Origin of the sequence: Paenibacillus sp. FSL R7-0273, assembly GCF_000758625.1 — a bacterium.
Taxonomy (GTDB): domain Bacteria; phylum Bacillota; class Bacilli; order Paenibacillales; family Paenibacillaceae; genus Paenibacillus_AQ.
The window spans coordinates 6,202,501-6,260,171 of record NZ_CP009283.1 but is presented as its reverse complement, the minus strand read 5'-3'; the positions used below and the strand labels follow the sequence as shown (position 1 = coordinate 6,260,171).

Here is a 57,671-nt window from a genome sequence, read left to right as displayed (position 1 = left end):
TATTTCTTGACGCAATGCTGGCTTGATTCGTGGTAGGCACACAGCGCTCCGATTAGCTCCAGAAGAGTCTGCTCCGTCAGCAGGGCTTCGGTATCAAGCTTTTGAACGACCAGGGTTGTAAAAGCACCGGACAGCATGGCTTCCAGCAGCGCATATTTATCGGCAAAATGGGCATAAAACGTAGCCCGGTTAACTGTTGCGTTACTGGTTATATCACTGATCGTAATCTGGTTGAAGTCCTTGGTATTCAGCAGCCGGAGGAAGGCGTCCAGAATCAGCTGCCGTGTCCGGATCACACGCGGATCGTTTGGGTTAGGGGATAGTACATTAGCCATTAATGAACATCCTTTCTGGTGTCAAAAGATTCTTCTAATTATAATCATGCGCCCATGCGACAACAAATGTTTTCTTCCTCCCCGACAATGATCCGGGGGCTTCGCTTAAGCAACAATCCGGCTGGATTGTCGGTTGTAGGAGGAGCGTCTGCTTGATAAGCTAGCCTACATATCCCGCCGTGAACGGCTTGGGAGAACAGCCCGGGCAAAGATCCGGAATATCAGGGAGGCGTTACATTTGAGAAATGAGCAGCAGACACAAGCACTGGAGGCCTTGTTTGAGCCGTATAAGGTCCGGCAATTGACCATACCCAACCGGATTGTCATGTCACCCATGGCACGGGCCTTTTCCCCGCACGGTGTGCCGGGAGAGGACGTGGCCGCATACTATAGCCGCCGCGCGCAGAATGAAGTCGGACTTGTGATTACAGAGGGGGCGGTCATCGGCCATCCGGCAGCAGCAAGTGAATCCAGATTGCCGGATCTGTCCGGTGAGGCGGCTTTGGCAGGCTGGAGCAGCGTGGTGCGGCAGGTGCATGAAGCAGGGGGCACTATTTTCCCGCAGCTGGTGCATATGGGGATGATCCGTCCCGAAGGCACCGGGCCTCATCCGCAGGCAAAGTCACTGGGTCCCTCAGGGCTGGACCTTGAAGGCAACTATGCGGGCGAGCCGATGACTGAACAGGAGATTGCTGAAGTCATTCAGGCTTATGCGGACGCAGCGGCGAATGCCCGGCGGACCGGCTTTGACGGAATCGAGCTTCACGGGGCACACGGTTTTCTGATCGATCAGTTCTTCTGGGCAAAAACAAACCGGCGCACGGACCGTTACGGCGGCAATTATCTGCAGCGTACCACCTTTGCGGCGGAAGCTGTGCGGGCTGTACGTGCTGCGGTCGGGCCGGATTATCCGGTTTCGATGCGGCTGTCCCAGTGGAAAATGGCGGATTATACAGCGAAGCTGTGGGATACACCGGAACAGCTGGAGCAGTTCCTGAGCGTATTGGTTGAAGCGGGAGTGGATATTTTCCACGTCTCAACCCGCCGCTTTAATGAGCCGGGATTTGCCGGATCTGAGCTCAGCCTCGCCGGCTGGGTGAAGAAGCTCAGCGGCAAGACCACGATTGCTGTCGGCTCCGTCGGTATGGCAGATGACGGGGAGACCGGCGTACCCGGTTACCGGGAGCTAATGAGCCGGCTGAAGCAGCAGGAATTTGATCTGGTGGCCGTAGGCCGTGCGCTGCTCGGTGATCCGGAATGGGCGAAGAAGGTGCATGAAGGCAGACTGGATGACATTAAGCCGTTTACACCGGAAGCAGCGGCTGTTTTGTATTAAATGCTGCTGACCGTCATTGCAGGGGGATGCAAATCACAGCGCAAAAAGCAGCGGTTACTCCTTGTGGGGGGCCGCTGCTTTGTCTTTTATCGGATATCTGAATGGCTGATAAATATCTGCCCTGTTACTTATGCGTTTTAAGCAGCACAGGAGCCTCGAAGCATGCTGATTCAATCCACGTTCCACTGGTAAAATCGCGCCCGCGCACCACCACCTTATCGCTGTACACTTCAACATAATACCCCTGGCTGCCGTCCAGGTGAACATCCTCATTGTTCCACAGATACGCAACCGAGGCTGCGTTGAACATCGTGGCCGTCTCCCCGTTACCCGGGAACATCGTATGCTCCGCTTCCAGCTCCCAGTGGGTATGGCCGGTGAACAGCAGAGTCTGCGGGTATTTGTCCAGAATCGCACGCAGCTCCTTGTCTTGCGTAACTCCGTACCATTCCTGTTCTTCAAGAGAGCCGGCGACAGTATTCATCAGCGGCTGATGCAGGAAGAGAAAAACGGGCTGATCCGCTGCAGCCGGTCCGCCGTCAGGCCGCTCGCCGAGCTTCAGCTCCAGCCACTGGAGCTGTTCAGCCGACAGGCTGCAGAAGATCGGTAATCCCTCTTCGGTTCCCAGGAAAATAAAATGATATCCGCCGATCCAATGGTCATGATAAGGACCCGGCGGGCCCATGCGGGAGGTATACATTCCGAGACGTGACTCCCAGTCGCCCAGCCGGGCCTCCGCCAATTGCGGCTGCCAGTGGCCGATGCCGACATCGTGATTGCCCAGCGTATAACGGATTTCCGGCAGGACCGTCCGGTATTGGCCGAGAATCCGCTGAACCTCGGCATATTCCTCCGGGAAGCCGTGGTCGGTAATATCGCCGATATGCATGATCCCGCTGCTGCCCCGGGCATGGACGGCCAGATCCTGCAGGGCACGCTCAAAGTTCCGGTTATACTCATGGGCAGGGTCTGCGGTGACATGGGTGTCGGTAATTATCTGAAAGGTGAGCAGCGGCATTTCCCCGCCTGTTAACTTGGTCTCCATCTGCAAAGCTCGCCTCCTTGAGCATCATTTCCTGCTTATTTAAAAGCCAGATCCTTATAAGACTGTACAATGATATCAGCATCAGGCAGCAAATGATCAAGCAGCGCTTCAGCTGAAGGCTCCCCCGGCACAGCAGCCCCGGCATCCGGTGCAATGGAAACGGCAACCGCCGCGCCTGCCGATTTGGCCATGCGCATATCGCCGTTCGTATCGCCGATTACAGCAGCGGCGGAAGGCTGCACCCCGAGCTGTCTGCAGGCCAGCAGAGCCATATCCGGGAACGGCTTGCCGCGCTCGACCTGATCGGTGCCGATCACAGCCGAGAAATAATGACGGATGCCGAGCCAGCGGAGATGCTTCTCCGCGGCTTCGGTTTCGTCTGCCGTCACCACGGCCATCTTTACGCCTCCGGCAGCGCATTCTTCCAGGAAGCGGAGCAGGCCGGGCAGCGGAAGGACGGGGCGGCTGTGCTCCAGCATGGCGTCTGCCTCCCGGCGGCAGGCCTCCACCAGCTCCATCGACGCCGCCCAGGAGAGGCCAAGCAGATAGCCCTGCCAGGCGAGAATCGCATACAGGTCATTCATCGTGCCCATCGCAAGCGGACCGTTGCGGTCATAGCCGGTAATCCGGCCCTCACCGTTATGGACTGTCCCCAGCAGATTGTTCAGGCAGGGATCGGGAAAGGGAAGGCCGCGCAGCTTCAGCTGCCGGGAAAAATGCGTAAGCAGGCATTCGCTCCAGCTTCCCCAAAGAGAGACAAAGTCGAGCAGGGTACCGTCCTTGTCGAACAGGATGGCGGATATGCTGTAATTTCCCTGCGGGGTGATCAGCTCAGGCACGGCCTCGGCCTCCTTCGTTTTCATTTCACGTCATTTATGATTCATATCGTTGTATATTTACGGGATTAATCAGTGAGTCGGGCGGGTCCGCCATTCCCCCGGATTATTTCACCTTATCCAGCGCCGCCTGTGCAGTTGCTTGTGCTTCTTTAAGCGCTTCGGCAGCCGGGATGTTCTCGATCTGCACCTTGTCCGCAGCGATTTTCAGTGCATCATTAATTTTGCCGCCCGTAGGGTCCTGGAACGGAGCGGAGGCATGGGAGGCCTGCTGCAGCGGGATTTTGATCTGCGGGTTAGTCTCGCTGAACGAGATGAATGCAGGATCATCCAGGGCAGACTGGCGGACCGCAATGTATCCGGTGTTGATCGACCAGAAGGCAGTATTCTCCGAATTTGTAAAGTAAGCCAGCCATTTCAGCGCAGCCTGCTTCTCTTCATCACTTGCCTTGGCAGGAATACCGGCCTGAATGGCTTCGGCTACCGGCTTGCCTTCGCCGGCTCCGGCCCAGCCCGGCTGTTCCATTGCCGCTACGATGCTGAAGTCCAGATCGCCCTGGTCACCGCTGGAGCCGGTATAGCCGGCAGCCTGGCCTTTCATTACGTCATCAATCGTTTTATACCAGTACTCCCAGCCCTGGCCCCCCGAATGAATGCGCATGATCTGGTCTTCATGAATCCATTTGCGGAACAGATCCCACGTTTCGGTCCACTCCGCTGAATCAATGGTAACGGTCTTGCCGTCCTCACTTAGAATGCTGCCGCCTTTGCTCAGCACCGCATCGATCATATTGCCGGAGCCCCACATCGGCTCCCAGCCGTAAACGCTTGTTTTGCCGCCTTCTTTAACCGTCATTTTCTCAGCTGCGGACGCGAGATCCTCCCAGGTCTTGATCTGGCTGGCATCAATGCCGCTCTTCTCAAAAGCATCCTGACGGTAATACATCACCTGCGTTGTGCCGTACATCGGCAGGAAGTACTGCTTACCGTCAACCTTGCCCTGGTTCAGGAAGGTCTGCACGAAGTCATCCGGGTTGAAATCGGGCTGTGCCGCAATCAGCTGATCCAATTCGGCGAAATATCCCTTGCGCGCCCAGTCCACATTGGAGGACAGCACGGCTGCAGGAACCGTTCCGGTAGCGATCGCCGCCTGAAGCTTCTGCTGGGTTTCGGTATAATCTGCCTGCACGATGCCTTTAACGATAACCTCCTGCTGGGAGGCGTTGAATTTTTGAATGAGTGCTTCCATATTTTCGCCGAGCTTGCCGCCGAGGCCATACCAGAATTCAATGGTTACCGGTTCACTTTGTGCAGCAGGGGCTGCTGCGGAGGGAGCTGACGATGCGCCGCTTGCCTCTGTAACCTGATTGGCGGCGCCGTTTGCGCCGCAGGCGGTAAGGACAGTCATTCCGGCAATCACGGACAGTGCCGACAATCTTTTCAACGATACGTTCATCATCATTCTCCTCTTTATTAGAAAATAGTGTTTATCCTTTACTGGAGCCTGCAGTCATATTGACACTTTGCATAATCGTTTTCTGTGCCAGCACAAAAACAAGCAGCAGGGGGGCGATGGTGAAGGCACTGGCGGCCATGATTAGCGGCCATTTCAATCCGTAAGCACCTCCTTCCACGAAGAAGCTGCGCAGTCCGGCTGAGACCAGCTGCAGGGCAGGGTCCTTGGTGATCAGCATCGGCCAGAAATAGTTGTTGTAATGATCAATGAAGGTGATGAGTGCCATTACGGCAAAAGAGGACCGGGTCACCGGCACCAGCACCGTCCACAGAATCCGCATATGCGATGCCCCGTCCACCTCGCCGGCCTCGACCAGCTCGTGGGATACCTGCAGGAAGGCCTGCCGGATCAGGAAGATCGCAAAGACGCTGACACAGTTGGAGAGAATCAGGCCGCCGTAGCTGTTGAGCAAATTCAGCTCGGACAGCACGAGATAGCTGGGCAGGTAGACTGCCGTAGCAGGCACCATATAGCCGAAAAGGATAACTCCGGCAAAAATACCCTTCAGGCGGAATTTCATATGAGTCAGCGCATAGGCCATCATGCCGGAATTAAAAACCTGCAGGATGACAATGCTTCCGGCGACCAGAATGCTGTTACCCATATATCTGGCGAACGGCGCCTCATTCCAGGCTTCGGCGAAATTCCCCCACAGCGGGTCCGCAGGCCAGAGCGTTGGCGGGGAGGCCCAGATTTCATCATTGGTTTTGAGGGCGCTGGTGACCATCCAGTAGAACGGGAAGGCCATCAGCAGCGCCAGTACGGCGAAAAAAGCATGGCGGGCCGGTCCGCCCAGCCGTGAGAGCATACTCGTACGCAAGTGGAATGACCTCCTTATTAGATGTAACGATTTATTGATAGTGCGTCGTCCGTCTGCTGATGCTGAGCGACAGCACCGACAGCAGCATACAGATGAATACCAGTACTACAGCCACACTGGAAGCCTCGCCGATCTGGAAGGATTCAAAGGCAGACTGGTAATACAAATACAGCAGCGTACGGGTTGAACCGGACGGACCGCCTTGTGTCAGCACGTTAATCTGATCGTAGGCCTGCAGCGCCTGAACCATCTGCACCACGAACAGAAACAGCGTGGTCGGCGAGATCATCGGCAGCGTAATCCGGACAAACTTTTGCACAGCGCTGGCTCCGTCAAGCTCGCCTGCTTCCAGCAGATCGGAAGGAACATTCCGCAGAGCTACGAGATAGAAGATCATCGCCCAGCCCGCCGATTTCCAGACCGTTACGAGCAGCACGCCGGCGAGTGCCCACTTGGGGTCCTGCAGCCAGCCGATTGGTTCAAGGCCGAGAAAATCCAGCACCGTATTGGCCAGTCCGACTTCAGGCTCGTAGATCCAGGACCAGACGATCGATACAGCGACAGTCGGCGTAACCCAAGGCGAGAAGAGCAGCGCCTGATAGAGGCCGGAGCCCTTCAGCTTGCGGTTCATCAGCAGAGCCAGCCCCAGGCCGAGGGCGATAACCGGCAGCACGCTGCCGATGCAGAACAGCACAGTGACCCGCAATGCCTTGTAAAAAGCCGGATTGCCAAAGAGGTCGATATAATTCTGCAGTCCGACAAAGGTTTTGGTTGGGCTCATGAAATCCCATTCTGTAAAGCTGAGATAGAGCACATAAATCAGCGGTGCCAGCCAGAACAGCACAAAGGGTATCATCGCCGGCAGCGTAAAGAGCACGGGCTTTAAACCGCTTATTAACTTATTTCGTGTCATTTTCGTTCCGATACCCCATTCCGTCAGCTTAGTTTTGCGGTATAATGCAGGTGAATACATTCTCTGTTCAAAAAAAATTGTACACTGGACAAGTCGGCGTGTGGTCAACCGGAAGTAAAGCAGGCTCGGAAATTGTGTAAAATTTGTTGAAATACACCCCGCTTATTCCCGTTTTATGTAATGCTAAGGCAACAAGACTAATGAAAAGTGAAGGTGCAGCGAATGAAGCAGGCCGCATTTGGTGAAGACAACAGGCAGCTATCTCCACGGGAGCAGCTGCTGCGCAAGGTTATTGATGCAATCGCGCAGACGATGGATTTGTACGGGGCCAATTATTCCTTTGGACAGCTGTACGGGATTATGTTCTTTGAGGACAAGCCGATGACGCTGGAGGAAATGAAGCAGGTGATGAATATGAGTAAAAGCAATATGAGCTACGGCGTCCGCTCCCTGATGTCCTCACAGATGGTGACCAAGCTTGAGGAGAAACGGGAGCGGAGGGACCTGTATGTGGCGGAGACGGATTTTTTCCAGGCGTTCCGGAACTTCTTCACGCTGAAGCTTCAGCGGGAAATTGATGTGATGCAGGAAGCGATGGGGGCGGTGATTCCGCAGCTGGAGATGCTGGCGCAGGCGGGGGATACGCCTGAAGAGGAGCGGCTGTCCTGCAGCCGGGACCTGGAGAAGCTGCGTCATGCGGCGGAGTATTACCGCTGGCTGCAGCAGTTTGTCGACGGCCTGAAGAACGGGGAGATGTTCGGCGGGCCGGGTGCGGAGCAGCGTTGAGTCACGGCATGCTGTGCCCGTTTTTTTTGCGGGAAATGGAACCTTACTTTAACCAGTCTGCTTTTGCAGGTTAGCTGCACTTTATACAACTATATCGCCATTTTTTCTTCCTACCTCCGGTTTAAGTGTATTCCGTACAACTATATGGGCTTAACTCTTCTGTTTCGGCCGTTTCGGGCAATTTTAGTTGCACGAAGTGCAGTTATACGGTTCGAATAAGGCTCATGGCTACTTTTAATTGCACAAAATACACTTATTCAGCGTATGGGCTATGCCCAAGTAAGCAACTCAAGCAACGCTTGATATACATTTTATGGGTGCTCCACTACACTAAGGTCATGACAAGCGAAAGGGTGGAGGCCATGTTTGATATGATCAAGGTAGGGCGTAACATTGCAAGGCTGAGAGGGCAGGCGGGGATCACACAGATGGGACTGGCGGACAAGCTGGGCATCAGCTATCAGGCGGTCAGCAACTGGGAGCGCGGCAACAGCATGCCGGATATTGCGAAGCTGCCGGAGCTGGCGGAGATTTTTGGAGTAAGCATTGAAGAAATTCTCGATGAGGGAAAAGCGACAACGCTCATATCCAGCCTGCTGGAAAACAAGTCGGGGGAGTACCTGCAGCAGCATGAGGTTTCCGCTGAGGATATTTCCGGCATTGCACCGCTGCTTAAAATGGAGCAGGTGGATGAGGTTTTTGAACAAGTAAAGGACAAGGTATCTCTCAGCGGGTTAGTGCCGCTGGCCCCGTTCCTGAGTGAAGAGGTGCTGGACGAGTGTGCCCGGAAGGCAATGGAGGGAGGAAGTCTTAGTGATCTCGTACCGCTGGCGCCTTTCCTGAGTGAAGGGGCTCTTGATGAATGTGCACTCAAGGCGATGCATGAAGGGCAGCTCAGTGATCTGGTGCCGCTCGCTCCGTTCCTGAGCGGAGAGGCCTTGAATAAGTGCGCCCGGAAAGTGATCAGCAGCGGGAAACTGAGCGACTTGACTCCGTTGCTCCCTTTTCTTGATAGCTACACCGCCGATCAAATCGCATTGCAGATGCTGGACGAATGACATAACCGGCTAATCAGCAAAAAAACAGGCAGACCCGTAACCATACGGATCTGCCTGTTACATTATTACTGCTATTCCCCCTGCCGCAGCCGTTCAATCAGCGTATCCTTACTCAGCATTCTGTAAGAGCTCAGGGTTACCGTGTAAGCAATGACTGCGAGCACCGGAACGACCAGCACAAAGGGCAGCCAGCTCATGCGGAACACGGTGAAGGCCATGTTGTCCGCAATGCTTTTGGCAATGTTATAGGTCAGGAACACGCCGAGGCTGGATGTAATGGCTGTGGTCAGAAGGACATTGTACAACCCCTCATAGATCAGCATCTTCTTGAGCTGGCGCTTGGTCATGCCGATGCTCTCCAGCAGGGCGAATTCATTCTTCCGCGTAATAACACCCGTAACGACTGTATTAATATAATTAAGAACACCGATCAGCGCAATAACGAAGCTCAGGCCGTAGCCGATAATCTGAAAAACCCGGATAAATCCGCCCAGCTCCTGCCGATAATCCTCCCTTGATTTGACCACAAGCTCATCACTGGAAGCGGCGAGAGATTTTGCAGCCTCAGTCGCACTGTCCAGCTTGTTAGAGTCAATATGCAGCGTTGCTGACAGCGCCCATGGCGGGTTGGTCTCCGCAGGCAGCTCTCTGGTCAATTCGGATGAGGGGAAGAACGCATTGAACCCATACGTTGAGAAAGATTGTGTCGTCGCAGCATAGAGCGCATCGTAATTCATCACAGCCATGACCTCATAGCTTTTGCCCAGATTTTTGAACTCCATAATGTCACCAGGATGATAGTAAGAGGTATAAGTATCTTCCTCCCACATGTTGGCTTGAGTCACCAGCACATAGTCCCCGGAAGCGAATTTCTGCGGGTCGAAATGCCCCTCGATAACATCCTTCTGTATCAGGTCATACCAGCCAGAATCGATGCCGTACAGTTTTAGATGAATAAGATTATGCTCCAGCATGTTTGCAAGATAAGGCTCCGGCGGCTCTGTTTCTGACAAAGGCTGCAATACAGCACGTATTTTCTCATCCATATCATGAATATCATAATAGAAGTAAACCTTCTCCACACTCTCCACGCCGTCGATCCGCTCCAATTCACTGCTGAATGCTTCCGACAGCTTATAAGGATCACCCGGGCGCTCACCTTCACGTGTTTCAATTTTCTCATTGCGGATCACCACATCCCCGGAAAGAAACGTGCTAAGATACTTATTTACATCAAGCGAACCTATCATCGTAAAAATAATACTGAACAGCACAATGCTCAAGGAGAGGGAGGTCAGCATGAGGGTGAGCTTCTTTTTGCTGCGGAACAGGTTCGTGAAGGCCATGACATGCAGCCGGCCTCCGCGCTTCGAGCGTTTGTGCATCCGCCGCTTTGCCTGAACTCCCGTATACCTGACCGCTTCGACAGGCGCAATCCGTGCGGCCATCCGGCCCGGCTTCCCTGCGGCAACCCATACCGTCAGATAGGCGAATAGGGCGGCTCCAATGAAAATCCACGGGCTGGCTGAATAAGCGGCTTCCATAGGCTCACTGGAAAAAGTGTTCAGCATCGGCGTGAGCAGCCGTCCGATTACATAGCCTGCAGCAAGCCCGAAGGGCAGCCCGATTAGATACAATATCTGTGATTGTATTCTGATGATCCGTTTGAGCTGCCTTGGTGTCGTCCCGATCGCTTTGAGCAGACCGTAGAACTTCACATCACGCACAACCGATATGTAAAAAATATTATAAATCAGCAGATACCCGCTCAGCATAATAATGAAGACGACAGCTATATAAGGCACAAATTCAATAAGGTTGTCGGATAGGGAAGAGGTCGTATAGGCCCAGTTAATTCCAATGGGTCTATCCACGCCCGTATCGGCGAGCACTTTATCCAGCTTTTTTTCAATATTGACTGCGTTCTTGAACATTACGCTCATCTCTGCGGTGTTTACATAGGAGCCGCTGGCTTCGGACTCTGCCGGATCGATCCCGGAGAGATTATTCTGCACCCATGCATCGGAGACGAAGGCCAGTCCCGCGATCGCCAGATTTTTATCCGCTTCATAATAGCCTGACACGATAAAATCCTGCTTGAGAACACGCTCAGTAATATCAATGTCCAGCTGTACCCGCTCACCAATTGCATGTTTTATACCTAGCTTATCCAGCACCCAGGTGCTCAGCACAACCTCATTCTCGGCTTCCGGCAAACGCCCCTCAATAAGATGAATAAAACCATGCCGGGCATAGGCTTCGTCAATCTGCTTAACCTCTACCGGACTGTCCCGGAACACTTCGTTCCGCAAGATCCCGGCATTCAGCGAAACGCTGTATTCCTTAATGCTGGGATGCTCCTTTAAAATCTCTATCTGCTCAGGACTCACCCGTTTGAAGCCGCCGTGAAAATCACTGCCGACCGTCTTCATCATCGTTAATTCCATCGACTTGTTAAGGCTTAGCGCCATCGTAAAAATCGATGTAATCAGCAGTGTCGTCAGCACCACAGCGGAGATAACAGCCAGGTTGCGCAGCGGATTGGCCCGCAGACTTTTGATGGAGAGACGGGTTACAATCTTGCCGTTATTGTTGGCAATCATAGTGTCTTAGCTCCAGATGGTGCTGCGTTCCCGGATACAATGCGCCCGTCCTCGATACGGATAATCCGGTCGGCTGTCTGGGCGATGGACTCGTTATGCGTAATCATGACAATGGTCTGGTTGAACTTTTCGCTCATTTGCTTCAGCAGGATCAGCACTTCCTGGCTTGTTTTGCTGTCGAGATTTCCTGTCGGCTCGTCCGCCAGAATAATCGACGGCTTGGTAGCGAGCGCTCTGGCAATAGCGACCCGCTGCTGCTGTCCTCCAGAGAGATTAGAAGGGAGAGAATGAATTTTGGACTGCAGGCCCAGCGCCTGAATGACCTCATCCAGATACGTCTGGTCAATTCTTCCTCCGTCGAGCTCGATGGGAAGCGTAATATTTTCGAGCACACTCAGGATCGGCACCAGATTATAGCTCTGGAAGACGAACCCGACCGAACGGCGCCGGAAAATCGTCAGCTTCTCATCGCTCATCGCAAAAAGCTCGTTCCCGTCCACCGTCACCTTGCCCTCAGTCGGCCGGTCCAGACCGCCCAGCATATGCAGCAGAGTGCTTTTTCCGCTGCCGCTTGTGCCGACAATGGCTACAAATTCACCTTTTTCTACCGTCAGGGATATATCATCCAGTGCTTTTACCGTAGTCTGCGGATCTTTGCCGTAATATTTCTTCAGGTGCAGGGTGCTTAGAATAGGCATTTGCTTATCTCCTCCATCATTCGTGGTTGTCCTTTAAGATAGCAGACCATTCTAACGTGACAGTGTCTGAAATCTGACGGAATTGACACATTCAGAGCTGGGGGAGGTAAATAGTAAGCCTGCTTCCCTGACCTGGCTGCGATGACGCTGTGATGTAGCCGCCCTGGATACTGATGATTTTTTGCGCCAAAAAAAGTCCGATCCCGATCCCCTCATACTCCCCGGCGTTATGCCCTCTATAGAATCGTTTGAAAATATGCTCCAGCCCGTCCTCCGGAATTCCGATTCCTGTATCCGCTACCTCAATCCTTGTGAACATTTCATTGCCCTCCGCTGTAATCCGGATACTGCCGCCCGGCTCCGTATATTTCACTGCATTCTCCAGCAGGTTGAACAGCGCCTCACTGGTCCATTTGTAATCGTGGCGGGCTGCCGTAAGCGGGGCGCAGTCTATGTTAATGATGATGTTTTTGTTGCCGGCGCGTGTATACAGGTGGGAGAGGGCACTGGTAATGGTTGCGGCAACCGGTCTTACTTCACTTTGCAATTGGATCATGCCCGACTCCAGCCTGGACAGCTTGATCAGCGAGGTTATGAGCCATTCCAGCTTTTCCGACTGGGCCTCGATCTGCTGCAGCAGCTGACGGGTGTCCGGGCTCAGATCCGGGGTCTCGGCAACCAGCTGGCTGTATAGCAGAATGCTTGCGAGCGGCGTTTTGGTCTGATGGGAGATGTCGGAGATCAGCTCCTTGATCTTGTCCTTCTCGGCGGCAAGGTTATGCTCGTTTGATTTATTGATCTCAATATAGCGCAGCAGCTTGTGTTCAAGAGAAGACAGACGTGTCTCGTCAAAAAGGGTCAGCTGCTCATGTCCGTGAATCGCCCGGTCGACCATCTCATCCACCGTATCCATAAAGCCTGTAATCTGCCGCTGGAGCATATGGTTATACAGAGCCCCCGTACCGATTACGGCAATCAGGAAGAGCAGGGCAAGCTGCAGAAGTGCCGGACTGAACCCTTCCAGATAAAAGACAGTTCCGGTGTAGCCTATTAATAGAAGCAAAAATATCGCAGAGAAAAGATAACGGAGTCGGCGGGGATGCCGGACAGTGCTGTTAATCATAAGTGTGGCCTTTCCGCCCAGGTGTATCCCAGGCCGTAGACGGTTTTGATGTATCTGGGTGAGGCAGGGTCGTCCTCAAGCTTGGCGCGCAGCCGCTTTACGGCAACAGTCAGGGCGTTCTCATCCACAAACTCCGCATCCTGTAGCCAGATTTTATCGATTAACTGCTCTCTGCTTAAAATGCTGCCGGGATTCGAGACCAGAATATTCAGCAGCTTGAGCTCTGTTTTGCTAAAAGCCAATGGCTCCCTGTGCTTATAAAATTCCAGCTTTCCGAAATCAAGGCTCAGCGCACCGAACGTGAGGACCTCATCAGCCTGAGGTGCAGCCCGTTTGAGTACAGCCATTACCCGGGCCCGCAGCACCATCAGGCTGAACGGCTTCGTAATGTAATCATCCCCGCCAAGGGCAAATCCGGTAACAATATCCGGCTCCATGTCGTTGGCAGTCAGAAAAATAACCGGCACCTGCGAGCTTCTCCTCAGCTTTTCACAATAGTCCAGGCCGCTTCCGTCGGGCAGGTTAATATCCAGCAGGACCAGATCAATCCTCGTAGTATTGAAAATTTGCTCGGCCATAGCCAAGGTATAGGCTTGTTCGATTTGCAGTCCGGTCTGGGCAAGGGAGAGGGCGATGCCTTTGTTCAGGCTGCGGTCGTCTTCGACGATTAGTAAGGTTTTCAAGGGCGTTGCTCCTTTAGGGTTTGCTTTATGTATAAAAGGAAAGGGCAGGCTTCACTTCAATATTATGTACAGTGGTATAGGATCGCGCAAGCGGGCTTTGTCACACTCCTGTTGCCGGCACAGCAAAGAGACCGCCTTGTCTACAGCGATTTCTGTAGACAGGACGGTCTCAGGATAGATAATGATTATGGAATAATCGGTGCGCTGCTGATGCTAAGACCTCCGCTGATATAACCCTGAGGGTTGTTTATAAGTGAAATTCCGGAAGCTGTAGCCGAATATACCATCAGGTATCGGGTTCCGGCAGTGACCGGAATGGATAAGCCTGTTGTTATTCCGCTGGAAATAGTACCTATAGATATGATTCCTGTCAGAATCGGGCTTAAAGTTACAGTAGCACCCGGAACTGGAGTAAAGGTATTATTTGGTGTAGTACTGGAGTAGAGCTGTCCGGTAATCATAACTGAAGTTCCTACTAAGCTCATTGCAACGGTTGTGGAAAAGTATCCGCTAAGGGATGTTATGATACCATTGCTTGGTGCTGAAAAAGCATAATTGATGCTATTGTTTGGATCGTTAGAGCCTGTCAGATCAATGATTGAGCCTCCGAAGTATGAAACGGTAGCTGAATTGCCGAAGCCGATCAGGCCTGCGTTTCCTGATAAACCGCCTGCAACTGTATTCAAAGAGACGGAGTTGCCTGAAGAGAACGGGATAAGTGTTGTTGAAGCTCCTCCGGTGGCCCCGGTAGCACCGGTAGCCCCATTCGCACCTGTAGCACCAGTGGCCCCAGTCACACCAGCTTCACCGGTAGCGCCAGTCGCGCCAGTGGCCCCGGTATCTCCAGTAGCACCAGTAGCACCAGTAGCACCAGTAGCACCAGTAGCACCAGTAGCCCCGGTAGCCCCGGTAGCGCCTGTGTCTCCAGTCGCGCCGGTTACACCTGTATCTCCGGTAGCACCAGTAGCACCAGTAGCCCCGGTAGCTCCGGTATCTCCAGTGGCCCCGGTAGCACCAGTAGCACCAGTAGCCCCGGTAACGCCTGTATCTCCAGTAGCGCCGGTAACACCAGTATCTCCAGTAGCACCAGTCGCGCCAGTAGCCCCGGTCGCCCCGGTAGCACCAGTAGCCCCGGTATCTCCAGTAGCACCGGTAACACCAGTATCTCCAGTAGCACCAGTCGCGCCGGTAGTACCCGTTGCCCCGGTCGCGCCGGTGGCACCAACCTCGCCCGCAGGTCCAGTGGCCCCGGTCGCGCCAGTGGCACCAACCTCACCCGCAGGTCCCGTTGCCCCGGTCGCGCCAGTGGCACCAACCTCGCCCGCAGGTCCAGTGGCCCCAGTCGCGCCGGTGGCACCAACCTCGCCCGCAGGTCCAGTCGCCCCGGTAGCGCCGGTGGCACCAACCTCGCCCGCAGGTCCAGTGGCCCCGGTCGAACCGGTGGCACCAACCTCGCCCGCAGGTCCAGTGGCCCCGGTAGCGCCGGTGGCACCAACCTCGCCCGCAGGTCCAGTGGCCCCAGTCGCGCCAGTTGCACCAACCTCACCGGCAGGTCCCGGATTTCCGGCGGCACCTGTAGCGCCTACTGCGCCCTGCCCGCCTGAAGACCCCGCACTGCCGGTAGCACCTGTAGCACCTGTTGCTCCAGTGGCACCGGTAGCTCCAGTCGCACCAATTGCCCCGGCAGCCCCGGTGGCTCCTTTTGGCAGCGTAATTTCTGCTTTACTGATATCAGCAATTTCTACATAAGAAGCAATGCCATTGCTGTATATAGCTGTAATAGGCTGACCGACAGCCAAGGCGGATGCCGTTTCTCCGTTTACTCCAAAAATAAGCGTAGAACCGTCAACAGTCAGATTGACTGTCTGGTTAGCCTCTGTCAGTACACCGACCTTTCCGCCGGACACACTGATGATTTTACCGCGGGCTACAGTGCCTGATTCAACCGGGGCATACCGCTCTGCCAGACTGAAAATGGCTGCAGCCTGGGCACGGGTCACATCGGCGGAAGGCCTGAAGGTTTTGTCCTCAAAGCCCTGCACCAGCTTTAATTGGGAAGCGGCATTAATATAGCCGGTTGCCCAGGCTGAAATTTGGTTCTCATCGTTGAAGGGAAGAGCTTCGCTGGTCAAGGCAAGGGCTTCATTCTCCTTGTCAATCAGGCGGACAACGAGCCTGGTAAGCCATTCGCGGCTGGCATTCTGGGTGCCCCAGCCTGCCGCCAGTTCTTCTTCAGGCTTAATCAATCCTTCATTGATGGCAGTTTGCACCCAGGCATTCGCCCAATCGCTTACTTCTAATGAAGAAGAGGAAGCGGCCTGGGTGGGAGCATCAACGCCAAGGAAACGGAGCGCCATAATGGCCGCCTCCTGATGTGTCAGCGGAGCCTTCGGGTTGAAATTGCCGGTGGTATCGCCTTCGGCAAAGCCCAATGCAGCGATTTTCATTACATACTTGTACATCCATGAGCTGCTGCTTACATCATTAAAGCCTTTGTTCTCTGCAGCTGAAGCAACACCCGTGCTCCCGAGTCCGAAGCTTGGCAGCAGGCCTGCTGTTTGACTGAGCACCATGACCGCCATTGATGTTTTCATTAGTACAGGCTTGATATCCTTTTTGGCGTTTACCTGATCCATGTGAATCTCAGTGTACTTGATAACCGGTTGCTTTTTACTCATCTGCTGCTTCCCCCTAAAGTATATGATTGTCTTGCAACGCCCAGGGATTCAAAATACACCCTGTTCGCCAGCACTTTGCTGTCCGTTGGAATAAATTCCGCCGCCGTCTCGTTATGGGCGCAGGCTCGTTCGTACTGGCCGATCCGGTCATAACAGACAGCAAGCTGCAGATGAGGCAGCCAGCTCCAGCAGGCATGCTGAAGTATGGCATAGCTATCCAAAGGCTTAGCAAGCTCAGTTGCCGTCTTGTACCAGTAAATGGCCTTGGCATAATCGTTCTCCAGCATGTAGAGGCTCCCGATCCGGCAGCAATTCTCTGCACGCGGCAGATCGAAGGAGAAGGAATAAAGAGCTTTGGCTTTGGCCTGCTGGAGATTGTTAAGCTCGCGGAAGCAGTCAGAAAGGCTGCCGCAGGCATTGATTTTGTCCTCCACCCAGCCGTCGACCTGCTGCAGGAACATTTCATAGAAGGAAATCGCTTTTTCCCACTGCTTATGCTCTCTCAGCTCATTGGCGAAGTAATATAGATCACGGGTAGAGAAAATCTCGCCCGCAGTGTATCGCTTTTCATAGATTTGCAGGTTCCGGTCAGAATTCCCGTGGACTCTGCCGTGGGTAACGGAGATATCCGAGCGGTGGACCTTTCCGCTTACCTCCAGATATTCATGTACAACGCCGAACCAGCGGAACCCGTTCTCCCGTTTGACCAGACGGTTGCGGGTGAGGCTTGAGGTTACGTTGCCGTGCTCGTCGAAAGCGAGGTTGTAATTCATGGAGACAGCATCGGTATCCCAGTCCAGAGCCCCTTTAAGCGCCGAAAATTTTTCCCTGTCAGCAGGCAGAAACTCATCGTCGGCATCCAGCCATAACAGATATTCCTGTGTCCCGAGGCTGAAGGCATAGTTCCTTGCCTTGGCGAAGTCGTCCACCCAGGTGAAGTCCACGACCTTATCTGTATAACGGCGGGCAATTTCCTTTGTGCGGTCGGTTGATCCTGTATCCACGATAATGATTTCGTCTGCCAGCCCGGCCACACTGTCCAGACAACGCCCCAGGGTAGCTTCTTCATTTTTGACAATCATGCATAAGCTTACTGTAATACTGCGTTTCATTTCATATAGAGCGCTTGTGAGGTCGAATCCCCATTTTTGGCGGGCTTTTTCCCTGTTAGCGGCCAGCTGTGTACTGTACCATGCGGGGTTTTCCGGAAAGAGCGGAGGAGGCTGAATGTAACGGACAAAACAATCCAAAGCGATGTGCAGGCTGTATCCCGCCTGAATGGCGCGGTAGCAGAGGTCATCATCCTCATAGGATTCCAGCCCGAACTGTTCATCGAATCCGCCGAGCTTGTGAAAAGCCTCAGTGCGTACCAGCAGCAGGTGGCTGAGCAGCCGTGTGGTTGATTTGGCTTGTCCTGCTTTGGAGAGGGCGAAGGATCTGGCGATATGATCGAGCTGATCCATTACGGTGCATACGACCGGCAGCTTTTGCGGACCGCTCACATCATTGCTGACTGGACCAATCATTGCAGCTGAAGGATGCCTGCGTGCACAGCCAAGCAGACTTTCCAGCCAATCCTCAGAGACGATCATGTGATCGCGTATGAAGATAAGATAATCCCCCTGAGCCATAGAGGCACCCAAGTTGAAGCCGGCGGCTACACCAACGCGTTCATTGGTTGCAAAGGACCGGGATTTTTTGAAGAGAGTCAGATAGCTGCTGATCTCCTTATTTCCGCCATCATTAATGACAATCAGCTCGTAGGGGGTGTCAGTGAACAGGTCAATGCTGGCAAGGCACGACTTAAGCAGCGGGAGCTGCTGGGCCAGAACAATTATCGAGATCTGCATTTAGTCCCTCCAACAATGGAATAATATGATGTTAATCACAATATAACATTTAATTCTGAACAATAACTCGACAATATTCAGCAAAATCAATGAAATACAGGTTTTTTTTAAAAAAAACTCTATGCATTGCGTAATTTTCTGCGCTTTAACCAGCTTACAGGCTGATAAGGTTTTTTCCCCGGCAGCCTCCGGTCCGGTGCCCTCCCCGACTAAGGTCCAGTTCATAAAACCGTCCGCGGTCTGTTTTGAAAGTCTGCAGATTACCCTAAAATAAAGCTATAAGAACGAGGACAACGAAAGGCGGTGAGAAAAAATGCAGAATAGAAAAGGTAACGGACTTGCTATTGCGCTGATTGTTATTGGAGCGGTTATGCTGCTTGGGGTGCTGCCCCACCTGATACACGGAATTTTCGGAATTCTGTTCCCGGTATTGCTGGTAGCTCTCGGATATTACGGAATCAAAAGCGGACGCAAAATTATCGGCTGGATTGTATTGTTCATCGGTGTCATGGCTTTGATCTCGAAGCTTTCCTGGATCATCGGTCCACTGCTCGGGGTTGCGCTGGTTGTCTGGGGCATCTCGGTGCTGAGGGGCAGAAGCGGCAGAACATACTAAGCATAGAAGCTGTAAAATTTACTTAATTAGAAGCAGGGAGGGAGCAGGAAATCATGAGTGTTTTTCGCCGCATGAGGGATATTACCGTAGCTAATCTAAATGAAAAACTGGAACAAAGTCAGGACCCGGTGAAGCTGATTGATCAATTCTTACATTCAACCCGTGAGGAGATCGCCGAAGCCGAAAGATTGTACCAGCAGTACGCTGCCCATACGAAGCAGCTTCAGGTACAGGTAAATCAGGCTACAGCCATGAGAAACAAACGTGAAGAGCAGGCGCTGCTGGCACTGAAGGCCGGAGAGGATAATCTGGCGAAGATGGCTCTGCAGGAGAAGATTATTCACGAAGAGAAGCTGGAGCAGTACAGCGGACTGCTGGAACAAAGCCAGGGATCGCTGTATGAACTGGAAAGCCAGCTGAATGAGCTGAAGGTTGAGTATCAGACAGTATATAACAAGCGCCAGTATTATGCGGCACGGATGGAGTCATTGAGACTTCAGCAGCGCATGAACCAGAGGGCAACTGCTTACGGCAGCGGCAGCGACGTTCCCAAGATGTTCGGCCGGCTTGAAGACCGGATGAACGACTGGGAGCTGGAAGCGAAGAGTCTGCGGGATCTACGCCGCATGGGCCAGGAATACGCAGTGCAGGCCGGCGAGACAGTAGCAACTGTATTGGAAAGAGAAATGGCTAAGCTCAAGGAGAAGCTTAACAATGGCGGAAAGGAGTAGTGCTATGACCCGGTTGTATCGTTCAACCCGCGACAAGGTAATGACAGGGCTGGCTGGAGGATTGTCCGAGACACTCGGCATTGATTCTACCCTGTTCCGGATTCTGCTGCTCGTCAGCATTCCCTTTACCGGAGGCGCAACCATACTTGTATATTTCATTGCAGCACTGATCATTCCGAAGGAGCCGACGCAGTATAATCCGTTCGGTCCCGGACCGGGAGCACCCGGCGGACCTTATGGCGGCCATTACGGCGGCCCCGGATATGGAAGCGGCCCGCAGGGCCCGCATGGACAGGGCGGCTACGGCGGACCTGGCGGACAGCCAGGCTATAACCCGAATCCGGGTTATAACAAAGCAAACAGCTATCCCGGCCAGGATTCCGGCCTGGATGCCATGATGAAGGATATTGAGAAGAAGGCACTGCAAAAAGAAGTGGAAGAGCTCAAACAAAAACTTGCTAAATACGAGAAGGGAGAAGTTTAATCATGGGAGTATTTCAACGGATTAAGGATATGACAAAGGCGTCGGTAAACGACCTGCTGGATAAAGTAGAGGACCCAATCGTAATGCTGAACCAGTATCTGCGCGATATGGAGGCTGAAATTCACGAGGCTGAGGTTACGGTTGCCAAGCAGATGGCCAATGAGCGCCGCATGAAGCAGCGTGTTGAGGAAGCTGCCAAAATGTCCGGACAGCGCGGAGCCCAGGCTGAGCTGGCCCTCAAGAACGGACAGGAAGAGGTAGCCCGCAAGCTGCTGGAAGAAAAAATCTACTTCGACCAGAAGCAAGTGGAATACGGCGATCTTCATGCCCAGGCAGAAGTGCAGGCTAAGGAACTGGTACAGCAGCTCCATGACATGAAGGATGAATTCTACAAGCTGCGCAACAAGCGCAACGAGCTGGTATCCCGCGCTCAGATGGCCAAGGCCAAGAAGCAGATGTCGCAGATCAGCAGCGTGCATTCCATTGAAAGCGGCAGCGCATCCCTCGGCTTCCACCGTATGGAAGAAAAGATCATGCAGCTTGAAGCAGAAGCAGACGTTATGCGTGCCCCTTACAGCCCGTCCTCCGGCCTGTACAACAAGCCGGTTGATGCTGAGAAGCAGCTGAAGGTGGAGGAGCAGCTTGCCGCTCTGAAGAATAAATTGAATCCTACATCTGCACCATCCCTGGACAAAAAAGAAGACTAAGCCCTGTTCCTAAAAAGCAGGCAGGTATGATATGCTGAACAAGGTAAAAAGCCATACGGTATGGGTCACCATACCGGTATGGCTTTTGTAGTGATGCGCTGCTGTAAAGAACGGCTTATTTGCGGGTAGTATGTATTTTAACTTTGAAAATAAGGCAGAGGGATCTGATTCCTCTGTTATTGCTATATACTTGGACTTACGATGACAGTTTTGCTTCGCAAAACGTAGAAAATGCTTACGAAGATAGTTTTGCTTCGCAAAACTTTTAGGAGGTGCGCTATGGATAAACGGAACCGTCTGATTGCCATCGGATTGATTGGCGTGGGCTGCTTGATGATATTTGGCAAATGGATCGGATTTTTCTCCGTTGTTGCGCTCCTGTTCCTGCTGCTTGGGATTTACCGTACAACCTCAGGCAAGGTCAAACAGGGCTATAAGCTGCTGGGGATCGGCGCAGTTCTGCTGCTGCTCGATCATCTGCTGCTGGTGCTGGGCATCTGTCTGATTTCGCTGGGCGCATTCTATGTGAAATCGAAACGGCTGCAGCAGGGCAAGGTGTTCATGCAGAAGCAGGGCTTTTCATCCCGTTTCGATTGGGATCTGTCACCCTGGGTGATGAGATGCCTGAGTGCCTGGCATGTGCTTGGGGAAGCCGATGTCGATCTGTCGCTGGCAATTGCTGAGGATAAGGAAACCATCATGCTGTTTCAGGGCATATTCGGGGATATGGATATCCATCTGTCAGATGACTACGGCGTAGAGATTGAAGCCTTCGTGCTGTTTGGCTCCATTGAGTTCGGCAGCCACCGCGATACAGGCATGATGAACCGGCTGAACTGGAAGTCCGCCAACTACGAGACCAGCCCGAATAAGGTGAAGTTCAGTATTTCCTATCTGATGGGGGATCTGGATATAACGAAGCCCTGACCGCGGCATGTATTGATTACAAGAGAGAAGGAGGCTCCTGCACGTGGATAAAAAGAACAGCAGCATGGTGACGCGCAGCATGGGTGAAGGGGCTTTGTTCTCCTTTGTCATGCTGCTGGTTTTCTTGTACATTATGTATACATATGGTTATTTGCAGCCCTTTGAAAATTGGGAGATTGGTATACGCACCACAGTAACGCTGATCCTCCTGCCGGTGGTCTTCGGCGTGGGCTACGGCTTCTTTCAGAGCTTCCGCTTCAAGCGCAGGCTGGAGCGGCTGCGCGGAACCTTGGTCGCCTGGGAAAAGGGCAACCTTACCCCGGCAATGCCGGTTCTCGGCAGCGATGAGCTGGGCCGGCTGGGCGAGCAGCTTGGCCGGATCAGCGGCAAGTGGGAGAACCAGGTGAACACGCTGCAGCGGCTGTCGACCAACAATGCCAAGCTGGCCGAGCAGGCCCGGGTATCGGCGATTATCGAGGAGCGGCAGCGTCTGGCACGCGAGCTGCATGATGCCGTATCCCAGCAGCTGTTCGCCATCTCGATGACTGCTACGGCTGTGGGCCGGACGCTGGAGAAGGATTTTGATAAGGCCCAGCGCCAGATTGCCCTGATCGAGGAGATGGCTGCGGTGGCCCAGTCGGAGATGCGTGCGCTGCTGCTGCATCTGCGCCCGGTGTACCTGGAGGGCAAGGGGCTTGAGCAGGGGCTGCAGGAGCTGATCAAAGAGCTGCAGATCAAGGTGCCGATGGAGATTATTTTTGAGATGGATCCGGATGTACAGCTGCTTAAAGGTGTCGAGAATCATTTGTTCCGTATTGTGCAGGAAGCGATATCGAACACCCTGCGCCATGCCAAGGCGGAGAAAATGGAAATCCGGCTGCATCGGCGCGGCGATGCTGTTAGGCTGACACTGCGTGATGACGGTGTCGGCTTTGAGATCGATGACGGCAAGCTGACCTCTTACGGGCTGTCGAATATGCAGGAGCGGATAGCGGAAACCGGCGGCTCCATACAGTTTATTACGGCGCCAGGCAAAGGGATGCGGATTGAAATTACTGTACCGATGGTCAATGAATAAGGAGGCAAGGCAGCCATGGAAACAGAAGAAATCAAGGTTCTGCTGGTGGATGATCATGAAATGGTACGGATCGGACTTGCCGCAGTGCTTGGAACAGAAGATGGTATAGAAGTAGTAGGTGAAGCCGGAAGCGGTGAGGAAGGCATCCGGCTGGCCCAGGAATATAATCCGGATGTAGTGCTGATGGATCTGGTCATGGAAGGCATGGACGGCATTGAGACCACCAAACGGCTGCTTAAGCTGTATCCCGACTGCAAGGTTATCGTGCTTACCAGCTATCTGGATGATGAGAAGATGTATCCGGTAATTGAAGCCGGAGCGTTCAGCTATCTGTTGAAAACCTCGCGCGCCAGTGAAGTGGCGGATGCCATCCGCGCTGCTGCCAGAGGACAATCCGTGCTGGAGTCCCAGGTCGCATCCAAGATGATGAACCGCTTCCGCAATAACGCCAAAGTAGAAGCTCCTGCCTACAAGGAGCTTACAGAACGCGAGATGGAAGTGCTGAAGCTGCTGGCCCAGGGCAAATCCAACCAGGATATCGCCGATCAGCTGATCATCGGGATCAAGACCGTGAAGTTCCATGTAACCAACATTCTAGCCAAGCTGGGAGTCGAGGACCGGACCCAGGCGGCTATTTACGCGTATAAGAACGGGCTGGCGGAGTAAATTCGGCCCACAGGTCGCGTACGGGATGGAGCATTCCTGCTTGGCACGGCTGGGCGGCGAAATGAGAGGCAGAAATGCCTCAGATTCCGGCTCTGATGGCCAAATGTGCGAAATTAGAGGCAGAAATGCCTCTGATTTCGGCTTTGATGGCCAAATGTGCGAAATGAGAGGCAACAATGCCTCTGATTTGGGCTCGGGTGGGCAAATGGTCGAAATGAGGGGCAAAAATGCCTCTGATTCGGGCTCCGGTGGCTCAATGGGCGAAATGAGAGGCAGAAATGCCTCTGATTCGGGCTCGGTTGGGCAAATGGGCGAATTGAGAGGCAATAGTGCCTCTGATTCCGGTTAACAAGGCTGTTTTTCGTTAGCATAAGGGGAATTTTCCCTCTAAATTAGCCTACATAGGCTGAAGATAGCCAAATTTGAGGGATTATTCCCTGTATATTCGCCGAGAACGAGGGTGATAAGCAGACTTAAGGGGAATTTTCCCTCTAATTAGCTCATCGAAGGTTTTTAAAGCCAACATAAAGGGAATATTCCCTTTATGTTGGCTTTTGTGCATAGAAGGCGTCTCGTCTGATGCGAACGAGTAATAGGCATATTTCAATCCTTCTAAATCAAGTTCAACACCCGAAGCGTATGGATGCACACTAAATCGTAATACCCTGTAAGGTAAGTTTTAAAATTTAGCATGGTTCTGGCAAGCAAGTATATCTCCTCCCGAATCAGGCTATCCTTTCTAGTAGATTGCTAGATTGGATGAGAGAGGGAGATGCGGAATGCTGCTGGGGAAACATGGACAAGGGACGGGGAAGTTAACGCTGGTCATCATTGGCCTCAGCCTGCTGGTGCTGCTGCTTGCGGGGTTCGCGAGCGGGGCCGGCCGCATGAATACTGAGGAAGCCGCAGCGGAAACCAATCTGTCCGCAAGCCCGGAACAGCTGCTCCGCTCACTGGAGCTTCTGACCTCGGCCGGCCGGGAGGTAACTGCCGCCGGCTCTCCGCTGCGGCTGGTTGTAAAATGGCAGGGAGAATACAGCGGTAAAGCTACGGCTCCTACTAATGCGGCAGATCAGGAAGAAGGACCTGCAGCTGCAGCAGCCCGGCTGGCCGAACAGCTCGGACTCGGCATGCCGGAGGCCGCTGAAGAAGACGGTCACGTAACCTACAGAGCCTCCCGCACGCTGGATTCACACAGCAGCATGTCATTGTTCTGGAGTGAGCTGGGCGAGGGCGCAAGCTATGTAATTGTGACTGTGGAAGCACAGGACCTGCTGCAGGCAGCTGCATTTCAGACTGCAGTAGCAGATGCCGGAGTGCAGCTGCTGGCCGCCGGCATCACAGCGGAGTGGAATGCTTCGCTGCAAGGTACATCGCTGGTAGAGGAATCACCCGGTGAAGCGCTTGAACGGGTAGAGGGGGCCATTGCTGAGCGGCTGGATGGGCTAGATGCAATGGAAAGCTACGAGGATGACGCAACCAGCAGCCGTTCGTACGGTATCACTGGTGCACAGAGATATGTGAACAGCGGTGAGCATAGATTAGCCCTGCAGGCTGCCGTACACAAGAACAGCAATGACAACAGTAACCGCGTGACCATCGGACTGCCGCTGATTACGATTGAATATTAACGGATGCATCCTGCACAATTATCGTCATAATCCGCTGTAATTCTGCATATCCTAACAGAAAGCTCCGCAGACCGGGCTCCGGCTTTGCGGAGCTTTTTGCTGAAGGTATAATAGGTAAGGTGGGCATAAGCCCAAAATCCGGCTGCAGACTATAAGCATCAGTATGAAAATGAATAAAAAAGAGTAATGGAAAATTGCGAAAACCCGAGAAAAACTGTCAGGAATGTGATAGCATCCTTACGGCGAATATGATAAAATGACATCACGCCGTTATACGGTTTGTTGAGAATGATTGTCAATAACTATATTACATACAGAGAGATGAGGAGCCATGGCTGAAAATCAAACCCTTGATGCATTGCACACACCCGGTGCTGTATTCTTTATTTTTGGGGCAACCGGAGATCTGGCCCGCCGCAAGCTTTTCCCGGCGATATACAGCTTGTACCGCGAAGGCAAGCTGACACATGATTTTGCGGTAATTGGCGTGGCTCGGCGTCCCCGCACCCAGGAGGAATTTCACGAGGATGTGAAGGAATCCATCCGTGAATTCTGCCGTTATCAGATAGCCGATGCTGCTGAATGGAACGAATTTGTTCAACATTTTGAATATAAATCACTGGACATCAACAATGTTGACGGCTTCCGTGAGCTGAATGCTCAGACGGAGCTGCTTGAAGAGAAGTTCCAGATCCCGGGCAACCGGATGTTCTATCTGGCTCTGGCCCCTGAGCTGTTCGGCAGCGTCTCGTTCAACCTCAAGGCAGGAGGCATGCTGCAGGGCGCAGGCTGGAACCGTCTCGTTATCGAGAAACCATTCGGCTACAACCTGGAGTCTGCCGAGCAGCTGAATGAGCAGATCCGCCAGGTATTCAAAGAAGAAGAGATCTACCGGATTGACCACTATCTCGGCAAGGAAATGGTGCAGAACATTGAGGTTATCCGTTTTGCCAATGCGTTCTTTGAGCCGCTGTGGAACAACAAGCATATTGCCAACATTCAGATTACCCTTGGCGAAACAGTCGGGGTAGAGGAGCGCGGCGGGTACTATGATCATGCCGGAGCATTGCGCGATATGGGGCAGAACCATATATTGCAGCTGCTGACGATGATTGCAATGGAGCCGCCAAGCCGTCTGCTGGCTGAGGATATCCGTGATGAGAAGGTGAAGGTGCTCCGTTCGCTGCGTCCGTATTCTTCCTCAGAGGAAGTGCGCGAGAACGTGGTGCGCGGTCAATATACCCAGGGCCTCTACAAAGGCAAGAGCCTGCCGGCTTACCGCCAGGAGGATAAGGTAGATCCTGAATCCAATACCGAGACGTATTTTGCAGCACGTATCTTTGTAGACAATTTCCGCTGGGCGGGGGTTCCATTCTACATTCGTACAGGCAAACGCCTGCCGGTGAAGACGACGGAAGTGGTGGTTGAGTTCAAGGGTATGCCAACGAACGTATACCTGGGCCAAAAGCATAAGCTTGAGCCGAACCTGCTCGTTATCCGCGTTAACCCGATGGAAGGCATCTATGTGAAGATCAATGCTAAGAAGCCGGGCTCGGAATCAGAAATCCAGCCGCTCGCAATGGACTTCTGCCAGAGCTGCATGGTTGGCATTAACTCGCCGGAGGCCTATGAGCGTCTGCTGCATGATGCGGCACGCGGCGACTCGACCTATTTTACCCGCTGGGATGAAGTGTCCTCGGCCTGGTCATTTGTAGACCGGATCGCCACAGCGTGGAAGGAAGAGAGCAATGATCTGGCCTCCTACCCTGCAGGCTCATGGGGCCCGGTAGAAGCAGATCAGCTGCTGGATCAGGACGGCTTCCACTGGTGGCCGGTGAACGGACAGGATGAAGATAATGTGGTATGGCGTGTGAACAGCTAATACCCGTATAAGCTGAAATCAGTGAATCCCCCTCGCAGAAGCGCAGGGGGATTTTTGTGGTACGCCCGGCACGGGCGTCAACTTCGGGGTGGAGTCCTCACACCCCGGCTTAAAAGCTCATGATTCCTACAAAAGCCGGAATAGACGCACAACTTTATTAAAGGATATCACCCTAAAAAATGTCAATAATCAATATCACGATTAAATGGATTTAGATTGTTTTTATTCCTGAATATGTATATAAAATGAATCATCTGTTGTTTTATTTACAAATGGGAAAATTCCTATATAATCCCATAATATAATATGTTTTTTACATATTATTATATTTAAGGAAGGGAAGGAGGCGGAAATTATGCTAAAAGAAAAGAAAATTACTTTGCAGGCACCTGACTATGCAGATGTGTGCAAAAGATCGAGATCAGCTACTACTCTAGATGTTGAGTTTGAAGAATTCGAGGCAGAGCTCCTGGCGGCTATCGAACTGGAAGAAAAACAGTCAGAAACTGCACTACTTTCAGCCAAATAATACCGGTACTTACACAGGAGAGAGGGGGTTTCCCCTCTCCCATCCGGAACGGGAGGATTAACCATGCTGTACAGACAGTCGAAGTTTGCGAATGTCTTCGATAAAGAAGAAAATTATGTGTTTTTTAATGCCCATACCATGGGGTTGTTTGAGCTCCCAGATGAGGGATATGAGGCATACCAGGCCTATAAAACTCCACGTCCATTAGCGGAGGACAGTTACAGCCTGGATCTGGCGGAGCAGAAATTTCTTGTCCCGTGTGAGCATGATGAATTTGCAGAGGCAAAGCTCCAGCGGCGCACCCGCAGAGACGTTAACAAGCGGATAAGAAAGAACAGAATTGGTTACATGCGTATTTCCTTGACAGAACTGTGCAATCTGAATTGTACCTATTGTTTTGTGAATGATATTTACCAGAATAAAGGCTCAATGAGCATTGAGGCCTTCGAGGATACCATGAAATGGTTTATTGGACAGAATCAGAACGCCGCTCCCATTCTGCAGTATTTTGGAGGGGAGCCGCTAATTCGTATGGATCTGATTAAACGCGGACATGAAATGCTGGAGGAAGCCCAAAGGAACGGCCAAATCACAGGTTTTACCGAAGAAATCGTCACGAACGGGACACTCGTTTCCGAGGAGAACGCCCGTTACTTTTATGAGAAGAAAATAATGCTTGTTTTTAGTATTGACGGATGGAAAGAGATTAATGATAAGAACAGAATCTATCATAACGGGACCGGCAGCTATGATGCTATTGTCAGAGGCGTACATCATTTCAGAAATGCAGGGGGAAGACTCTCGGGAATCATTACTCCAACTAAAGAAAACCTGGATATTTTCTCAGAGATTATTACCCATTTAGTAGAGGATATAGGTTTCACCGAGATTAGCGTTAATACGCCGCAGCCGAATGAGCATGGCTGGGATATCGACGGTGCAGCGTTAGGAGAGGCTATTATTAAAGCCTGGATGTATTGCGATAAGGTAAATGTCCCGTTTAACCACCCCGGAAACAACATTGTATTTCTCGTGAATAATCAATTTCCGCAAACCAATTCATGTATGAATCTTACCTACGGGCAGGCCGAGAACTCCTGGGGGGTTTATGTCACAAGCGATGGCCAGGTCTCCAAGTGCGTTGTAGAATGCGACGAAAGATGCACCTCCAATTTCAGCGATTTTTCTCTGGATGAGGCCTTTATTGACTGGCATTTCGATGATCATAGCAGTAAGGCCTGTCTGCATTGTGTCGGCTATAACATTTGCGGCGGGCCGTGCACGTTCGAAGCGATCGTAAGAGAAGGCAAGCTGAATCCAGAAAAGTGCAAATTTTTTAAAAGCGTTATCCCTTGGGCAGTGACTAAATAAAAGGGGGAACAAGCTGTATGCTGCATAAGAGAGTCCTTATAGCAGAACTGCAAGCGCACTCTGGTGAATGCTCATTGGCAGGCTGGGTGAAGGAAATCAACCCGCAGGGATTTATGCTGTGGGATATGACGGGTGAGATGATGATCTGCTGCAATTCTGACCAGCTGGAGATCAGGGATGTAGTTGCAGTTGAGGTTAGTTTGGAAGAGGAAGCAGAAGAGCCTCGCTTATCTTTAATCGCAACCAGGCTAGAGGTACTTAATACGTCCACACGGGCTGTTAAAGGTTCTTACGTCAATAATGAGTATACCTATCTTAAATTTTTTGAACATAAGAACATTCGGCTGGCTAAAAAAATAAATGAGATGGAGCAGCAGATCAGACAATTTCTCTGTGGCCGTTACTTCATTGAGACAAGAAATCCGCTGCTCTGGACAAGTGTGCAAGAATACGGCTTTAATGAATTCAAGGTTTACAATGTGCTTTCCCGCCAATTCGAACATACCCTGCTGCAATCCCCTAATATTCTAAATCTGCTGAACAATATAGGCGGCCTGGAACGGATATTTCAATTCCACCCCTGTTTCCGGCTGTCGGAAGAAAGTGCCGAGGTCAAAACGGATGCTTTGGTAGAGTTTACCCAACTGGCAATAAATTGCGACTTTTGTACAAATGAAGAGGGAAAGGCACTTATTGAAGAAATGCTCAGGCACCTTTGCCTGCAATGCTTTGATGTTGAAATCTCCACTCCGTTTCCGGTGCTGGATTATAAGGAATCAATGCGCCTCTATGGCTCTGATAAGCCTGATTTCAGATACCGGGAATTTCTTCAGCCAAAATATACGGAATTCAGCTTGGATAGCAGCAATACATATAAAACACTAATAATTCCTTATTCCCTGCCCGAAACAGTCCTTCAATTTATTGCGGGCAGAGCCGAGAAGCTGGCGGTCTCAGGATATTCAATATTGAGGATTGCCGAAAACCGGCTGTCCCATAGAAATGGCAGAACCCTTGACCTAGCTCAATTCAAAACTTTTTTCGAAGGGATTACTCAAGTTGATACAGGTGAAATTCTGCTTATGGAGGGATCAGAGCCGCTAGTTTCGGCCTTCTTCTCGTCCATTCTCCGCTCATTAAACAGGGGGCGGCCAACTGAGAAATATTCCTTTTGCTGGATTGAGAATTATCCGTATATTGAAGCAGGTACACCCGGACAGGAGCCGCTGGAGGGAATAGGGCAGAATATTTTTACGAAGCGTCTTGGGCAGGAAAGTAAAGGAATTGATCTCATTCTGAATGGTGTAGAAATTGCCAGCGGCAGTGAAAAAGAATACAGGGTGAAGGAGTTTTTACAATCCCTGGAGCTATTACAGGTAAGCGAGGAGCATTATACCTACTACCTGGATGCTTTGAAAAGCGGTTCACCTCCGGTTTTTACCATAGGCATCGGCTGGGAGAGGCTGTTGTGGAAGCTTATGGACACGCAGGAGCTGCAGGACGTAATGATTTTTCCCAAGGATCAGAACGGACAAAGCTATTTATTCCGGAATGATGGAGCGGTTGCATATGATGAAGCCAACGCGTGAATATCTTGTAGACCAGTACATTCAATTATCCAGCTGCCTTTACCCAAGTATGGCTATTAAATGGGGAATCGACAGACAGGAGCTGTTCATCTTTTCAGAGGACAATCTCCACAGGGTGATGGCTGAATACAAGAAGCTTCTGGGGCTGGCGGAATTGCTGGAGGAAGGTAGCCAGAAGCCGATACAGTCTTTGACGAGGACACTCAAACTGCGGATATTCGAGCTTGAAGAATTGCAGTCATGGCGGACTCCGGTATTCTATATTCAACATTCGCTGCGGACGATATCGTTGTTAGGGAGAACCTATGAAGCTGTCTTTTCAGCGGATATCCGAAGTGATCTTTTAGCTGCATACATCCGCTCACTCCAGCCATTCTACGCCGCGGCGGTCCGGAATTTATCTGAAGCATCCGTCACTAAGCTGGATTGCATCCTCGGGCTTAGACAGCTGGAGGAGGAGCTGAAGCAGATTCTGCTAATGGCGGGTGGGCTTAGCCTCCCGGACGGAACGGTGGAAATGCTCAAGCAGGAGGCAGAAAAATTCCGGGCATATCTGATCAGCCGGCAAGAGGAGAGCATCACCTTTATGCGGGGCATAGGAGAGGAACGCTTTAGAACCTATATCGCACTGGAATCGGGAATCAGGATGGATTTCCAGCGGTTTTTAAAGGATATGGAGACTGAAATGGATGAGTATGATTGTACAACGGACATTAGCCGGAATGCTGCCGGGGAGCGCAGTAAGGTGTTGTCGCTTGAAGCGCAGCTAGAGCATGTGTTCCATGCAGGCAAAGCATTAATGGAGGCTGATACAGAAGAGTTTCTGCAGCACGTGGCCACTGCCGATATGAAGGATCTGAAATACAAACAGCCCGGACGGTTGGCGTATTTACGGTCCTATTTGCTGAAAGAAAAAGCCGTAAAGGGCGCCTTGATCTATGACCCGGCGAAATTGAACGATTTTAGTATGACCCTGGGGCTTGTGCATGAGATTTTTCCGGGACATCATTACTCCAAATTCGTCCAATCACGGGAGAATATGATTGAAAGCACGGTAATGGACAATTTGATAATAGAAGAGGGCTGGGCAAAGTATTGTGAATACAGCTTGAGCCACTTTATTCTTCAGGATGCGGATTTAATCGCGGAGTTCAGACAGGGCTTAAGAAAATCACTGCTGCTTGCCATCTCAACCGTACTTATCCACTCCTGCGGATACAGCTTCAATCAGGCTGCCGACCGGCTCGCCGGCTATTGTGAAGGCCGTGAGTCAGCTTCCCGGCTAAGGAGTATATGCCTGCAGGCCTACAGTGCTCCTATTGAAAGTATTTCCTATGCTTTGGGCTTTGCTGCTGTTCGTGCGGGATTAAAGAAGCATGAGCATATTACTGACGATGATTTTTTGGATTTGTTCAGAAACGGGGAGAAATTATATGAAGACATTACCAGCTCATAAGCAGTACAGCATTTTTGTAGGCGTCATGCTCTCCGGATACAATCTGGCGGATAAGCTGTACGGAGCAGTGTATATCGTGCTGATGAGTATGAGAGGGATTGATCCGCTGCAAATCAGTATTGTGTTTGCAGTGTCCTCGTTGTCATTGGCGATTTTTGATTATCCCAGCGGGAATCTATCCGATTTATTCGGTCGGAAGAAATTAACCGCTATCGGTTTCTTTACTTGGGGCATAGGCTTATGCCTGTTTGCTTTTGCCTCTAATCTCATGCTGTTCATCGTTTCTGCGGTCATTATGTCATTGGGGGTAGCCTTAATCTCCGGATCACCTCAGGCGTGGTATATTGATAAGCTGGATGATCTCGGTATGCTGGATTATAAGAATGTGGTGCTGCCCCGCTTAAACGGCTTTATCTCCGCATTTGCTATTGTCGGTGCCTTTCTGGCAACGGTAAGCAGCAATGTTCACCTGTATCTACCTGTTGCAATAGCAGGGATTGTGGCCATCGGTCTTGGTATCTACGCCTGGTTCCGGTTCACTGATAACTATGGGGAACGAACGGAAGAGAATATTTTTAAAGAGGTATATAATACCTCAGTAGACTTTGCCAAGAATAAGCTAATGCGGTTTATATTACTGAAAAGTATATTCAGCCATGCGGGGCTGCTCGCATTCCTGCTCACCTGGCAGGTATACGGTGTTAATGAACTGCATATGTCAGTAAGCTATCTGGGAATTATTCTAGTCGTTTTCATGGCGGTCATGAGCGTATCCAGCTTTTTTGTATCTTATCTGGCTAAACGGAAAGTCTCTCCCGTTAAAATTATAACTGGTGGCACCTTAATTTCTGCTCTGGGACTACTGCTTGTAGGATTGTTTCCTAACCCGGTTGTATTTGTCGGGGGCCTGATTCTATTCGAGTTTGGGCTTGCTATGGAATCCTCCTGTTTTGGCGCTTGGGTTCAGGATTTTATTCCTAGAAGTAAACGTGCCACCTTCTCCTCAGGTCTATCCGCGTTGAAATCCCTTGCTGGTTTTGCTATCACCTTGGTCCTTGGGTTGCTTACCGAACGGCTGGGATACTCTTTCATTTGGTATTTGGGTGCGGCCAGCTTGCTGATTTCCATTACCGTGTTAATTTATTTGAACGCTAAACATGTACGGATCGGGGTGAATCAGGCTGAGGCAGAGCAGCCGGCTTTATGAAGCCAGAGGTATTTGGACAAGAACCGGATTTTTTCAGTGACAGGAAGACTGTTATTCTATTTGATCCGCCAGAATCGGTGTATGTACGTTCTGTAGTGGATGAGCTTCGGATGCAGCCTGGAGAAGAAATCCGGACTATCCGGACAGCCGCTGTATCCGAATGTATTCAGCCGGAATTTCTGGAAGGATATATAGGGCAGAAAGTGTTGTTTATGCTATTTCCCTTCTCTGAAAATTCATCGACAGCACCTGCTGTACATCATTTTATTAACCGTTGCGAAGCGCTGAAGCTGCCTCTGATTCTAATGGATGACCCAACGCTGTACGTACCGCAGCATTATGCAGACGCTGTAATCCGGCTATATCAAAAAGCCATCAGTTTTGATTATGCTGCGCTAGGCAGGAGAAACCGCCATGTTCAAAGTATTTTGTTACAGGGGGCCAGCTACCGGCTCCACAGCAGCCTGGGAACCGATTTGAAATTTGCAAGAGACCGGGAAAATGAAATCCTGATGGAAAACTGTCAATTTAGCGAGCATGAACATCTTTTTCAGCTTCCGGGAGGCGAGGTGTTTTTTGCTCCCCAGCCCTATACTGCGCAGGGAGAAATTATTTATGCAGTTGCCGGAGGTTTGCGGAGCGTATCCATTCAGGACGGGATGGCCTTTTTCAGTTCCGGTGAATATAAGGGGATTCCGGTTCCCTTGGCAGAGTTCGGCATCGGCACTAATGCCGACTTAGCCAACCTGCGCTTTATGCCCAGTTACGAGAAGCTTTGGGGAACCTGTCATCTCGGATTCGGACATAACCGGAATATGCAGGGGATATTTGAAAGACCCTATCACTTTGATATTGTGCTGGAATCGTTCACCTTAAGCATCGATGGGAAAAGGGTTGATTTTTATGATTCATAATCTACAAATTCCGGAGAGAGAGGTGCTGCTGCCGGAAATCCGAATTTCGGTTATTTGCAGAGCGGCCCTTCTTGCCATTACGTACGAGGCTGTATTTAAGGAGAGTCTGGCTGCAATGGAGTTTATGCTGGACAGTTCCTACACTATCCATTTAATATGCGTTGATGCTGAGGAAGTTTATTTTGAGAGAACAGGACTTCAAGTACGGATTAAAGCGTTAAGGCTGTTTAATAAGGTCAGCGTTTCCTACAGTAAAATACAGGGGGATAACTTCTTACGCCTGCTTCCCGGCAGCATCCATTTTCCCTCCATTTCCCCTGGGCTGAATTATAACGCATATTTGTCCATAAAGAGCGATGTGCCCTTTGTTACCAATGCCGAAGAGGTTTGCGGAAAGTATACAATCAATGATTTAAGCCGTTTGGTCATTGCTGATTGTAATGCCCCCAATGAGCGAAAGCTCAATATTGAGATTAGCGGAAGAAGTGTGTCTGTCTCTGAGCCGACGCTTTCCTTGTTTGGCAGGGCTGATTTGGCAGGGGAGCTATCGCAATTTTTAGACTTTTATTATTCTCTTTTTGGACGCCCGCTGGAGTGCCGGATCGTCGATATTGAGAATTTGCAGGTTAATGCAATTTCATGTAAAAATCTAATCCTGGTAGATGGATGCATGTGTGCCAAGCCTCTTGTATTTCTTTATAAGTACCTTTTTCACGAAATCATTCACCAGGAGCTCGGGCTGACGACCGTCTTTGTTGGCCGGGGACGGCATTGGCTTCTGGAAAGCTTAACGGAGTATCTGCAGCTGTGTTATCTAAAAACCAGGTTTGGAGAGGCTTTTTTTGACAGGCAACTTCAATATTATAAGAATTTATATGAGGCAAATATCGCTGGTACCAACACTACGATTTCTGAATTTGAACCCCATATGGAGGAACAAACGTTTTTGGCGCTGATCTGCGGGAAAGGCGTTCTGGCGTTTAATCTGCTGTTCCAGTTAAAGATAATAAATATGACCATTCTGAAGCAACTCATTGATTCCTTTGATGATTGCGGACAAGTGGTTTCACTTGAATTGTTTATCGATCTTTTAGGGCAATACGCCGGCAGGGAGCTATCTGGTTTTGTCAGTGAGTGGATAGGCCCCATTGACAGGAGGGAGTAAATGATTGATCGGCTTGGATTCATTCTAACGTCCAAATGTAATCTTAAATGCCAATATTGCTATTATAATAATGATATTTATCCTTCCCTTAACGATAATTTGAAGCTTGAGGATATTACCTCATTCCTGCAGCGGGTAAAGGAGGTCACTCCGGTTAAGTCGTTGCTGCTGACCGGCGGTGAGCCACTCAGCATGGGGTATATTATAGAACTGATTAGTTTTGCAGCCAGCCGGGTGCAGGATATTATGCTATTAACGAATGGGACGCTCATTACAGAAGAACTGCTTCAGCAGCTTATAGCACACCGGGTACATCTCGGCATTACACTTGACAGTCTAAATAAAGCTTATACCGACCAATATCGCGGACGCTACACAAAGGTAATGGAAGTTCTGCATATGATTTATGAGCAGCATTACTCGGATCATGTGGACTTAAATGTAACGATTTCACCTGAAAATGTGGAGGATATTGTCGAAGTGATTGCTTATGCCGCCGAACGGGGCTTTGGTGTAAACTTAAATCTTATGGATTCGGAGGATATTTTGTCCTGGAACAAGGCCTCCCCGGAGGTAATAGAAAAGGCTTTGACGATTTTTAAGGAGTTTTATGCGTATGAGGAGCGTCAGTACCATTACAGACTTGCAGAATTTACTTTGAAAAAAAAGTCGCGGACGATTCCAAAATGTTACTTTTCAGCAAAAACACTAATTATTGATTCCGACAGAACGGTTTATCCGTGTTTTCATAATAAATCTTCATTGGGGCAAATGGACGATCCTATTACAGATATTATAAATAAGCATAGCGAATTTATCGCGTTGCATCAATCGGGCGTCACTTGTTACAGAAATGCTTGCTATTCCTTATTCTGAAAAAAGAACTGACACTGATAACTTATCGGTGTCTTTTTGTATTGATATTGGGTTGATGCTGCCTCACTTTGTATGAATCGGTCCATTTTAACAACTTATTTGAGTTCCGCCGCTTTTTTGTAGATAAAGTCTGCCGAATTTTGATATACTTTAAAGGATGCTTTCTGGAAAGGGAACGGGTATTAGGAGCGTAAAGCATGAATTTATATATGAAGGGATATGTGCAATGACACCGGATCAGAAACTGCAACAGGAAGTGGACAAACGCAGAACGTTTGCGATCATTTCCCACCCGGATGCGGGTAAAACAACACTAACGGAGAAGCTGCTGCTGTTCGGCGGCGCGATCCGGCTGGCGGGAACGGTTAAAGCCCGTAAAGCAAGCAAGCATGCGACAAGTGACTGGATGGAAATTGAAAAACAGCGCGGAATCTCGGTAACGTCATCCGTTATGCAATTTGATTACCTGGATCACCGGGTCAACATTCTGGATACCCCGGGTCACCAGGATTTCAGTGAGGATACCTACCGGACCCTGACGGCTGCGGATAGCGCGGTCATGCTGATCGACGTGGCAAAGGGTGTGGAAGCACAGACGATCAAGCTGTTCCAGGTCTGCGCGAAACGCGGCATTCCGATCTTTACCTTTATCAACAAGCTGGACCGTGAAGGCCAGAGCCCGTTCGATCTGATGGAGGAGCTGGAAAATGTTCTGGGCATCCGCTCCGTACCAATGAACTGGCCGATCGGCAGCGGCCGCGAGCTGTGCGGCGTGTACGACCGGATGAAGAATCAGGTGGAGCTGTTCCAGGGTGATGACCACTCTGTGATCAAGGTCCAGAAGGTAGAGGGCTACCATGATCCGATTATCCGCGAGATGGCCGGAGAATATCTGCATGACCAGCTGTGCCAGGACCTGGAGCTGCTGGATGTGGCGGGTGACGCCTTTGACTATGAAAAAGTATTGCGCGGCGAGCTGACTCCGGTCTTCTTCGGCAGTGCGATCAACAATTTCGGGGTGCAGACATTCCTCGACAACTTCCTGGAGCTGGCACCGAAGCCGGAGCCGCGCCGCAGTACTGTTGGAGCCATTGAACCGACCAATCAGAAGTTCACAGGCTACGTATTCAAAATCCAGGCTAACATGAACCCGGCGCACCGCGACCGCATTGCGTTCCTGCGGATTGTATCCGGCAAGTTCGAGCGGGGCATGAGCGTGAAGCATGTGCGGGCAGGTAAGGATATCAAGCTGTCCCAGCCGCAGCAGTTCCTGGCCCAGGACCGTGATATTGTCGAAGAGGCGTATCCGGGCGACATTATTGGTCTGTTTGACCCGGGTATTTTCCGGATCGGCGATACGCTGAGCCAGGCGGGCGAGATGGAGTTCGATGAGCTGCCGACATTCTCACCGGAGATTTTCTCCAAAGTGAGCATCAAAAATGCACTTAAGTCGAAGCAGTTCCAAAAAGGAATTGACCAGCTGACAGAAGAGGGAATGATTCAGGTATTCCGCACAGTCAACTTCGATGATATTCTGCTCGGCGTAGTCGGACAGCTGCAGTTCGAGGTGTTCGAATACCGGATGAAGGGCGAATATGGCGTAGATGTTATGCTGCAGCGCATGAGCTATCAGTTCGCGCGCTGGATCGTCGATGAGAACAAGCCGGACCCGGCGAAATTCCGCATTAACTCTACACTTGTAACGGACAAGAAGGGCAATTATGTCGTGCTGTTCGAGAACGAGTATGCGATGCGGACGGCGATGGAGAAGAACCCGACTGCGAAGTTCCTTGAGACTGCTCCTTAATGCCATGAATGCTTGTGATTAAAAAAACCTCCGCCTTTAACGTTGAAACTGCACGTTATGAGAGCGGAGGTTTTTGGCTGTCTAGCTCTGCTCGGTGGTCACGGATCCGGGGGTGATTTCCTCCAGATGCCGGTGCAGCAGACCGATGACATGATCCTGCTTGGCCTTGCCGATGTCTTTCCAGACCATTTCAAATACGACACCAAGTCCGGGAAGCGCGGCTTCCGGCCCGTCTACAGAGCCTTCGATCATAGAGCGCAGGTCTTCCTCAGACTGGCCGTGCACCTTATGAAGAACCGCCTGGCGTAAATCGATGGTTACCGGCATTGTGCACCTCCTTTTTAATTGTGTGGAAAGCTTCAAGGGGCAGAAATACTGGAAGAGACAATCAGAACAAACCTCTGCCTTATCCAAAACGCCCTGTACTAATGTGCCCTGCGGCGGCAGTGAAAATTCAAGTTTGGCCGCCCTTATGCTATACTGTGTGAGATGAAAAATGCTGCAGGAGGTACACGGACATGGCCAAAAAACAATACGCGATTATCGGGATGGGACGCTTCGGCTCAAGTGTAGCCAAGGCGCTCAGCGGCATGGGATACGATGTGCTGGCAATCGATACCGACGAACAGCGGACCCAGGAAATATCCGGGATTGTAACCCATGCCGTATCCGCAGACTCGACGGATGAGGAAGCGCTGCGTGCGCTGGGGATCCGCAACTTCGACGTTGTCGTTGTGGCGATCGGTGAAGATATACAGGCCAGCATCCTGACCACGCTGATCCTGAAGGATCTGGGTGTGCCGGCGATTCTGGTCAAAGCCAGAAATGAGCTGCACGGCAAGGTGCTGAGCAAGATTGGCGCAGACAAAATCATATATCCGGAACGGGACATGGGCTTACGGGTGGCGCATCATCTGGCCTCGCCGAACATCCTCGACTATATTGAGCTGTCTCCGGATTACAGCATCCTGGACATGAAGGTACCGAAGCAGATGCTAGGTAAAAACCTGCTGGAGCTGGACATCCGTGCCAGATACGGCTGCAACGTCATGGCCATCCGCCGGGGCGATGAAATGAACATTACGCCAAGAGCCGAGGACCGGCTGGCAGACGGCGATGTTCTGGTTATCGTCGGGCACAAGGATAATCTGAATAAGCTGGAGATGGCTTATCAATAACGAAGTGCGAAAGGAAAGGACTTCATGGAAATATTGTCACCGCAGAATACGCGGGTAAAAGAATGGGCCGGCTTGCAGGAGAAGAAGCACCGCGACAGGTCCGGCAAATATATTGTTGAAGGCATCCATCTCGTACAGGAAGCGCTATTGGCGGAAGCCGATGTGGAAATTCTCGCCTACGATCTGGACAAGGGAATGCCGTCTGAGCTGCGGGATCACCTGCAGGCGGTGCAGGGCATGGAGGTCATCGGCGTGTCGGGGGCAGTAATTGCCAAGTGCAGCAGCACCAATACGCCGCAGCCGGTGTTTGCGGTTGTCCGCAAGGAGCAGCAGGGCGTAGAGACGATCCTGGCGAAGCCGGACAGTCTGGTGGTCGTGCTGGACGGCGTCCAGGACCCCGGCAACGTGGGTACGATCATCCGCAGCGCGGATGCTGCAGGTGCAGACGGGGTTATCCTCGGCCAGGGCTGCGCCGATCTGTACAACCCTAAGACCATCCGCTCCACGATGGGCTCGATGTTCCATCTCCCGGTAGTGGAGGGAGATCTGGGCGTTGTTCTGCCGCAGGCGCGGGAACGCGGTGCTCTCCTGGTGAGCACCTCGCTGACCGGCGAGGACTCCTGCTACACGCATGACTTCCGCGGCAGCCAGTGGCTGCTGATCGGCAGCGAAGGTAAGGGCATCTCCCCGCAGACGGCCGCGCTCGTCGACAAGAGCATCATCATTCCGATGGCCGGCCGGGCCGAGTCGTTGAATGCGGCGATGGCGGCTACGATTTTGCTGTTTGAGGGGATGCGGCAGCGGGGGCTGCGGGCGGAGTAACGCATTGGTGTTTGTGAGCTGTAATTCATCTTGTCACCGTTCGGAATGTGGATTATCACAACAAAATCAATCCCGATGTGTCCAATAGCCTTGGCCCATCGGGATTATTTTAGATTTAAGCAAGAATATTTCTCATCACAAAAGCCCGCACCCGGCCTTATGGCTCGGATGCGGGCTTTTGTCTCAGAACAGGTCCTGTCCGTTCTCATTCTCGGTATAGATGGAGATTAGAACGATGGCTGTGTCTTCGCCTATATTTTTCACCAGATGGGGGGTGCAGGCATTCCAGCTAAAGGAGTCCCCCTCTGTGAACTCGGCTCCATCCTCACCTTGCTCTGCGTATATTCTCCCCTTAATTACCACATGCACTTCCTGCCCTTCGTGCGCATGCGGCGCCTCTCCGGTCATGGCACCGGGAGGGATCTCTACGATGCTCATACGTACGTTCTGGGTAGAACTCAAGTGTTCTACTTTTAGATTCGCCGGGCCGCTGGTTGTAATAGTACGTTCGTCCTTACGGACAATATGCATCCGGTCTTCTTTCTTTAGTAGCAGGTAGGCAAGGGGAACTTTTAGCGCCTGGGCTATATTTTCCAATGTGGAAATGGACGGTGAGGTCTTATTCGTTTCAACCTGGCTCATAAAGCCTTGGGATAAGCCGGTTAATTCACATATTTGGGCAATCGTTATATTTTTACGTTTCCGGATAGCCCGGATCGTTGAGCCGATATCCATCTGATCACACCCTTGGGATATTTGTAATACAAAACTTAATTTCATATTATCAATTTTTAAGTTGACAAGTCAATGTAGCATACGCTAAATTACTGATATAGAAAATATATTTTTATTACTAATATTTTATTGAGCAAGGAGGAGTCAAAGATGACTTCCGCTTATCCATATGACATTCACTTACCGGCCAATCTGGAGCAGGGCAAGAAATATCCGGTGATTTTCACACTCCACGGCAAGGGATCGAATGAACGCAATATGTATGGTCTGGTGGCCCCGCTGGCTGATGCATTCATCATCATAGGTATTCGCGGTAATATGCCGCTCGGTGCCGGATACCAGTATTACGATTTGAAAAGCCTGGGTAACCCGATCCGGGAGATGTTCGACCAGGCGGTTAAAGACCTCGAATCTTTTATTCAGTATGCTACAGAGAAGTATCCGGTTGATCCTCAAAGACTTTATTTGCTCGGCTTCAGCCAGGGGGCGATCCTGTCTATGACGCTTGCTCTTACGATGGGGGCGAAATTGAAGGGAATTGTAGCGCTCAACGGGTATATTCCTGATTTTGTGAAAATGGAGTACTCCCTTCGCAGCATTAAGGACGTCTCTATATTTGCATCACACGGGGAATATGATTCTGTGTTTCCGGTCCGGATCGGGCACGAGACGGCTGCATATCTACAAGAACAAACGGAGCGCGTAACGTTCAAGCTCTATCCGACCGATCATGGCGTATTCGAAGAGAACCAAATAGATCTTTTACAGTGGATTAAGGAAGATGCCAATTTAATTTAAACAAGGGGTGGAACAGAAGATGATACCTTCCTATTTTTTTGCACACGGCGCACCATCAATCGTACTTGAGGATAATGACTATACCCGGCTGCTGAAGCAGTTTAAAGAGAATACGCCAAAGCCGAAGGCGATTGTTCTTTTCTCCGCACACTGGGAAGAGGCAGTCCAGACGGTTGGCGCTGCAGCGGCGTATGAAACGATTTATGATTTTGGCGGATTCCAGAACGAGCTGTACCAGATGACTTATCCGGCGCAGAGTGACCCGGGGCTTGTGGAGCAAATCCAAAGTTTGTTCACCAAGTATGGCATTGAGAGCACCGGGAATAAGACAAGAGGCTTGGATCACGGGGCATGGGCGGTTCTGAAGCTGCTCTATCCGGATGCTGATATCCCGGTCGTTGCACTATCCGTAAACCGTCACTTGTCTAATGAACAGCAGTATCAAATCGGCAAGGCGCTGACTGAGCTTCGTGAACAGGATGTGCTCATTATCGGAAGCGGGGGAACCGTGCATAATTTAAGAGGATTGAACTGGGCGTCCGAGGGGATTGACGGGTGGGCTGAGCAGTTTGACAGCTGGATTCAGGGTAAGCTCGAGACATGGGATACCGAAGCATTGTTTCAATACCGCGAGCTGGCCCCTTATGCCAGGGAAGCCGTTCCCACAAACGAGCATTTCATCCCGCTGCTGCTGGCCATGGGCACTGGTGATGCCAGCCGTAAGGCCAAACTTCTTCACCGGAGCTATCAGTGCGGTAACCTCAGCTTGAGCTGCTGGCAATTCAATTAATATTAAACTATAATAATCAGAAATCATCTTACTTTGCCTCTACTGAGAAAGGAGTGTCCAGTCCATGAAGAAAAAATCCTTAAGGTTCATCTCTTGTGGATATGGATATTCGACGGCTGTTTTTTTCTAGAATTCATTTGACGGGTGAAGTCTGCCTAATTATGAACTCATAAAAATAGCACAAAAACTCTTTAGAATGCGAGGTAACGAAACATGGAAAAGACGTATATCACCAGAAAGAACCCGGCAGGTATGTATCACCCCGTAGGAAACTACACGCATATCACCAAAATCCCCAGAAATGCTGAGCTGTTCGTAACCTCCGGTCAGGTCGGGGCAGATGAACAGGGGCGGATTCCGGAGCATTTGAATGATCAGATTACAAACACCTTTGCCAATATCGGTAAATTGGTGAGCTCTGAAGGGCTGGCAGCTGAAAATATAATTAAAGTAAATATATGGGCTACTGAGAAAATAGATTGGGATTACATGTACGAAGAATGGGCAAAGCTGTTCAGCAGTGATTATCCCGCAATGACCATTGGCTATATAAAGGAGCTGGGACTGCCGGAATTAAAGATAGAAATTGAAGTATGGGCTGCCAGAGTCTAGAGCGGGCCTGCTGAACATTTCATATTTGCAGATCAAATTGGACACAAGCCGGATGGATGGGTTTGTGTCCTGTTTTTTTAGTAAACGCTAATTACGGAACCCAACACTAGGCAACCTGTTACGTCTTTTAGAGTGAAACCATTCGAGAGGATGATATGCAATGAATGAATTTCAAACGGACTTCATGAATGAACAGGGGAAAATCTCATATCTTGGATTATTGGACCTCCGCCATTTGCGTTCTGTAGATGAGCTTAGAAATGTATCGGAAATCTCATATGTCGGTACGATTTTACTTTCGGATCAGCTTGAAAGTAGTATCCATATAATTCCAATGCATTATGTTGGAAGCGTTATCTCTATACCGTCAGATATGAAGATTAAGGTTCTGAACGGAGATTTGAAGCTTCACGGAGATTTTCTGGAGAACGCAAATGGTGATCCCGAGGAGACTCTTCTTGTTACAGGGGAACTAATCATTACATCCCCATTCCGGAAGGTCGGGTACAAATCCCTGATCCTCACCGGTGAAATCTTTGCGCCGAAGGAGTGCGAATATGTCCTTACGTCCTCAATCTCCCAGTTGTACGGTGACCTACACTTCTACCAAAGTGAACCAAGAATGTTCTCTGGGCAAGAACGATTTGGTCATGATTTCTTCTTTTACTTAAAGAAGCCAGTCACCTTGATCCTGAGGGGGGAATTCAGTATTGAGGCTGATGTTTCTCCAGAGCTGTTACATGAAAAAGTATCTGAGGTCTTTTTGTGGGGAAACGTTCAAACGGCGGATAGCAAGCAGGCTTCGCTGTTACTGGCGCTTACAGCTCTGAAGTGTGGCGATATTCGTGCCGTGCAGATCTAGGAGGCAACGTCAATGAATGACCCTCAGAGGGAGGCATTCTTTAATCAGCTGTACGGTAAATACCACCATATTATCTTTGCCTACATCATGTCACATGTTAGTCATCGGGAGACAAGCAAAGATCTGCTGCAAGAGGTTTTTCTGAGAATTTGGAATCAAATCCATGTGGGTATAGAGCTGGGACTCGACGAGTCTCGGTACTGGATCTATCGTATAGCAAAAAACCTGGTCATTGATCATTACCGGAAACGTTCAACACAAAACAGGACGGAGGATAAGATAAAAGCTGATGCTGTCAGCAAGACGCTAGTGTCGAAATCGGCTGAGGACTCCTTTGAAATTAAGGAGCAAATCTTTAATGTAGAGCAAGCGATTTTGCGGCTTCCCGATAATCTGTACCGTGTTTTAATACTCCAGTTCATCGGACAAATGAACAGTTCAGAGATCGGTGAGCTTCTCGAATTACCGGCGGGAACCGTTAGATATAGACTCAGTATGGCGCGCAAGAAGCTGCGGCAAGAGCTGGAAGCTTTTCAAGGGGAAGGAGTACAGCCATGAGTGATGAATTTCGTGAAGAATGGAGATCCTTCGAGAAAGAAAGACCTGATCTCTCTGCTTGGATTAATAGTGCTAAGTTAACTGAACATGAAGCAGAGGCCATTAAGAATTCAATAATCAGGAATGATATCGGGTATGGTGCAAGGTGGTTGGAAGTGATCTCAACCCGAATTGACCGGGCCGTCTTGCGTTCACAGCGCAGAATTGAACAGACGGCGTCATTCCGGCTGCAAGAGCAAAATGATCGAATTAGGGTTATTCAAAACAGAAATCAGTAAGCAATGCCTACACGCGAGTTCGTGAAATTAGCAGCTTGTATTTGACTATAAGTAAATTCAGCTGTATCCGGCACCGATATTTCAATACCATCTTCAGGCAGAATATTGCGTTTCACACGGTAGATCCGCAAACGCTCTCCATCCTGCAAGGAGGTAGGGCATACGATAGTCCAGTTAAGAGCCGATTGTTCTAGCAAATGATATACCTGATGATGTTCCTCTGCTGCACGGGTTGACCTGCGTTTCGATTCGCTTGATTGATAGCGCAGAAGATGAGGGGACTGTTCACTTTGCAGAATACCGGCAGTTCCTACGGTTATGATACGTTGTATACCTTCGTTGTACATGGCCTCAATAATGAAAGGCATACTGTCTGATAGAGTTGTAGTACCATCTGTACTTAGGGCACTAATCACTACATCATTTCCTTGTACTGCATGGGTGATATCCTCTTTATTTACCACGTTACCATGGATAACCGTCAGGTTCTGATTAAACTGCTGGAGCTTCTCCGGAGTGCGGACTAATACGGTCACATGATGTCCATCCTGAAGAGCATGGTTAACGATGTGGCTCCCAACCCTTCCAGTGGCACCAAGAATCAATATATTCATATAAGGGGAACCTCCTAGTTGATCTGCTTTCTTTTATTTTATTATAAAGGAAAGGAGAGGTGATTTTATGAATGAAGTAACTATCCGTATCTTGAGTGAAAGTGATCCCGAGGTGATCTCCGAGGCCTTTCATGATCAAGGGTGGGAGAAGCCTGTAACGCTTTTTCTACAATATCTGAATGAGCAGGGAAAAGAACAGCGGGTCACATTGGTGGCTGAGGTTGAAGGTGATTTTGCGGGTTATGTCAATGTACTTTGGCAATCAGATTATCCTTATTTTAAAAAGCATTCTATACCTGAAATTCAGGATTTTAATGTACTGATTAAGTATCGGCGTTACGGAATAGGCACATTGTTGATGGATAAGGCGGAAGAAATAATTAGAGAAAGATCAGAAGCCGCTGGCCTTGGTGTAGGCCTATTCAGTGATTATGGAGCTGCACAAACCTTATACGTTAATCGCGGATATGTTCCGGACGGCAAAGGAATATTTAGAAACGGCGAGTACCTACAATATGGCCAGCAGGTAATTGTAGATGACGATCTGAATATGTTTTTTGTTAAGAGATTATGATTGCAGGGAACGTTAGTCTGGCTGCTTTTGTTCAGTTAACGGGCAGTTTAACAGAGCTAAGCTCTTGACTTGATGCGAATCTTAGTTTAACCTCTAATCTTATTGTTTACAGTGATTAGAGAGGAATGGTTCAATGAAGAAATACCTTGCCGGATTATTAATTACTTTTGTCATATGTTTGGGCTTACCAGGACAGGCTTACATGGAAGCGTCTAACCAGCAGCCTTTGGCTTTTGAGGATTTCAAACTAGAACAAGCGATTAAGTCATTATTAAATAAAAACGACGATGAATCACTAACAAAAGAGGATTTAGAGTCACTGACCGACGTTCCTTTATCGGGTAAAGAAATTAAGAGTTTGCAGGGTTTGGAGTATGCAGTTAATGTGACGACTTTGGAATTGGATAGCAATCAAATCGAGGATATTAAGCCTCTCAGGAAGTTAACGAAGTTGACAGATTTATCGATATTAAGGAACCAAATCAATGATCTTTCACCGCTAGCGGGATTAGTTTAGTTAATCTGAATACGTTATCCATAAGTTCTAACAAGATCACAGATCTAAGGCCGCTAGCAGGATTGGCTAATCTTTGGAGACTCGATGCTGCGAATAATAACATCAAAGATCTTGCTCCTTTGTCTAAATTAACTGACTTGCTTACTCTGAATTTATCATCTAACCAAATCTATGATTTGGAGCCGTTGAGAAATCTTCAAAGCTTGGGTTACCTATATTTGAACAACAACCGGGTGTGGGATTTAGAGCCGATCCAGCAACGTAGTTTTTTTCCGTATTATGATACGGGTGCATTCATCGAACCACTCGCGCTGCAAAATAACTATTTAGATTTAAGCCAAGGATCGAAAACATATAAATTATTCGTGGAACTTGCAGGAAATGAGTTGCCTGTTGGTCAGCGTAAGACACAGCGCCTGGTGATCGGCAGCACGACAGCTTATGTGGGAGAAAGTGCTTATCGTATTACCGCAGCACCATTTATTCAGACGGGGCGTACCTATGTGCCGATCCGTTTCATCTCCGAGAAGCTTGGGGCAACCGTGAATTGGAACCAGAGCACCAAAGAGGTAACGATTCAGAAGGATGGTAAAACGATTCGTTGGACTGTAGGGAACAGGCAGGTAAAAGTAAACCAGCAAACGGTGATGCAAGATGCTCCTTTACTTCTGAAGAACGGCAGTACGTTCGTTCCAGTTCGTTTTGTGGCGGAGCAGTTAAATACTTCCGTTGAATATATGGGAAGCAAGCATATGGTCGTGATTTTCAAAAAGTAAGCAGCATAACGGAATTACAGAAAAATATTTGAAGTTACGGACTCAGTGACCCTCAGCATACTTAATCTTTCGACTTTACATATAAATGTTTATTTCAGACGAGGTGAACAACAAATGGGGAAAAGCAGCTTTATATCTGGCCTGGGACTAATTATGTTAAGCAGCATTTTGTTCACAGCAGAAAGATTTATTGCCGTTTATAAATGGATTGGTGAAACGACTCCAGTAAAAATAAACGGTTCTGGTTCGTATCCAGCTGAACCAGCAATGCCGGGTGTGTTTGATAATGTATTCGTAGGCATTTTCTTGATACTTGGACTGGCTTTATTAATAATTGGGCTGAGCAGAGGAATAAAGAAATCTAGTTGAAGCGAAATGCAATCCAGGTGAAGCCGGATGGAGAAAGAACTAAATCAATAAGCGCCCCGCAGCTGATTATGAATCAGCTGCGGGGCGCTTATTGTTAAGGGTGTTATTTTTTTGAGGCCATTAAGGCTACACGGTATTGAGGAATAGCCTCGATACGGTGGAATACCGCAATTTCAACACCCTCAAAAACTTCGATATGAGCCTGATTGATATACGTATGAACAGTACCCTTACGCAGTGGTGTGATGGCAATATGAAGCTTATCCTTCTCCAGCTGATTGTAAGAGGATTTCAGGCCAATGCTCCAGGTTTGACCGAAATGGATGTTATCCGTCAGCAGCTTGTCTCCAAGGAAAGCTTCTGCAACATCTCCATCATAATCGATTTCCAGCCATACATCCTCTACATGGGACGGCCAGGCGGTATCCACTTCAATAACAGCCGATTTTTCTGCAGGCTTCACTACACTGATTTCCGGTGCGTATTCCGGAAGCTGCAGGGAGTAGGTGCTAAACACCCCTTCTTGCTGAACTGGTCCCAGCTGGCCAAAGGTAGAGCGTAATTCTTGTGCCGGAGCAGGAACGAGAGAGACACTAAAGGAAGGGAAGCCGAGAGAATTGCAGACCAGCTGATCGTTCTGAGCGGTTAACGGACAATCACTGACGGCGACAACCTGCTGTCCCCACAGGTCAAACCGGTAGGTTTGCAGCGCTTCTTGACGCGTGAGTGTAACAAAACGGATTGCTTTACCCTCAGTAGTACGGAATACGACTCCGTTATTTTTACCGGCAACAGGATGAATCACATATTCCTTATCGTTGTCTTGAACCTGGCCGTCGGTTGTTGCCATGCCGGTAATGGATGATTTGGCGATAACAAATTCCGGGTTAAGCCCGTCATGAGCATAGAAGAAAATGACATGTTCATCCTCTGTTGAAACTTCTGTCAGCAGCTGGGCCGTGGCGCTGATTAGGGATACTCCATGCAAATCAAGATTAAATGGAAGAACTGCACCTGTACCGCTGTTCAGTACGGCTTCTCCTTCATGCGGGAAAGAGAGCTTTCCAAGCGTAGTCTCCAGCTCAATCCGGAAGCTGCGGTCCGGCATATCAACACTGTCCTGAAAATTGTTCAGGAATACAAATCCGCTGCCGTCCTGCTGTCTGACACACCAGCGCAAAGTCTCGCTATCCGTAACCTCAAGGTCTGCCTGCCCTTCTGGCAGTACTGTTGGCATTGGGGCAAGAATATGGCCAAAGGACTCCATAAAGAGTGAAAGGGAACGGATGCGGTCATAGGCCTCGCCGATACGTCCGAATTCCCCGAGCGGCGCCTGATAATCATACGAGATTTTCGGAAGAGAATACTCGTTCATGTAGGTTTTTTTACCGACCGGATTGGAGCCGCCATGGTACATATAGTAGCCCAGCATATTGCTGCCACTGGCAAGCTTGACCAGTGTCATTGCTTCAACACTCTCGGCAGGGACAAAGGGACGGGCTTTATAGCTAACCTGCATTCCTCCAGCCATCTCACAATAAGCAACAGGATATTCGCGGGTATTGAAGTCGACCTCCTCCATCGGGACGGCATGCAGATCACGGTACAGAAATTCGCGGCTTGCCGGCTGGTCCGGAAGCCAGGAAGTGTAGGCATAGCCTGCAAGCATCGGAAGGAAGCCTTCAGTTGGAATGGCAGCGCCGCCCCAGGCGGTAACTGTAAAGAACATAGGATGGATTCCGGCTTCTTCTGCAATCCGGCGAAGCTCGGCCAGATGCGCGGTGCCTTCATTGCCTGAACTCATAAACTTGCCTGAAGTGTAGCCCCAGGCATCGTTAGGAGCGCTGCAGTGCATATATTCATTTTCCAGCTGGACAGCAATAACAGGACCGCCCTCCTGATACATGGTTCCTCTGATCTGTCTGGAAATTTCCCGGTAGAGCTTTCTGGAGAGCTCCAGATAAGCCGGATCGTTTGAACGGATTTCCAGCGGCTTGGCAAATACCCAGTCCGGAATGCCGCCGTTTCTGACCTCACCGTGACAGAAAGGCCCGATGCGCAGAATCAGCGGGTAGTCAAGCTTGGCACACAGATCAACAAAGTGACGTAAATTGCGGCTGCCGCTCCAGTCAAACACGCCTTCTTCTTCCTCATGGTAGTTCCAGAACACATAGCTGGCCACAATATGAACCCCGCCTGCTTTCATCTTAAGCAATTCCTCTTCCCATTGGAGATAACTGAAGCGGGAAAAATGAAACTCACCTACAACCGGAATAAAAGGCTTGCCGTTGCGGGTCATATAGTAGTTCGTAAAACCAAAGGTTTCACCTTTAGGGTTAGAGCCGCCGTTTGCACCCAGCTTACCCGGGACAATCTCAAATTGCGGCGTATCAGTCAGATCAAGTGTGGTTATTGCAGTCATTGCGTTTAGCCCTCCTCAAATAAGTTGCTTGTGATGGATATTGTTATCTGATTTAATAGGTAAATCAGATTTCTCTTGTATTGTAGGGCATTTATAGGAAGGGGAGGTAGAGTGGATATGGCTAAAAAAGCGATGGATTATGCTATTCACGGAGAGCGCTCCTATGGCATTCTGATTGCCGGACATTTCAGTGTAGCCGCTGATTACGCGATCCACCGGCCATCGGGCAGCAGAGACTGGCTGCTGATTTATACAATCTCCGGTGAAGGGCAGATTCAACTGGGTCAGGAGGCCGTGACATGCTCCGCAGGGGATATGTCTGTTCTGCTGCCTGGAATGCCCCATCAATACAGCACCAAACAGGAGGAATGGGAGTTCATCTGGGCACATTTTATTCCTGATCCCCAGTGGAGCACCTGGCTGAAGATTCCGGAACCGGACGAGCCGTTTATTTTTCATCATATCTCTTCTATAAAGATGCGCCAGTCCATTCAGGAGGCTCTGATGCGGATGGTCGCTCATGAGCTTCCGGGCGTAACCTCCATCCTTCACCGCAGGCTGTCTGAAATCGGACTGGAAGAAGCACTTGTTCATGCCCAGATAAATGCGGACCCGGAACATACCGTTTCCATGGACCCCAGAATTGCTGAGATTTTGCGTGATCTGCAGCTGAATCCGGCTCAGAAGGTCAGCCTGCCTGAGCTTGCCAAGAACAGCTGTCTCTCCATTTCCCGCCTGTCCCATCTATTTAAGGAGCAGGTGGGTGATACGATTCTGAACACACTGACTAAATTTAGAATGGAGAGGGCTGCCCAGCTTCTGGCCGGCACCCGGCGTCAGGTGGCAGAGATTGCTGCCGATGTCGGATTTGATTGTGCGATTCATTTTACACGCAAGTTCCGTGACACCTTTGGCGAGACACCCTCGGTATACCGGAAGCGAAAGCGTGAGGAGCTGCAGAATATGGACAGTTCCAGCCTTTCGGCTCAATAGGTGTATTGGGGAAAAGGTGCGCTGGTTCTGCTTTCCTGGCCGGCCGCTGCAAGATTGTCCAAAGCCGTAAAAAAAGTCTAATCTCCCCCAACAGCTGTGCCAAGAAAGTCTTATTGCCGGAAGCAGTAAAGGAAAGTATGCTACTGGTGTTGATTTTTTGGAGGGGGAATCTGGAATGATGAATAATAATGTTACCCAATCGGAGATGTATAACTTTAATTTTGGTTGGAAGTTCAAGCTGGCTGATGCCTTTCCGCTGGCCGATGCATTGGAGACCTGGAGAGACGGGGCGGGACGGCTGTTTTTTGAGCGGGAATATGATGAGCAGCAATGGACAGCGGTAAGCGTTCCCCATACCTACAATGATCAGGACCTGTTTGTGGCCCGGATCAAGGATGCCGGAAGCGGCCAGAAGCGGACCTTTGCTTTTTACAGAAAGTGGTTTAGGCTCCCGGAGTACCATGCCGGCAAAAAAGTGCTGATCGAGTTCGAAGGCATCCGGCAGACCTGTTATTTGTATATCAACGGCAAGCTGGCAGGCTATTATGAAGCCGGTATCACGCCCTTTGCCTTTGACCTGACCTCTTATATCGATTATGACGGAGATAATCTGATCGCTGTGGCTACGGATAACACCTCGACCAGGGATCTTGATTTTTTTGTGTCCGAGACGCCGAATCATCCGGATGCGGTACCTGGTACGTTCATTGATTCCCTGACAGAGCAGGAGCGTATTCCCGAGGCAAACCGCAGTGTCCGTTACTTCTGGAATTGCAATGATTTTAACCCCTCTGTGGGCGGACTCACCAAAAATATTAGACTGCATGTTAAGCCGAAGCTGTACATCACACTCCCTGTCTACAGCAATCTGCGGACAAAAGGGGTGTATGTCTACGGGACGGACTATGATATCGCACAGCGGGCAGCGGTTATCCATACCCGGGCAGAAATAAGGAATGAAACCGGCTGTGAACAGTCCGTCATTCTGGACAGCATTATCTATGACCACCGCGGGTCGGAGGCAGGCCGTTTGTCCTCGGATCTAACCCTGATTCCCGCTGCTGCCGGGCTGGCCGGATCTCCGCCGCTCTCGGTCACACCGCAGGATGCTTACATTAAAGAGGGGGAGCGGTATGTGCCGCAGTCTGAGGAGGCAGTGGAGCCGACCCTCACCAGCTCCGTTGAAGTTACTGAAGTGATGAATGCTGCTCCTGTATCCGGAATGCGGTTCTGGTCGCCGGATGATCCGTATCTGTATACGGTCCACACCCGGCTCATCTTGGACGGGGAAGTGATAGACACAACCGTTACACTCACGGGCTTCAGAAAGGTTGCTTATGACGGGGAGCGTGGACTGAGCATCAATGATAAGCAGGTCTGGCTTACCGGTTATGCACAGCGCTCCTCCAATGAGTGGGCAGCTATCGGTACTGCGCCGGATTGGCTTAAGGATATGGATGCCCGGCTGATCCGCGAAAGCAATGCCAACCATATCCGGTTCATGCATGTGGCGGCAAGCCCTGCGGATATCCGCTCCTGTGACAGGTACGGGGTCGTGTGCACCCAGCCGGCAGGCGATAAGGAGCATGAGAACACAGGCAGGCAGTGGGATCAGCGGATGGAAGTAATGCGGGATGTCATAATCTATTATAAAAATAATCCTTCGATCCTGTTCTGGGAGGCTGGCAATAACTCCATCAATAAGGAGCACATGCGGGAGATGTACCGGCTGAAGCAGGAGCTTGATCCGCACGGCGGCAGATTTATGGGCTGCAGAACCCTTAATACGGAGGAGGTAGTCGAGGAGGCTGAATATGTGGGCACGATGCTTAACCGTCATGCGGCCCGCTTCCAGTCGGAGAGAATGCCAGTAACAGAGACGGAGTATCTGCGTGAAGAGGCGCCAAGACGGGTCTGGGATGACTATTCCCCGCCGGATTACGATTATGATAATCTCTGGCTCGGCCTTGGGGGGATGAAGCAGCCCGGAGGCGACTGCCATGACTTAACCTCAGAGGACCTTGCCCTGTATGCGGCCAGAGGGTATGCCCAGTTTTTCAATGACCGGATCGGTGGAGCCTCCGGCAAAAACTTCTACGCCGCCGCCGCTGCCCTTTGCTGGACGGATTCTGCCCAGCACGGAAGGCAGGCGGCTTCCGAGAATGCCAGAATGAGCGGACGGGTTGATCCCGTGCGCATCAAAAAGCAGAGCTTCGAGGTGTTCCGTACGCTGCAGTCTCCGGTTCCCATGATCAAGATCATCGGTCACTGGAATTATCCCAGTGAAGGCGGAGACAATTACCGCTATGCGGTAAAGGAGTTTGACGGAACGTATTGGAGGAAGAACGGGGAGTGCGGCTTCCGTGATCCCAAGGACAAGACGGTGTATGTGCTGGGCAGTTATTTTATTGCCAAAGTAGAGCTGTTCATTAACGGCAGCCCGGCCGGAGTCTGCAGTAAGCCAGTGGACACGTTTGTATTTCCTTTCGAGCATACCGATATTACCCGATCCGGAGTGATTGCGGCCAAGGCGTATGACTACCAGGGAAATCTGGTGGCTGAGGATACGATAGAAACGGCCGGCCCGCCGTCCAGACTGAAGCTGACTGCCTTTACCGGAGACCGGGGACTGCTGGCTGACGGGGCAGACATTGCCTATGCCGATGTCGAAGTGCTGGATAGGGAGGGCCGTCTCTGCCCACTCGCCTTTGACCGGATCGATTTCCGGCTGGAAGGGGAGGGCGTGTTCCTGGGAGGCTATAACAGCGGACGCTTCAACGGCTTCGGCAGGGAGGACAGCGTTATCCGGCAGAATCACGTGTTTGCAGAATGCGGCAATAACCGGGTCTTTATCCGTTCCACCGGCCAAGCCGGCAGCATCCGGCTGACTGCAGCCATGCAGGGGCTTCCGGAGGAGAGCCTGATCATTGAAAGTTATCCTGCGGATACCGCAGCGCTCTCTCTTGAGCCGGGACAATACCTGACTCCGGACTATGAGGTGATTCCCGCCGCCGGCGGTTATCCGTTCAAGGCTATTCGTGAAGCGGATGCGGCTAAATATGTGCCGGAGGATAAAATCTATTGTAAGGTGCTGGTGGACGGCCAGGAGCCCGGCACTAATGGTGTCCTGAGCATTTATGATCAGGGCAGCATCTACAGCCCGATCCTGTACATTCTTGACCGGATCAAAGGCATGCGGCCGCAGCTGTTTGAATACACCTTCGATTCAGAGCGGGGTATTCTCACCCTGACCTCTGGCAGCACTACCGTTAAAGCGGAAAAAGGGCGCACTCATCTGCTGGTCAACGGGGAAGAAAATCTGCTGAACGGCGAGCCGTACTTTTATCAGCAGGATTTTATAGTAGAAATCAATGCAGTTATTGCTTATATCCGGGATGTTGTTGCCTATTATGACGATAAGATTAATGTTTTCCGGATCGAGCTTCCGTCTCAATAGCGGGCTGTTTTAACATTCCGCGCTGCCATTCTCCGGTTCCGGAGAGTGGCTTTTTCGTGTATTAAGATGCTTACTGCGCATTTCTCCTGAACTCGCTTGGCGTTACGGACACAGCCTGCTTGAAGATTTTACAGAAATACATGGATGAGTTGAAGCCGCAGGCCATCCCGATTTCAAGGATAGACAGAGAGGTGTTAACTAGCATGCTGCATGCATGCTGTATTCTTATATTGTTGATATAATGCACAAGGGTAAGCCCCGTAGCCTCTTTGAATATATGGCACAGATAGTATTTTGAGATGAAGAATTGGTCGGAGATCTCTTCAATTTTACGAATACGGTCGTAGTTCTGATTAATGTAGGCAAGTATAAGGTCAATGTTATTGGGTGAGGTTTGGGTTTCAACGGGCTTTGCCGGGCTTTTACTATGATTTAAAAGATCGAGAATCTCGGCAAGGTAAATAAAGATACGGTTACGGCTGTCGGATATATCTTCTTTCTCTAATAATAAAAGCAGCTTTTTAAGCCGGGGGAACATTTCCTTATCTATTGAAACAACAGTCCGGTCAAAGCAGTCCAGCAAGGAGTTAACGGCACGCTCTGTAAAATAAAGCTGCAGGAAGCGTTCGGTGAAGTAGATACAGGTTCTGGAGCAGCCGTGGTTCCGGAAGCTTTGGTGAAACAGATTGGGCTTAAGCAATGCCGTGTCATGCACAGCCAGGGTACACATGGAGTCATTCACCAGCATATCGTGATGCCCCTCTTCAAGAATATACAGCTCGTAGCAGTTATGGTAATGGAGATTAGGCATCCGGTGCCCTGCATCGTGCTTCCTGCGCTCAATAGAGAATAAAGGATGCGGCACAAACAAATCAGCACTCATTAATCCGGCCTCCTTCTTTGTATAGCAATATAATATAACAATCATTGAGCAAAGTAATATAATAGAAGAATATTGTTATTGGTTTATAATGATAATGATCCAATTCTATTAAACTATAATGTAGTTCAAAATAATGCTTGCATTACTTTTCTGTACATGATATATTCTATATCTGGCCGCGAAACGCTGAAAAGCATCGTAGCTAAGCTCGAAAAAAGAAATTAAAAAAGAGCTTGCAACGAACGGCTGGATGTGATATAGTATAAGAGTTGCTGCTGACGAGATGATCGTTAGCGACGACGAGCTTGATCTTTGAAAACTGAACAACGAGTGAGTATCGGAAATCACTTCGGTGAGATCCAAAAGTAGAGAATGCAAATTCTCGTCAGATGTTTCAAAATGAGCAATCGCTCTTTCTAAATACCAATTTGGAGAGTTTGATCCTGGCTCAGGACGAACGCTGGCGGCGTGCCTAATACATGCAAGTCGAGCGGAGCTTATCCTTCGGGGTAAGCTTAGCGGCGGACGGGTGAGTAACACGTAGGCAACCTGCCCCTTAGCCTGGGATAACTACCGGAAACGGTAGCTAATACCGGATAATTTCTTTTTTCTCATGAAGGGAGAATGAAAGGCGGAGCAATCTGTCATTAAGGGATGGGCCTGCGGCGCATTAGCTAGTTGGTGGGGTAACGGCTCACCAAGGCGACGATGCGTAGCCGACCTGAGAGGGTGAACGGCCACACTGGGACTGAGACACGGCCCAGACTCCTACGGGAGGCAGCAGTAGGGAATCTTCCGCAATGGGCGAAAGCCTGACGGAGCAACGCCGCGTGAGTGATGAAGGTTTTCGGATCGTAAAGCTCTGTTGCCAGGGAAGAACGTCCGGTAGAGTAACTGCTACCGGAGTGACGGTACCTGAGAAGAAAGCCCCGGCTAACTACGTGCCAGCAGCCGCGGTAATACGTAGGGGGCAAGCGTTGTCCGGAATTATTGGGCGTAAAGCGCGCGCAGGCGGCTATTTAAGTCTGGTGTTTAAACCTTGGGCTCAACCTGAGGTCGCACTGGAAACTGGGTGGCTTGAGTACAGAAGAGGAAAGTGGAATTCCACGTGTAGCGGTGAAATGCGTAGAGATGTGGAGGAACACCAGTGGCGAAGGCGACTTTCTGGGCTGTAACTGACGCTGAGGCGCGAAAGCGTGGGGAGCAAACAGGATTAGATACCCTGGTAGTCCACGCCGTAAACGATGAGTGCTAGGTGTTAGGGGTTTCGATACCCTTGGTGCCGAAGTTAACACAGTAAGCACTCCGCCTGGGGAGTACGGTCGCAAGACTGAAACTCAAAGGAATTGACGGGGACCCGCACAAGCAGTGGAGTATGTGGTTTAATTCGAAGCAACGCGAAGAACCTTACCAGGTCTTGACATCCCGATGAAAGCATTAGAGATAGTGCCCCTCTTCGGAGCATTGGAGACAGGTGGTGCATGGTTGTCGTCAGCTCGTGTCGTGAGATGTTGGGTTAAGTCCCGCAACGAGCGCAACCCTTGACTTTAGTTGCCAGCAGGTTAAGCTGGGCACTCTAGAGTGACTGCCGGTGACAAACCGGAGGAAGGTGGGGATGACGTCAAATCATCATGCCCCTTATGACCTGGGCTACACACGTACTACAATGGCCAGTACAACGGGAAGCGAAGCCGCGAGGTGGAGCCAATCCCAGCAAAGCTGGTCTCAGTTCGGATTGCAGGCTGCAACTCGCCTGCATGAAGTCGGAATTGCTAGTAATCGCGGATCAGCATGCCGCGGTGAATACGTTCCCGGGTCTTGTACACACCGCCCGTCACACCACGAGAGTTTACAACACCCGAAGTCGGTGGGGTAACCCGCAAGGGAGCCAGCCGCCGAAGGTGGGGTAGATGATTGGGGTGAAGTCGTAACAAGGTAGCCGTATCGGAAGGTGCGGCTGGATCACCTCCTTTCTATGGAGAATCGTCACCTGCAACGGTGACATTCAAATCGGAAGCTAAGCTTCCAAAACTCAGGTTTAGGCCTGTTACTCACTCGTTGGTCAGTTTTGAGAGTTTAAGCTCTCAAGTAGTACCTTGATCCTTGAAAACTGGATACCGAAACGAATTTGCGTTTTAGAACATCTTTTAGCTGAAACTTGTGTAAGCAAGTTGAAATAGTTATTAGTTGATACAATTGATCTGATAGGAAAGTAAAGAACAGCAATGTTCAATATTTCTCCTGCGGAGAAAATTGCGGTTAAGCTAATAAGAGCACACGGAGGATGCCTAGGCGCCAGGAGCCGACGAAGGACGTGGCGAACAACGAAACTGCCTCGGGGAGCTGTAAGCAAGCTTTGATCCGGGGGTGTCCGAATGGGGAAACCCAGCTGTGGTAATTCGCAGTTACTCACATCTGAATACATAGGGTGTGTAGAGGCAGACCAGGGGAACTGAAACATCTAAGTACCCTGAGGAAGAGAAAACAATAGTGATTCCGTCAGTAGCGGCGAGCGAA

The 57,671-nt window shown here is 50.4% G+C and carries 53 protein-coding genes and 2 rRNA genes (2 of these 55 only partly in view); 38 read left to right on the top strand and 17 right to left on the bottom strand.

Going from position 1 to position 57,671, the window contains the following annotated elements; translation table 11 throughout:
* A protein-coding gene (locus tag R70723_RS26920) for a TetR/AcrR family transcriptional regulator (protein WP_047171245.1) crosses the window boundary here: on the bottom strand, window positions 1-335 show its 5' portion. 259 nt of this gene lie to the left of the window's left edge; only the first 335 of its 594 coding nucleotides appear in the window; it begins with the start codon at window positions 333-335; its stop codon lies beyond the left edge, outside the window.
* Between the two features lie 238 nt (window positions 336-573).
* Between R70723_RS26920 and R70723_RS26915 the strand changes: the two genes are divergently transcribed.
* Complete coding sequence (locus R70723_RS26915) at window positions 574-1,671, top strand: NADH:flavin oxidoreductase (RefSeq protein WP_039877093.1); 1,098 nt, start codon at window positions 574-576, stop codon at window positions 1,669-1,671.
* A 124-nt stretch (window positions 1,672-1,795) separates the two neighbouring features.
* Here R70723_RS26915 and R70723_RS26910 read toward each other — a convergent pair whose 3' ends face one another.
* The 5 genes from R70723_RS26910 to R70723_RS26890 all read right to left on the bottom strand — a co-directional run bounded on the left by R70723_RS26910 (window position 1,796) and on the right by R70723_RS26890 (window position 6,801).
* Window positions 1,796-2,716 carry a metallophosphoesterase family protein gene (locus R70723_RS26910; RefSeq protein ID WP_039879339.1) on the bottom strand — a complete coding sequence of 307 codons (921 nt, stop codon included), beginning with the start codon at window positions 2,714-2,716 and terminating at the stop codon, window positions 1,796-1,798.
* Window positions 2,717-2,751: 35 nt separating this feature from the next.
* A complete protein-coding gene (locus R70723_RS26905; protein ID WP_039877092.1) occupies window positions 2,752-3,555 on the bottom strand; it encodes an HAD family hydrolase in 804 nt (267 codons plus the stop codon).
* Between the two features lie 103 nt (window positions 3,556-3,658).
* Complete coding sequence (locus R70723_RS26900) at window positions 3,659-5,008, bottom strand: ABC transporter substrate-binding protein (RefSeq protein WP_047171244.1); 1,350 nt, start codon at window positions 5,006-5,008, stop codon at window positions 3,659-3,661.
* A 31-nt stretch (window positions 5,009-5,039) separates the two neighbouring features.
* A complete protein-coding gene (locus R70723_RS26895) occupies window positions 5,040-5,876 on the bottom strand; it encodes a carbohydrate ABC transporter permease (RefSeq protein WP_047171547.1) in 837 nt (278 codons plus the stop codon).
* Window positions 5,877-5,919: 43 nt separating this feature from the next.
* The gene (locus tag R70723_RS26890) at window positions 5,920-6,801 is read right to left on the bottom strand and encodes a carbohydrate ABC transporter permease (RefSeq protein WP_047171546.1); all 882 of its coding nucleotides are present in this window, start codon (window positions 6,799-6,801) and stop codon (window positions 5,920-5,922) included.
* A 222-nt stretch (window positions 6,802-7,023) separates the two neighbouring features.
* Between R70723_RS26890 and R70723_RS26885 the strand changes: the two genes are divergently transcribed.
* Both R70723_RS26885 and R70723_RS32405 read left to right on the top strand, forming a co-directional pair.
* Entirely contained in the window at window positions 7,024-7,587 is a 564-nt protein-coding gene (locus R70723_RS26885) for a GbsR/MarR family transcriptional regulator (protein ID WP_039877090.1), read from the top strand.
* Window positions 7,588-7,958: 371 nt separating this feature from the next.
* Window positions 7,959-8,645, top strand: coding sequence for a helix-turn-helix domain-containing protein (locus R70723_RS32405; protein WP_052421488.1), 687 nt, complete (start codon window positions 7,959-7,961; stop codon window positions 8,643-8,645).
* A 71-nt stretch (window positions 8,646-8,716) separates the two neighbouring features.
* Here R70723_RS32405 and R70723_RS26875 read toward each other — a convergent pair whose 3' ends face one another.
* From R70723_RS26875 to R70723_RS33115, 6 genes are all read right to left on the bottom strand, one after another.
* Window positions 8,717-11,248, bottom strand: coding sequence for an ABC transporter permease (locus R70723_RS26875; RefSeq protein WP_039877089.1), 2,532 nt, complete (start codon window positions 11,246-11,248; stop codon window positions 8,717-8,719).
* Window positions 11,245-11,946 carry an ABC transporter ATP-binding protein gene (locus R70723_RS26870; RefSeq protein WP_039877087.1) on the bottom strand — a complete coding sequence of 234 codons (702 nt, stop codon included), beginning with the start codon at window positions 11,944-11,946 and terminating at the stop codon, window positions 11,245-11,247. The genes R70723_RS26875 and R70723_RS26870 overlap by 4 nt, the downstream gene beginning before the upstream one ends.
* 91 nt (window positions 11,947-12,037) lie before the next feature.
* Complete coding sequence (locus R70723_RS26865) at window positions 12,038-13,069, bottom strand: sensor histidine kinase (protein ID WP_052421487.1); 1,032 nt, start codon at window positions 13,067-13,069, stop codon at window positions 12,038-12,040.
* Window positions 13,066-13,752 (bottom strand): response regulator transcription factor, encoded by a 687-nt coding sequence (locus R70723_RS26860; protein WP_039877086.1) that lies wholly within the window; start codon window positions 13,750-13,752, stop codon window positions 13,066-13,068. Before R70723_RS26860 ends, R70723_RS26865 begins: the two co-directional genes overlap by 4 nt.
* A gap of 185 nt (window positions 13,753-13,937) precedes the next feature.
* Window positions 13,938-16,430: an exosporium glycoprotein BclB-related protein gene (locus R70723_RS34310; protein WP_081957502.1), complete on the bottom strand. Its 2,493-nt coding sequence runs from the start codon at window positions 16,428-16,430 to the stop codon at window positions 13,938-13,940.
* Complete coding sequence (locus tag R70723_RS33115) at window positions 16,427-18,280, bottom strand: glycosyltransferase (protein ID WP_081957501.1); 1,854 nt, start codon at window positions 18,278-18,280, stop codon at window positions 16,427-16,429. Before R70723_RS33115 ends, R70723_RS34310 begins: the two co-directional genes overlap by 4 nt.
* Window positions 18,281-18,593: 313 nt before the next feature.
* Between R70723_RS33115 and R70723_RS26840 the strand changes: the two genes are divergently transcribed.
* The 19 genes from R70723_RS26840 to R70723_RS26755 all read left to right on the top strand — a co-directional run bounded on the left by R70723_RS26840 (window position 18,594) and on the right by R70723_RS26755 (window position 37,916).
* Complete coding sequence (locus R70723_RS26840) at window positions 18,594-18,896, top strand: LiaF transmembrane domain-containing protein (protein ID WP_039877083.1); 303 nt, start codon at window positions 18,594-18,596, stop codon at window positions 18,894-18,896.
* A gap of 53 nt (window positions 18,897-18,949) precedes the next feature.
* Window positions 18,950-19,627, top strand: coding sequence for a PspA/IM30 family protein (locus R70723_RS26835; protein ID WP_039877081.1), 678 nt, complete (start codon window positions 18,950-18,952; stop codon window positions 19,625-19,627).
* Between the two features lie 4 nt (window positions 19,628-19,631).
* Complete coding sequence (locus R70723_RS26830; protein ID WP_039877079.1) at window positions 19,632-20,111, top strand: PspC domain-containing protein; 480 nt, start codon at window positions 19,632-19,634, stop codon at window positions 20,109-20,111.
* Between the two features lie 2 nt (window positions 20,112-20,113).
* On the top strand, window positions 20,114-20,818 hold the full coding sequence (locus R70723_RS26825) for a PspA/IM30 family protein (RefSeq protein ID WP_039877077.1): 705 nt from the start codon (window positions 20,114-20,116) through the stop codon (window positions 20,816-20,818).
* 279 nt (window positions 20,819-21,097) lie between these two features.
* Window positions 21,098-21,745 carry a cell wall-active antibiotics response protein LiaF gene (gene liaF, locus R70723_RS26820; RefSeq protein WP_039877076.1) on the top strand — a complete coding sequence of 216 codons (648 nt, stop codon included), beginning with the start codon at window positions 21,098-21,100 and terminating at the stop codon, window positions 21,743-21,745.
* A gap of 64 nt (window positions 21,746-21,809) precedes the next feature.
* Complete coding sequence (locus R70723_RS26815; protein ID WP_039879330.1) at window positions 21,810-22,823, top strand: sensor histidine kinase; 1,014 nt, start codon at window positions 21,810-21,812, stop codon at window positions 22,821-22,823.
* Window positions 22,824-22,838: 15 nt separating this feature from the next.
* Window positions 22,839-23,489: a response regulator gene (locus R70723_RS26810; RefSeq protein ID WP_039877072.1), complete on the top strand. Its 651-nt coding sequence runs from the start codon at window positions 22,839-22,841 to the stop codon at window positions 23,487-23,489.
* Window positions 23,490-23,529: 40 nt separating this feature from the next.
* Window positions 23,530-23,838 carry a hypothetical protein gene (locus tag R70723_RS26805; RefSeq protein ID WP_039877070.1) on the top strand — a complete coding sequence of 103 codons (309 nt, stop codon included), beginning with the start codon at window positions 23,530-23,532 and terminating at the stop codon, window positions 23,836-23,838.
* Window positions 23,839-24,268: 430 nt separating this feature from the next.
* Window positions 24,269-25,120, top strand: a complete 852-nt coding sequence (locus R70723_RS26800; RefSeq protein ID WP_039877069.1) for a YwmB family TATA-box binding protein — start codon at window positions 24,269-24,271, stop codon at window positions 25,118-25,120.
* Window positions 25,121-25,451: 331 nt separating this feature from the next.
* Window positions 25,452-27,002 carry a glucose-6-phosphate dehydrogenase gene (zwf, locus tag R70723_RS26795; protein ID WP_039877068.1) on the top strand — a complete coding sequence of 517 codons (1,551 nt, stop codon included), beginning with the start codon at window positions 25,452-25,454 and terminating at the stop codon, window positions 27,000-27,002.
* A gap of 355 nt (window positions 27,003-27,357) precedes the next feature.
* Window positions 27,358-27,531, top strand: a complete 174-nt coding sequence (locus R70723_RS33630; protein WP_156123851.1) for a hypothetical protein — start codon at window positions 27,358-27,360, stop codon at window positions 27,529-27,531.
* A 63-nt stretch (window positions 27,532-27,594) separates the two neighbouring features.
* Window positions 27,595-28,902: a radical SAM protein gene (locus R70723_RS26790; RefSeq protein ID WP_039877067.1), complete on the top strand. Its 1,308-nt coding sequence runs from the start codon at window positions 27,595-27,597 to the stop codon at window positions 28,900-28,902.
* A 17-nt stretch (window positions 28,903-28,919) separates the two neighbouring features.
* Window positions 28,920-30,491 (top strand): amino acid--tRNA ligase-related protein, encoded by a 1,572-nt coding sequence (locus R70723_RS26785; RefSeq protein ID WP_039877066.1) that lies wholly within the window; start codon window positions 28,920-28,922, stop codon window positions 30,489-30,491.
* Window positions 30,472-31,947, top strand: coding sequence for a hypothetical protein (locus tag R70723_RS26780; RefSeq protein WP_039877064.1), 1,476 nt, complete (start codon window positions 30,472-30,474; stop codon window positions 31,945-31,947). The genes R70723_RS26785 and R70723_RS26780 overlap by 20 nt, the downstream gene beginning before the upstream one ends.
* The gene (locus R70723_RS26775) at window positions 31,868-33,154 is read left to right on the top strand and encodes an MFS transporter (RefSeq protein WP_081957500.1); all 1,287 of its coding nucleotides are present in this window, start codon (window positions 31,868-31,870) and stop codon (window positions 33,152-33,154) included. Before R70723_RS26780 ends, R70723_RS26775 begins: the two co-directional genes overlap by 80 nt.
* Window positions 33,151-34,068, top strand: coding sequence for a M29 family metallopeptidase (locus tag R70723_RS26770; RefSeq protein ID WP_039877059.1), 918 nt, complete (start codon window positions 33,151-33,153; stop codon window positions 34,066-34,068). The genes R70723_RS26775 and R70723_RS26770 overlap by 4 nt, the downstream gene beginning before the upstream one ends.
* The gene (locus R70723_RS26765; RefSeq protein WP_039877056.1) at window positions 34,058-35,233 is read left to right on the top strand and encodes a gluzincin family metallopeptidase; all 1,176 of its coding nucleotides are present in this window, start codon (window positions 34,058-34,060) and stop codon (window positions 35,231-35,233) included. The genes R70723_RS26770 and R70723_RS26765 overlap by 11 nt, the downstream gene beginning before the upstream one ends.
* Window positions 35,234-36,109 carry a radical SAM protein gene (locus R70723_RS26760; RefSeq protein WP_039877054.1) on the top strand — a complete coding sequence of 292 codons (876 nt, stop codon included), beginning with the start codon at window positions 35,234-35,236 and terminating at the stop codon, window positions 36,107-36,109.
* A 226-nt stretch (window positions 36,110-36,335) separates the two neighbouring features.
* A complete protein-coding gene (locus tag R70723_RS26755; RefSeq protein ID WP_039877053.1) occupies window positions 36,336-37,916 on the top strand; it encodes a peptide chain release factor 3 in 1,581 nt (526 codons plus the stop codon).
* 81 nt (window positions 37,917-37,997) lie between these two features.
* On the opposite strand, the gene R70723_RS26750 is transcribed toward R70723_RS26755, so the two are convergent.
* Window positions 37,998-38,243, bottom strand: a complete 246-nt coding sequence (locus R70723_RS26750) for a small acid-soluble spore protein SspI (protein ID WP_039877050.1) — start codon at window positions 38,241-38,243, stop codon at window positions 37,998-38,000.
* Window positions 38,244-38,434: 191 nt separating this feature from the next.
* Here R70723_RS26750 and R70723_RS26745 point away from each other — a divergent pair, with 191 nt between their 5' ends.
* Both R70723_RS26745 and R70723_RS26740 read left to right on the top strand, forming a co-directional pair.
* Window positions 38,435-39,094 carry a potassium channel family protein gene (locus R70723_RS26745; RefSeq protein ID WP_039877048.1) on the top strand — a complete coding sequence of 220 codons (660 nt, stop codon included), beginning with the start codon at window positions 38,435-38,437 and terminating at the stop codon, window positions 39,092-39,094.
* Between the two features lie 24 nt (window positions 39,095-39,118).
* On the top strand, window positions 39,119-39,916 hold the full coding sequence (locus tag R70723_RS26740) for a TrmH family RNA methyltransferase (RefSeq protein ID WP_039877046.1): 798 nt from the start codon (window positions 39,119-39,121) through the stop codon (window positions 39,914-39,916).
* A gap of 183 nt (window positions 39,917-40,099) precedes the next feature.
* Here the strand turns inward: R70723_RS26740 and R70723_RS26735 are convergent, their stop codons facing one another.
* The gene (locus tag R70723_RS26735) at window positions 40,100-40,651 is read right to left on the bottom strand and encodes a helix-turn-helix domain-containing protein (RefSeq protein WP_039877044.1); all 552 of its coding nucleotides are present in this window, start codon (window positions 40,649-40,651) and stop codon (window positions 40,100-40,102) included.
* 150 nt (window positions 40,652-40,801) lie between these two features.
* Between R70723_RS26735 and R70723_RS26730 the strand changes: the two genes are divergently transcribed.
* From R70723_RS26730 to R70723_RS26705, 6 genes are all read left to right on the top strand, one after another.
* Window positions 40,802-41,449: an alpha/beta hydrolase gene (locus R70723_RS26730; protein WP_039877043.1), complete on the top strand. Its 648-nt coding sequence runs from the start codon at window positions 40,802-40,804 to the stop codon at window positions 41,447-41,449.
* 19 nt (window positions 41,450-41,468) lie between these two features.
* Window positions 41,469-42,239: a DODA-type extradiol aromatic ring-opening family dioxygenase gene (locus tag R70723_RS26725; RefSeq protein WP_039877041.1), complete on the top strand. Its 771-nt coding sequence runs from the start codon at window positions 41,469-41,471 to the stop codon at window positions 42,237-42,239.
* A 213-nt stretch (window positions 42,240-42,452) separates the two neighbouring features.
* Entirely contained in the window at window positions 42,453-42,851 is a 399-nt protein-coding gene (locus R70723_RS26720) for a RidA family protein (protein ID WP_039877039.1), read from the top strand.
* A 160-nt stretch (window positions 42,852-43,011) separates the two neighbouring features.
* The gene (locus R70723_RS26715) at window positions 43,012-43,713 is read left to right on the top strand and encodes a hypothetical protein (RefSeq protein WP_039877037.1); all 702 of its coding nucleotides are present in this window, start codon (window positions 43,012-43,014) and stop codon (window positions 43,711-43,713) included.
* Between the two features lie 12 nt (window positions 43,714-43,725).
* A complete protein-coding gene (locus tag R70723_RS26710) occupies window positions 43,726-44,271 on the top strand; it encodes an RNA polymerase sigma factor (RefSeq protein ID WP_039877035.1) in 546 nt (181 codons plus the stop codon).
* Window positions 44,268-44,549: a hypothetical protein gene (locus R70723_RS26705; protein ID WP_039877034.1), complete on the top strand. Its 282-nt coding sequence runs from the start codon at window positions 44,268-44,270 to the stop codon at window positions 44,547-44,549. The genes R70723_RS26710 and R70723_RS26705 overlap by 4 nt, the downstream gene beginning before the upstream one ends.
* Here the strand turns inward: R70723_RS26705 and R70723_RS26700 are convergent.
* On the bottom strand, window positions 44,543-45,163 hold the full coding sequence (locus tag R70723_RS26700; RefSeq protein ID WP_039877032.1) for an NAD(P)-dependent oxidoreductase: 621 nt from the start codon (window positions 45,161-45,163) through the stop codon (window positions 44,543-44,545). The genes R70723_RS26705 and R70723_RS26700 overlap by 7 nt on opposite strands.
* Before the next feature lie 67 nt (window positions 45,164-45,230).
* Here R70723_RS26700 and R70723_RS26695 point away from each other — a divergent pair, with 67 nt between their 5' ends.
* From R70723_RS26695 to R70723_RS26680, 4 genes are all read left to right on the top strand, one after another.
* Entirely contained in the window at window positions 45,231-45,737 is a 507-nt protein-coding gene (locus R70723_RS26695) for a GNAT family N-acetyltransferase (RefSeq protein ID WP_039877030.1), read from the top strand.
* A 133-nt stretch (window positions 45,738-45,870) separates the two neighbouring features.
* The gene (locus R70723_RS34165) at window positions 45,871-46,254 is read left to right on the top strand and encodes a leucine-rich repeat domain-containing protein (protein ID WP_052421486.1); all 384 of its coding nucleotides are present in this window, start codon (window positions 45,871-45,873) and stop codon (window positions 46,252-46,254) included.
* On the top strand, window positions 46,245-47,030 hold the full coding sequence (locus R70723_RS34160; RefSeq protein WP_331281993.1) for a stalk domain-containing protein: 786 nt from the start codon (window positions 46,245-46,247) through the stop codon (window positions 47,028-47,030). The genes R70723_RS34165 and R70723_RS34160 overlap by 10 nt, the downstream gene beginning before the upstream one ends.
* 114 nt (window positions 47,031-47,144) lie before the next feature.
* Window positions 47,145-47,399: a hypothetical protein gene (locus R70723_RS26680; RefSeq protein ID WP_047171242.1), complete on the top strand. Its 255-nt coding sequence runs from the start codon at window positions 47,145-47,147 to the stop codon at window positions 47,397-47,399.
* Between the two features lie 103 nt (window positions 47,400-47,502).
* On the opposite strand, the gene R70723_RS26675 is transcribed toward R70723_RS26680, so the two are convergent.
* The gene (locus R70723_RS26675; protein ID WP_039877028.1) at window positions 47,503-49,821 is read right to left on the bottom strand and encodes a beta-galactosidase; all 2,319 of its coding nucleotides are present in this window, start codon (window positions 49,819-49,821) and stop codon (window positions 47,503-47,505) included.
* Between the two features lie 117 nt (window positions 49,822-49,938).
* Between R70723_RS26675 and R70723_RS26670 the strand changes: the two genes are divergently transcribed.
* Together R70723_RS26670 and R70723_RS26665 are read left to right on the top strand one after the other, a co-directional pair.
* The gene (locus R70723_RS26670; RefSeq protein ID WP_047171241.1) at window positions 49,939-50,814 is read left to right on the top strand and encodes a helix-turn-helix domain-containing protein; all 876 of its coding nucleotides are present in this window, start codon (window positions 49,939-49,941) and stop codon (window positions 50,812-50,814) included.
* 175 nt (window positions 50,815-50,989) lie between these two features.
* A complete protein-coding gene (locus tag R70723_RS26665; protein WP_052421484.1) occupies window positions 50,990-54,271 on the top strand; it encodes a glycoside hydrolase family 2 protein in 3,282 nt (1,093 codons plus the stop codon).
* Between the two features lie 70 nt (window positions 54,272-54,341).
* On the opposite strand, the gene R70723_RS26660 is transcribed toward R70723_RS26665, so the two are convergent.
* Window positions 54,342-55,154, bottom strand: a complete 813-nt coding sequence (locus R70723_RS26660; RefSeq protein ID WP_039877027.1) for a helix-turn-helix transcriptional regulator — start codon at window positions 55,152-55,154, stop codon at window positions 54,342-54,344.
* A 425-nt stretch (window positions 55,155-55,579) separates the two neighbouring features.
* On the opposite strand from R70723_RS26660, the gene R70723_RS26655 reads away from it, so the two are divergent.
* Together R70723_RS26655 and R70723_RS26650 are read left to right on the top strand one after the other, a co-directional pair.
* Window positions 55,580-57,127 (top strand): 16S ribosomal RNA (locus tag R70723_RS26655).
* Between the two features lie 284 nt (window positions 57,128-57,411).
* A 23S ribosomal RNA gene (locus tag R70723_RS26650) occupies window positions 57,412-57,671 on the top strand; it runs 2,667 nt beyond the window's last position.
* Together the 16S and 23S rRNA genes form the textbook arrangement of a ribosomal RNA operon.

Bases quoted from the DNA above. Each gene is read 5' to 3' on its own strand.
- R70723_RS26840 (WP_039877083.1), top strand. From the start codon at position 18,594: ATGCAGAATAGAAAAGGTAACGGACTTGCTATTGCGCTGATTGTTATT.
- R70723_RS26790 (WP_039877067.1), top strand. From the start codon at position 27,595: ATGCTGTACAGACAGTCGAAGTTTGCGAATGTCTTCGATAAAGAAGAA.
- R70723_RS26725 (WP_039877041.1), top strand. From the start codon at position 41,469: ATGATACCTTCCTATTTTTTTGCACACGGCGCACCATCAATCGTACTT.
- R70723_RS26745 (WP_039877048.1), top strand. From the start codon at position 38,435: ATGGCCAAAAAACAATACGCGATTATCGGGATGGGACGCTTCGGCTCA.
- R70723_RS33630 (WP_156123851.1), top strand. From the start codon at position 27,358: ATGCTAAAAGAAAAGAAAATTACTTTGCAGGCACCTGACTATGCAGAT.
- R70723_RS26750 (WP_039877050.1), bottom strand. From the start codon at position 38,243: ATGCCGGTAACCATCGATTTACGCCAGGCGGTTCTTCATAAGGTGCAC.
- R70723_RS26785 (WP_039877066.1), top strand. From the start codon at position 28,920: ATGCTGCATAAGAGAGTCCTTATAGCAGAACTGCAAGCGCACTCTGGT.
- R70723_RS26815 (WP_039879330.1), top strand. From the start codon at position 21,810: ATGGTGACGCGCAGCATGGGTGAAGGGGCTTTGTTCTCCTTTGTCATG.
- R70723_RS26770 (WP_039877059.1), top strand. From the start codon at position 33,151: ATGAAGCCAGAGGTATTTGGACAAGAACCGGATTTTTTCAGTGACAGG.
- R70723_RS26865 (WP_052421487.1), bottom strand. From the start codon at position 13,069: ATGATTAACAGCACTGTCCGGCATCCCCGCCGACTCCGTTATCTTTTC.
- liaF (WP_039877076.1), top strand. From the start codon at position 21,098: ATGGATAAACGGAACCGTCTGATTGCCATCGGATTGATTGGCGTGGGC.
- R70723_RS26775 (WP_081957500.1), top strand. From the start codon at position 31,868: ATGAGCATATTACTGACGATGATTTTTTGGATTTGTTCAGAAACGGGG.
- R70723_RS26705 (WP_039877034.1), top strand. From the start codon at position 44,268: ATGAGTGATGAATTTCGTGAAGAATGGAGATCCTTCGAGAAAGAAAGA.
- R70723_RS26810 (WP_039877072.1), top strand. From the start codon at position 22,839: ATGGAAACAGAAGAAATCAAGGTTCTGCTGGTGGATGATCATGAAATG.
- R70723_RS26665 (WP_052421484.1), top strand. From the start codon at position 50,990: ATGATGAATAATAATGTTACCCAATCGGAGATGTATAACTTTAATTTT.
- R70723_RS26800 (WP_039877069.1), top strand. From the start codon at position 24,269: ATGCTGCTGGGGAAACATGGACAAGGGACGGGGAAGTTAACGCTGGTC.
- R70723_RS26830 (WP_039877079.1), top strand. From the start codon at position 19,632: ATGACCCGGTTGTATCGTTCAACCCGCGACAAGGTAATGACAGGGCTG.
- R70723_RS26760 (WP_039877054.1), top strand. From the start codon at position 35,234: ATGATTGATCGGCTTGGATTCATTCTAACGTCCAAATGTAATCTTAAA.
- R70723_RS26670 (WP_047171241.1), top strand. From the start codon at position 49,939: ATGGCTAAAAAAGCGATGGATTATGCTATTCACGGAGAGCGCTCCTAT.
- R70723_RS26680 (WP_047171242.1), top strand. From the start codon at position 47,145: ATGGGGAAAAGCAGCTTTATATCTGGCCTGGGACTAATTATGTTAAGC.
- R70723_RS26875 (WP_039877089.1), bottom strand. From the start codon at position 11,248: ATGATTGCCAACAATAACGGCAAGATTGTAACCCGTCTCTCCATCAAA.
- R70723_RS26885 (WP_039877090.1), top strand. From the start codon at position 7,024: ATGAAGCAGGCCGCATTTGGTGAAGACAACAGGCAGCTATCTCCACGG.
- R70723_RS32405 (WP_052421488.1), top strand. From the start codon at position 7,959: ATGATCAAGGTAGGGCGTAACATTGCAAGGCTGAGAGGGCAGGCGGGG.
- R70723_RS26890 (WP_047171546.1), bottom strand. From the start codon at position 6,801: ATGACACGAAATAAGTTAATAAGCGGTTTAAAGCCCGTGCTCTTTACG.
- R70723_RS26710 (WP_039877035.1), top strand. From the start codon at position 43,726: ATGAATGACCCTCAGAGGGAGGCATTCTTTAATCAGCTGTACGGTAAA.
- R70723_RS26870 (WP_039877087.1), bottom strand. From the start codon at position 11,946: ATGCCTATTCTAAGCACCCTGCACCTGAAGAAATATTACGGCAAAGAT.
- R70723_RS26825 (WP_039877077.1), top strand. From the start codon at position 20,114: ATGGGAGTATTTCAACGGATTAAGGATATGACAAAGGCGTCGGTAAAC.
- R70723_RS26755 (WP_039877053.1), top strand. From the start codon at position 36,336: ATGACACCGGATCAGAAACTGCAACAGGAAGTGGACAAACGCAGAACG.
- R70723_RS26715 (WP_039877037.1), top strand. From the start codon at position 43,012: ATGAATGAATTTCAAACGGACTTCATGAATGAACAGGGGAAAATCTCA.
- R70723_RS33115 (WP_081957501.1), bottom strand. From the start codon at position 18,280: ATGCAGATCTCGATAATTGTTCTGGCCCAGCAGCTCCCGCTGCTTAAG.
- R70723_RS26730 (WP_039877043.1), top strand. From the start codon at position 40,802: ATGACTTCCGCTTATCCATATGACATTCACTTACCGGCCAATCTGGAG.
- R70723_RS26780 (WP_039877064.1), top strand. From the start codon at position 30,472: ATGATGAAGCCAACGCGTGAATATCTTGTAGACCAGTACATTCAATTA.
- R70723_RS34310 (WP_081957502.1), bottom strand. From the start codon at position 16,430: ATGAGTAAAAAGCAACCGGTTATCAAGTACACTGAGATTCACATGGAT.
- R70723_RS26765 (WP_039877056.1), top strand. From the start codon at position 34,058: ATGATTCATAATCTACAAATTCCGGAGAGAGAGGTGCTGCTGCCGGAA.
- R70723_RS26735 (WP_039877044.1), bottom strand. From the start codon at position 40,651: ATGGATATCGGCTCAACGATCCGGGCTATCCGGAAACGTAAAAATATA.
- R70723_RS26895 (WP_047171547.1), bottom strand. From the start codon at position 5,876: ATGCTCTCACGGCTGGGCGGACCGGCCCGCCATGCTTTTTTCGCCGTA.
- R70723_RS26720 (WP_039877039.1), top strand. From the start codon at position 42,453: ATGGAAAAGACGTATATCACCAGAAAGAACCCGGCAGGTATGTATCAC.
- R70723_RS34165 (WP_052421486.1), top strand. From the start codon at position 45,871: ATGAAGAAATACCTTGCCGGATTATTAATTACTTTTGTCATATGTTTG.
- R70723_RS26695 (WP_039877030.1), top strand. From the start codon at position 45,231: ATGAATGAAGTAACTATCCGTATCTTGAGTGAAAGTGATCCCGAGGTG.
- R70723_RS26835 (WP_039877081.1), top strand. From the start codon at position 18,950: ATGAGTGTTTTTCGCCGCATGAGGGATATTACCGTAGCTAATCTAAAT.
- R70723_RS26740 (WP_039877046.1), top strand. From the start codon at position 39,119: ATGGAAATATTGTCACCGCAGAATACGCGGGTAAAAGAATGGGCCGGC.
- R70723_RS26910 (WP_039879339.1), bottom strand. From the start codon at position 2,716: ATGGAGACCAAGTTAACAGGCGGGGAAATGCCGCTGCTCACCTTTCAG.
- R70723_RS26660 (WP_039877027.1), bottom strand. From the start codon at position 55,154: ATGAGTGCTGATTTGTTTGTGCCGCATCCTTTATTCTCTATTGAGCGC.
- R70723_RS26700 (WP_039877032.1), bottom strand. From the start codon at position 45,163: ATGAATATATTGATTCTTGGTGCCACTGGAAGGGTTGGGAGCCACATC.
- zwf (WP_039877068.1), top strand. From the start codon at position 25,452: ATGGCTGAAAATCAAACCCTTGATGCATTGCACACACCCGGTGCTGTA.
- R70723_RS26675 (WP_039877028.1), bottom strand. From the start codon at position 49,821: ATGACTGCAATAACCACACTTGATCTGACTGATACGCCGCAATTTGAG.
- R70723_RS26900 (WP_047171244.1), bottom strand. From the start codon at position 5,008: ATGAACGTATCGTTGAAAAGATTGTCGGCACTGTCCGTGATTGCCGGA.